Source organism: Rhizobium sp. BK181, from assembly GCF_014193305.1.
GTDB lineage: Bacteria > Pseudomonadota > Alphaproteobacteria > Rhizobiales > Rhizobiaceae > Rhizobium.
Window position 1 is genome coordinate 1 of the sequence record NZ_JACHZA010000024.1, and the last position, 56577, is coordinate 56577.

The following is a 56577-nucleotide window of genomic DNA, read 5'->3' on the forward strand; positions in this document are numbered from 1 at the left end:
TGCGCATAGGCGTGTGCAGTCTCCTGCACCATGCGCTCCTCGTCCGTCAGCTGCTCCACCAGCCGGAACGGATCGGCCCAGTCGAAGATCTCGCGTGTTTGTAGCATTATGTCTCTCATCATTTGGTCTTCAGGAGTTCGCGCGCGATTATGAGCTTCTGCACCTCGGTTGCGCCTTCGTAGATGCGTAGCGCGCGGATCTCCCGATAGAGTTTTTCGACAATCTCGCCGGTCCGGACACCGCGACCGCCGAACAGCTGAACTGCGCGATCGATGACTGTCTGGGCCGTTTCCGTCGCCGTCATCTTCGCCATTGCGGCTTCCTGCGTCGTCGACAGCTTCTGCACATCGCGTCGCCACGCAGCCCTGTAGGTCAGCAACGTCGCGGCGTCGATCCCTGTTGCCATGTCGCCGAGGGCTGCTTGGGTAAGCTGGAGATCGGCCAGCTTTGCACCGAACATCTGCCGCTCTCTCGCATGCGAAAGCGCTTCGTCAAGGGCGCGCCGGGCAAAGCCCACGGCGGCGGCGGCGACCGAAGCCCGGAAGATATCGAGAGTGCGCATGGCGATCTTGAAACCTTCGCCCGGATCGCCGAGCCGCCGCGATGCGGGGATACGGCAGCTCTCGAAGCGGGTTGTTGCGAGCGGGTGCGGGGCAATGACATCGATGCGCTCGGCGATCGAGAAGCCGGGGTCATCGGCAAAGACGACGAAGGCTGAAATGCCGCGCGTACCCGGCGCCTCGCCGGTTCGGGCAAAGACCGTATAGACATCGGCGATGCCGCCGTTGGAGATCCAGGTCTTTTCGCCATCGAGAATGTAGTGGTCGCCGTCGGGGCGAGCCGCACAGGCCATGGCCGCAACGTCGGATCCCGCATCCTTTTCAGACAGCGCAAAGGCGGCCAGCCATTCGCCGCTGCGCACTTTCGGCATGACGGCGGCGCGAAGGGCGGCCGAACCGCTGAGGCCGATCGCTCCGGTCCCGAGCCCCTGCATCGCGAAGGCGAAGTCCGCCAATCCGTCATGCCAGGCAAGGGTTTCGCGCGCCAGGCAGACCAGGCGTGAATCAATCAGCGGGTCGGTTTCGGAAGCGCCCGTTGCCACCTTCAAAATTCCCGCGTCGCCCAACGCCCGGACGAGCCTGCGACATGCGGCATCGACATCGGTGTGGTCGATCATCGTCATCGCATCGGACTTGGCGAATGCGTCCAGCCGGGTTGCGAATTCGCGATGGCTGCTGTCGAAGAACGGCCAGTCGAGATGATCCCAGGATGGACCAGTCAATGTCGCGGGAATGGTCATAGTCTAGTTTCCCTCGAAGGTTGGCTTGCGCTTGGCGGCAAAGGCTTCAAAGGCGCGGCGAAAATCCTGTGTCGCCATGCAGATGGCCTGTGCCTGCGCTTCGGATTCGACCATCTCGTCGATGCCCATCGCCCATTCCTGGTTCAACATGGTTTTGGTCATGCCATGTGCGAACCACGGTCCGTCGGCCAGCGAGGCTGCTAGCTTGTGTGCCTCGGCGGAGAGATCGCTGCTTGGATGAAGGGCATTGTAGAAGCCCCAGGCATTGCCTTCGGCGGCGGACATGGAACGCCCGGTGTAAAGCAATTCGGCGGCGCGGCCCTGGCCGATGATGCGGGGGAGGATCCCGCATGCGCCCATGTCTGCCCCCGCAAGCCCGACGCGGGTAAAGAGGAAGGCAGTCTTTGCTTCAGGAGTCGCCAGCCTGAGATCGGACGCCATGGCGAGAATTGCGCCAGCGCCTGCACAGATGCCGTCGACAGCGGCGACGATCGGCTGTGGGCATTTGCGCATCGCCTTGACAAGATCACCCGTCATGCGCGTAAACGCAAGGAGCTCGGGCATTGCCATGCGCGTCAACGGCTCGATGATCTCGAACACGTCACCGCCAGACGAGAAATTGCCGCCAGCTCCCGATAGCACGATCGCCCGCACGTCCGATGCATAGGCGAGATCGCGAAACAGGTCGCGCAACTCGGCATAGCTGTCGAAGGTCAACGGGTTCTTCCGATCCGGCCGGTTGAGCGTGATCGTCGCAACGCGTCCGTCCTCGCTGACGTCCCAGAGGAAATGCCGGGGTTGAAGGTCCCTGAAGGAGCGCAGGTGTCCCTGCATGGTCATGTCGTTGTCGCTCATCCCGCCAAAACCTCCCCACCAGCCACTGCGATGGCCTGTCCGTTGATCGATGCGCTGCCGGGGGCCGCAAGCCACAGCACTGCGTCCGCGACCTCTTCGGGCTTTACGAGCCGGCCTTGCGGATTGGATTTCGTGAATTCGGCGAGCGCCTGTTCGGCGCTGCGCCCGGTTTTTTCGATGATCATTTCGATCGATCGCGCGATGATCGGTGTGTCGGTAAAGCCCGGGCAGACTGCATTGACGGTTATCCCCGTCTTTGCGAGTTCCAGCGCCAGTGACCGGGTCAGGCCAACGACGCCATGCTTGGCCGCGACATAAGCGGAGACGTATCCATACCCGGTCAGCCCCGCGGTCGAGGCGATATTGATGATGCGTGCCCCGTCTCCCCGTGCCTTGAGGTCCGGCAGCACCGCCTGGGTCACGAGGAAGACGCCGGTCAGATCGACGGCGAGCACCTCATTCCACATGTCGAGGCTGGTCTTTTCGAAGGCGGCGCTCGGGGCCTGGCCGGCATTGTTGACGAGAATGTCTACCGGGCCGAATGCCTTGCGGGCGCTCCCCAGTCCCCTGGCGATTGCTGCCGCATTTGTCACATCGAACCCATCGACGACATGAACACCTTCGGTTCCGATTTCATCGGCGAGAGCCTGCAGCGGCTCGCGCCTTCTGCCGGCGAGCGTCACATGCGCCCCGTCCGAAACAAGGGCACGGGCGATCGCCGCTCCGATACCGGACCCGGCGCCGGTGACGAGGGCGTGGCGGCCTGAGAGTTTGCCTGACGTGGTCATCATGACGCGCCTATTTGGCCGGCGCCGCCGTGGCGGCGCGGGCGAGGTTGGCCTCGTACTGATATTTGCCGGCCTGATATTGCTTCGGCCACGCTATCGAGGTCAGACCGATCTTGGCTGCTTCATGCAATGACCAGGCAGGGTCGGCAAGGTGCGGACGGGCAACGGCGCATAGATCGGCGCGACCGGCCGCAATGATGGAGTTGGCGTGATCGGCCTCCGAGATCGCGCCGACGGCGATTGTCGGAATGCCGACCTCGTTGCGGATCTTGTCGGAGAACGGGGTCTGGAAGAGGCGGCCGTAGACCGGCTGCTCGTTTTTTGACACCTGACCCGAGGAGCAATCGATGAGGTCAGCGCCGGCATCCTTGAACATCTGCGCGAAGATTGCCGCATCCTCGGGCGTGTTCCCGCCGTCCATCCAGTCATGACAGGACAGTCGCACGGACATCGGCTTGTCCTCGGGCCAGGCGGCGCGCATTGCCCGGAAGATCTCGAGCGGGTAGCGGGCGCGATTTTCGTGGCTGCCGCCATACTCGTCATCGCGCAGGTTGGTGACCGGCGAGAGGAAGCTGGATAACAGGTAGCCGTGGGCGCAGTGCAGTTCGAGCCAGTCGACGCCGGTCGTAACCGCAAGTTCCGTCGCACGGACATGGTCTGCCTTGACGCGGTCCATGTCGGCGCGATCCATCGCCTTCGGGACCTGGCTGTTCTTGAGATAGGGCACGGCGGAGGCCGAGATCAGCGGCCAGCCGCCTTCGCTGACGGGTTGGTCGATGCCGTCCCAGGCGAGCCTGGTCGAACCCTTGCGGCCGGCGTGGCCGATCTGGATTCCCATCTTGGCGGCGCTGTTGGTGTGAACGAAATCGACCAGCCGGCGCCATTGCGCGGCTTGCTCCTCGTTCCAGAGCCCGAGGCAACCAGGCGTGATGCGGGCGTCGGGCGAGACACAGGTCATTTCCGCAAACACCAGTCCGGCACCACCGAGCGCCCGCGAGCCGAGGTGGACGATATGAAAATCGTTCAGCAATCCATCCTGTGCCGAATACATGGCCATCGGCGAAACCACGATGCGATTGATGAGCGTGGTTCCGCGCAGTTGATAGGGCGTGAACATCGGTGGCAGGCACCTGTCGTTTCCGACAGCGACGCCCGATTTCTTCGCAAACCAGCGCTCGTAGCCTTCGAGCCAGGTCTTGTCGCGCAGGCGCAGGTTCTCATGGCTGATGCGTTGAGAGCGGGTCAGCATGGAATACATGAACTGCTGCGGCTCAAGCCTATCGGCGTAGCGGCGACCCACGACCTCGAACCATTCCATGGCGTTGCGCGCCGCATTCTGGATGCGCGCGACGTCGACACGGCGAATCTCCTCGTAGGTTTCGAGGACGGCCGGGATCGCTTCCCTGCCGTGTCCGTGCATCTGGAACTGCCTTGTCAGCTCGATCGCATCGTCGATTGCGAGCTTCGTGCCGGAGCCGATGGCGAAATGTGCGGTATGAGCCGCGTCGCCCATCAGCACGACATGCGAGTTGCCATTGAAATGACTCCACTTGCCGCAGATCAGGCGATTGAAGTTCAGCCAGGCAGAACCACGCAGATGGCGTGAGTTGGTCATCAGCGGTGCGCCGTCGAGCACCTCGCGGAACAGGTTTTCGCAAAACGCGATCGAGCCGTCCTGATCCATCTTGTCGAGACCGTGGGCCAGGTAGGCCTCCTCGGTCGTCTCGATGATGAAGGTCGAGGTCTGGTCATCGAACTTGTAGATGTGCGCCTGGAACCAGCCGTGGTCCGTCTTGCGGAAGTCGAAAGTGAAGGCGTCATAGAGTTTGTTGGTGCCAAGCCAGATGTACCGGTTCGGCCGGGTGATCATGTCGGGTTGGAACACCTCGGGATAGTGGTTGCGGATCTTTGAATTCAACCCGTCCGATCCGATCACCAGGTCGGCGTCGGGGAAGTCGAGATCGGAGGTCACGTCGGTTTCGAAGATCAGCTCGACGCCGAGTTCCTCGCAGCGCTTCTGGAGGACGTTGAGCAGCTTCTTGCGACCGATACCGACGAAGCCGTGGCCGGACGTGCGCTGGCGGGTGCCCTTGAACCAGACCTCGATGTCGTCCCAGTGATTGAACGCATCCTGGATCTCAGCGGCACTTTCCGGGTCCCATTCCTGCATCGCGGCCATGGTGGCATCCGAGAACACGACCCCCCAGCCGAAGGTATCGTAGGGCCGGTTGCGCTCGACGACACGAATGGAGTGCTCAGGGTGAAGCTTCTTCATCAAAAGGCCGAAATAGAGCCCCGCTGGACCTCCTCCGATACAGACGATGCGCATCTTCATTCCTTCCCGGTCACGCCGCGCATGTGCCGGCGATCAAGTTATTTGAAGTTTAAAATATATAGAGGCAGAGCGAGGCGTCAAGGGTTAATCAATGGAATCCCGCAGGCGGTGGGCTCGTCCCTATCGCTCGAGCCTGCGATATCCACCATGCCAGTAGATCAACGCATCCTGGCCTTCAGTGACGCGAATGGCATTCACCTGGCCGATAATGATGGAGTGCGTCGCCCGGTCGATCATTTCCTCCAACGTGCAATCAAGGCTAACGGTGGCATCGACCAGCAACGGGGCACCGGTCGAAAGCGTGATCCACTCGGCGTTGGCGTAACGCTCAGAGCCTTTGCAGCCGTGGCGGCCGGAGAAGCGTTCGGCAATGTCCTGCTGGTGGCCCGCCAGCGAATTGACGCCGAAATGGCCGAACCGGCGAAAAAGCGGCCAGCTGGAAGACGACCGGTTGACGCAGGCCATGACCAGTGGCGGGTCGGCGGCCAGCGAAACGGCAGATGTGACGACGAGGCCGGAGCGCTCGCTACCCGTTCCAACAGTGATAACGGCGACATTGCCGGGAAGATGGCGCATGGCGGCCCGGAACATGTCCGTTGACGGTTGAAGCCCGCCCTGGCTTTCCTGAAGCAGCATGACAATCCTCCCAGAATGCGTGGTGTGTGCGCCCGCTCAACCGGAATTGGTTTTCCGCAATAGAGCATGCGCCGGTTCAGATGCTGGAGCGTTCCGTTCGCGGCGGTTGGAGACGTTGCGGCGACAGTGCCGAAAACGATTTGAGCGCCCCGCCAGGGTTAGACAGCAATATCGAATGCCTTGGCTGGACGGCGAATGCCCTCTGAGGCCAGGATCGGCAGGACCGTGTCGCGGAAGTACGGGAACTCCACCAGATAGTCCACGAACGAGAGCGTCGTGCCCCGGAAGCCGGCCTTATGCAGCGAAAGGATGCCGTCTGCGATCTGCTCTGGTGTTCCGACGAGCGGGAAGCCGCCATGGCCTGCGGCCATCCGGTCCCGGATCAGTGCCAAAAGGTCATGCGGGAAGGACTGGGCATGCGCAAACTGCAGGCGCACCAGATTGTCGACGGCGTCCCAGTCAGCATTGTCCTGCCCGAAATGACGAAGATAGTCTCGAGCCTCCTTCTCCGTCGGGCGGCAGACGACGTGTGAAAAAGTCAGGACGCCGACAGGGCGGCCAACGTCTGCAGCCTGCGCCTTCAGTGCGGTGATCTCGTCGACCGAGCGGGCGAGATCGATTGCCGGCGTGAACAGGAAATCGGCGTTGCGGACCGCGAAGTTGCGGCCTTCACCGGAGCCTGCCGCGTTCAGGATCGGGACATGGCCGGATGGCCGTGGGTCTCCCAGAATGTTGGTGAGCTTGAAGTGCTGGCCGTTCCAGTCGAAAGCCTCCTTGCGGCTCCACAGTGCCTTGACGACATCAAACCACTCTTGCGCATATTCGTAACGCTCGGCGTGACCGGCTGGAAGGTCGAGACCGAGCGCCTGATATTCCGGCTGGTTCCAGCCCGCGACGATATTCAGCCCGATCCGGCCGCCGCTGATCTGGTCGATGGTGGCGATCTGCTTGGCAACGACCGCCGGCAGGTTGGCTGCCGTATGGATCGTCGCAAAGACGTTGATATCGCGTGTCCGCGCCAGAAGTGCGGCCGCCCAGGTCATCGTTTCGAGCACGTTGCCGTGGAAGTTTGTATCGCCGCCATACCCGATCCAGCGTGCGATCGGGAGCATGAAGTCGATGCCGGCCGCGTCGAGGAGGTGGGCAAGTTGCAGGTTGTTGTCCCAGGAGTTCACCCAGCGTTCGGGAACCTTTGTTACCGACATGCCGCCGGAACAGTTGGTCGCGAAGGTCCCGAGCAGGAACTGCTGGTCGTCGAACATGGAGTTGCGCTCATTGATCATGGGTTCACCTCGTATTATTTGTTATAATTTATGATACAAACTCTATGATTAAATTTATCGCTGTCAATCGACAAATGCTGATGGACGCGGTTTTGGGTGGAGGCTATGTCTTGGCTTTGGGAGATCGAAGAGATGCAGCGCAAGGAACCGCATGAAAAGCAGCCTGATGCGGTGGACCGCAGCTGGCATCTGGCGCGCACAGCCGTCGAGGTGGATGTCGCCGAGATCGAGTACGCGCTGATGCGCGCCTACGAGGCGTTCGGCCGCTGGCAAACGGAGTGCCTCGCGTCGGTTGTCGATATTGCCGCAAGCGGTCCCGAGAATGCCATGCTGCACATCATCCGGATGAATGACCGCCCGAAAACGATCAAGGATCTCGCGCGTCTTGCCAACCGCGAGGACATTCCGAACATCCAGTACAGCCTGCGAAAGCTGATAGGGGCGGGGCTGGTCGTGCGCCAGGGCAGTGGCCGGTCGGGCGTCACCTATCAGGTGACCGAAAGCGGTCGTGGGGTCACTGACCAGTATGCGGACATCCGTGCGTCACTGTTGATTGCGGCCATCAAATCGGTTCCGAATTTTCCGCACAAACTGGAAGAGGCAACGCGGACACTGGAGCTTTTGACGGGTATTTACGAACAGGTTGCGCGCGTCGCTGCCACGCATCGTCGCTCGCATCCCTGACGCTCACTGGAAGAACTAAGCCTCGGCAACGCGGTCGAGCCAACCGGGCTCAATACGGGGCAGGGGAATGGCGTCAAGCAAGGCGCGCGTGTAGGCGTTTTCGGGAGCAGTAAAGACACGATCGCACGAACCGTGCTCTACCACGGTGCCGTGCCGCATCACGTAGACCCTGTCGCAGACTGCACGGATGACGGACAGATCGTGGCTGATGAAGGCCATGGACAGACCGAGGTCTCGCGAGAGTTCCTTCATCAGGTTGAGGACCTGGGCCTGGGTGGAGACGTCGAGCCCGGAAACGACTTCGTCGGCCAGAACGAAGTCGGGTTCGAGCAGTGCTGCTCGCGCAATGCCGACACGCTGGCGCTGGCCGCCCGACAGCTCATGCGGATTGCGATCAAGGCAGGCGGTCGGCAACATGAAGCGCTCGAAGATCGCGGCGATCCGGCGCTCTGCGCTCCTGGCGTCGTCTGCGAGACGGTGCAGGAGCAGGGGCTCCACGAGAATGCGCCGGATCGTGTGGCGAGGGTTCAGCGAAGCCATTGGATCCTGAAAGATCATCTGCATGCGTCTTCGCAGTGGCCGTAGTGCCGCGTCGGGAATGTCTGTGATGTCTTTCCCGTCGAAATGGATCGTACCGGCCGAAACATTGACGAGCCGAAGCAGTGCGCGGCCAAGCGTCGTCTTGCCCGAACCGGATTCACCGACGATGCCGACTGTTTCTCCACGCCTAATGTCAATGTCGACGCCAAACAGCACCTTGTGGCCGCCGCCCGGCTTTCCGAGCAGTCCGCGGGTCGCGCCGTATGTGACTTCGATGCCGGATGCGGTCAAAAGCTTGTCAGACATTTGGCCTCGCATCCGTTCCAATTTCCCGCCGCAACTGATCGAACACGGCCTGCGGGACAGGCGTCAGCCCGGCGTCCGGACGGTCATAGCGCGGGCTCGCCGCAAGCAGGGCCGCTGTGTAAGCGTGAGCCGGTCGCTCGAGAACGTCAGCACACGATCCGGCTTCGACGACCTTGCCCGAATAAAGCAGTGTCACACGATCGCAAATCTGTGCGACAACGCCGAGGTCGTGCGTTACGAAGATCACAGCCGTTCCATGCTTGTCCTGCATGGCCCGGATCAGACGCAGTATCTGCTTTTGCACGGTCACGTCGAGTGCCGTCGTGGGCTCGTCGGCAACCACGAGCTTGGGCTCCAGTGAGAAGGCGGCGGCGATCAGCACGCGCTGGCGCATGCCACCGGAAAGCTCATGCGGATAGGCCTGCAGCACACGCAAGGGATCGCGGATGTGCACCTCCTCCAAAAGCGAGATGGCCCTTGCATGCGCTTGCCGCACGGACATCCCACGTTTCATTCTAAGGCCATCTGTCAGCTGCGCTTCGATGCGCCGGCTCGGGTTGAGTGCCGTTTGCGGATCCTGCGGAATGAGCGCGATTTCGTTTCCGATGATCTGCCGCAATGTCCTCGGAGGAAGGGTCAACAGATCGCGATCCTCAAACAGAACCGAACCGCCAGTGACACGAATGGTGCGTGGCAGGATGCCGAGCAAGGCTTTTGCGATCGTGGATTTTCCCGCGCCGCTTTCACCGACGAGGCCGAGCACTTCGCCACGCATCATCTTGAGCGACACATCCCTGAGGATGGAAGCGCCGCCATCACGATCGGAAACAGCCGTCAGGCCGGTTATGGAAAGGAGAGGAAGATTGCTCATCGGCCCATCACCGGATCAAGGGCACGGCGAAGGCCATCGCCCAGCTGGTTGAATGCCAGGACTGTAGCAAACAGCGCGATCAGCGGCGCGACCATGACCCACCAGCCTTGATAGATCATCTGCCTGCCGGCAGCGATCATGCCGCCCCATGTCGGTGTGTCCGAGGAAACGGAAAGGCCGACAAAGGACAGGATTGCTTCGACGATCACCGCAATGCCCATCTCCAGGCTCACCAGGGCGATGAGGACCGGCGCGACGTTCGGCAGTATTTCCGAAAAAAGAATGCGTGCGCGGGAAAAGCCTATGGTTTGCGCAGCCGTTACATAATCCATCTGCGCCTGGGATTTCGTTTCGGACCGGACGACACGACAAAATCGCGTCCAGTCAATGATGACGATGGCGGCGATCACCGAGTGAACGCCGGCGCCGAGAACAGCAACAAGAAGGATCGACAAGAGGACGGGCGGGAATGCCATCCATATGTCGACAAGGCGCGAAATGACCCGGTCCGCCCAGCCGGCGTACCAACCGGCGATGAGGCCCAGCAACGTGCCAATCAGAGCTGCAAGCGTTGCTGCGACAAAGGCGACGAGCAGCGCAATGCGGGTCCCGAAGATCAGGCGCGAGAGCACGTCGCGGCCGAGATCGTCGGTGCCGAGCCAGTAGCCGGGCTCCGCACCGTCGATCCAGGCAGGAGGCAGGGTGCCAAGCATGAGGTCCTGTTCGAGCGGATCCTTGGGCGCGATCCATGGCGCGCCGACTGCAAGCAGGACGAGGATGAGGATGAATGCGCCGCCAAGGACGACCTTCGGTTGGGCCATGAGTGCGCGCCGTCGCCGTTTGGCCGCCGTTTGTTTGGGATAAGAAGGAATATCAACCATGACGCAGCCTCGGATTGAATGCGGCAACCAAGAGGTCGACAAGCAGGTTGACCAGAATGAACAGCACCCCGAAGACGAGTACGAGACCCTGGATCAAGGGCAGGTCGCGGTTGATGACGGCGTCAATCGCCATGTTGCCGATGCCGGGGTATGAGAAAATCCGCTCGACGATAACTGTGCCGCCGATGAGAAAGGTGAATTGGACACCCGTGAGCGCGATGGTCGGGCCGATCGCGTTGCGTAGCGCCTCCTGCACCACAAGGCGAAGCTCCGACATGCCTTTCAGCCGGGCGAGGAGAATGTAATCCTGCATCATTGCTTCGGACAATGCCGCCTTAAGGACACGGGCGATGATTGCAGCAAGCGGGAGGCCAAGCGCGAGCACCGGCATGACCATATGTGCGACGACATCGGAAAAAACTGCAAAGCGTAGCCGCGCGAGGCTCTCGATCAGATAAAACGATGTCGCAAACGGCATGTCGGTCGTAGGGTCGATGCGACCGGAAAGCGGAAACAGTGGATAGAAGACCCCGAGCATCAAAACGAGTGCCAGGGCCCAGACAAAATCTGGAACGGCCAGAAAAACCCCGTTCAGGGCGTCGACAACCGGTTCGAGCGGGCCGCGCCGCATGAGCGTGCCGACGACCGCGATCGTTACCCCCGATGCAACTGCAAGGACGAGGGCCGCGACGGCAAGTTCGAGCGTTGCCGGCAGGCGCTCGCCAAGCAGGTCGAGAACGCTGCGCTTGAGAGATATCGAGGTGCCGAAGTCGCCGCCGAGCATCGCCTTCAGCCACAAGCCGAACTGGACCGGGAGGCTCGCGTCCAGGCCGTAATGGGCGCGCAGAGCGGCAATGTCGGCAGCACTTGCGCCCGGCGAAATCATCATGGCGATCGGATCGCCGGGCACCACGCGCAACAGGACAAAGACGATCAGGGCGACGCCGAACAAGGTGACGGCTGCCATGACGACGCGGTTGAAGATAGAAAGCGCTATCATCAGCTCATTTTTCTCGCAGGACGCCGGATTTAGCCAACATGCGGCCGGTAGCGCCTGCAAAGGATGCCCTTTGGGAATGCGGACGGGCCAACTGACCCGCCCGAAGCCGGATTTATCATCCGGTGGGGAGCATGCTTTACGCCTTTGCGACGAGGGTCGGCTGCAGGGCGCCCGATACGTTCGGGACAACCTTGAGGCTTTCCTTGTAGACGATCGGCTGGGCGTATTGGAGAAGCGGGATTACATAGCCCTGTTCTGCAATATACTTGCTGACGGCCTTCCACCCGGCGATGCGCTTTGCCTCATCCTTCTCGCCCCAGAGCGGGCCGATCATGTTGTCGAGGTCGTCGGTATTCCAAACCGAATGCGGCGAGGGGCCGAACATCGCAAAGCCCGTCGACGTGGTTGGGTCACCGATCGCGTTGCCCCAGTTGTAAAAGGCAGCCGGCGCCAGCGCGTCGGCAGCACGCAGTTCGTAGTGCTTGGCGATTTCGTAGACCTCGATGTCGGCTTCGATGCCAACCTTGCGCCACATCCCCACGATCGCCTGGATCATCTCGTAATCCTTGGGCTTGAAGCCCCGCGTGGTCTGGATCTTGAACTTGACGGGCTTTTTCGGCGAGTAACCGGATGCGGCGAGCAGCGCCTTTGCCTTCTCGGCATCGAAGCCGACGACGATCGACGGATCGAAGGCATCATATTCGGGCGCCTCCAGCGTGTCGATCGGCACGCCATAGCCGCGCAGCAGGCGGGCAACGATCGCCTTTTTGTCGATTGCGTGGTGGGCGGCCAAACGCACGTTCTTGTCCAGCATCACGTCGATGTTGTTGATGAAGATCATGCCGATATCGGAGATCGGGGTCGCGGTGCCCGAAAGCCCCGACTTCTTTTTCAGGCGATCGAAATCTTCGTAGGGAATTTCGAGCGTGACATCGGAAGAGCCGGCTTCGATTTCAGCGACGCGGCTGGTCGTATCGGGTACGAACTTGAAGACGACGGTATCGAAGGCGGGCTTGCCGCCGAAGTAGTTTGCGTTTGCCTTGAGGCGGAGAAAGGCGTTGCCCTCGTAAGCGTCGACCATATAGGGGCCGGTGCCGATCGGCTTCTTCTCGAAGCCTTCTGCACCGACTTTTTCATAATAGGCTTTGGGCAGGACGTAGCCGGTCAGAAACGCCATCCACTTGAAGTAGGTCGGCTCGAAGCGCAGTACATCGCCGGTGATGCGATGGCCCTCAATCTTATAGTTGCCGGCCGTCGACCAGATGAAGGAAATCGGATTTCCTCCCTTCTGATCGGCCGCGCGGGTCAGCGACCAGACGACGTCCTCCGGCGTAAACGGCGTGCCGTCATGCCATGTGACGCCTTCGCGGACATCCATCCAGACCTTGGTCTTGTCTTCATTCCATCCCCAGTCCGTCAGAAGCCCGGGTTGGAACTTCAGGTCCGGTCCCTGGCCGATAAACTGGTCGAAGATCGAGCGATAGATGGCCTGGATGGCCGGATTGACCGCCGACGGGCCGGTGGTGGGGTCGAAGGATGGCAGATTGACGTTGAAGGCTATCGTCAGCGTGCCGTTTTCGGCAGCCAAAACGATATTTCGACCGGCGAGAATCCCGGTAATGAAGGTTGCTGCGCCCAGGCTCAAGGCCTCGCGCCGAGTAAGCGTCGTCATAGTCACTCCGTTCCCCTTGTGAAGCGGAAGGAGGGTTTTCTTACCTGCCGGCCGCTGGCGATTTATTATCGGAATGCTTCAACCTTAAAATAAGTCACAGAAACCGGCAAGCGCTTTGTTGAAGCTTGAAAAATCCACTTCCGTGATCAATAATATGCTAGAGCATATAATTTTCGGCAGATGGCCATTGGTCATGCCGACGCCGGTGTGTAACGCCTTCAATCAAAGAAGGCATTTGCCGATTGACAGGGTCGCGCGCGCCGAAATATGCTTTTGCAAATGAATAGAAAGGCAGTCCGCATGGACGAAGGGGAATGCCATGGCCGAACGCTCATTTGCGCGTGAAGTCGAGGATCTGAAGCTGGGGGAAGGTGAAATCTTCCGCGGCGAAGGCATCCTTGCAATCACAAAAGCTCTCCTGCAATCCGGTGTGTCCTATGTCGGCGGATATCAGGGTTCGCCCATCTCGCATCTGATGGACGTGCTTGCCGATGCCAAGGACGTGATGGAGGATCTGGGCGTCCATTTCGAGACCTCGGCGTCGGAAGCCGCGGCCGCAGCCATGCTTTCGGCTTCCGTCATGTATCCGCTGCGCGGCGCCGTCACATGGAAGTCGACAGCCGGCACAAACGTCGCCTCGGACGCGCTGTCCAATCTTGCGTCCGGCGGCGTGACGGGTGGCGCGCTGATCATCATCGGCGAGGATTACGGCGAGGGCTCCTCGATCATGCAGGAGCGCAGCCACGCCTATGCGATGAAGTCGCAGATGTGGCTCCTCAATCCGCGTCCCAACCTGCCCTCCATCGTGCAGTCGGTGGAGAAAGGGTTCGAGCTGTCGGAAGCCTCCAACACGCCCGTTATGTTGCAGGTCGGCATCCGCAGCTGCCATGTTCACGGCCAGTTCGAGGCAAAGGACAACAAGCGGCCTGAGTTCACGCTGAAACAGGCCTTGGAAAATCCGGTGCGCGACGTCAATCGCATTGTCCTGCCGCCGGCGTCCTTCCTGCATGAGAAGGAAAAGCTCGGCAAGCGCTGGCCGGCTGCAGTCGAATATATCAAGAAGAACGAACTCAACGAATACTTCGGCCCTTCCGAAGGCGACATCGGCATCATTCTTCTTGGCGGGATGTACAACGGCGTCATGCGCGCGCTGCAGCAGCTCGGGCTTGCCGATGTCTATGGCAACTGCTCCGTGCCGCTCTATGTCCTGAACGTTGCCTATCCCCTGGTCGATGATCAGGTTGCCGACTTCTGTGCTGGCAAGAGGGCGGTCCTTATGGTCGAGGAGGGCGCGCCGGAATATATCGAACAGTCGCTGAACACCGTTCTGCGCCGTCGCGACATCCAGACGAAGGTATCCGGCAAGGACGTCCTGCCGCTTGGCGGCGAGTACACCACGCCTGTGCTGATGAAAGGCATCAGGGATTTCCTCGAGACGCATCAGCGTGTGCTGCTCGGCAATCAGCCACCGCTGCCTGACCCGACGCCGGTCCTCAACGATCCGAAGGTCAAGGCGCTTGCAGAAGTGGTGCCCCCACGTCCGCCTGGCTTCTGCATCGGCTGTCCCGAACGGCCAATCTTTGCGGCCATGAAACTTGTGGAGCAGGAACTCGGCGAGCACCATGTCTCGGCCGATATCGGCTGTCATCTCTTCTCGATCCTGCCGCCCTTCAATATCGGCGGCACGACGATGGGCTACGGCCTTGGCCCAGCCTCGGCCTCCGCTTTCAATGTCGATGCGGAGAAGCGGTCGATCTCGGTCATGGGGGATGGCGGCTTCTGGCACAACGGTCTTGCGACCTCGGTCGGCAATGCCGTGTTCAACAAGCAGGACGGCGTCATCCTTGTTGTCGACAATTACTATTCGGCCGCAACCGGCGGCCAGGACGTGATGTCCTCGCGCGCCATCAATCCGCGCCGCAAGACGAACAACTCCATCGTCAACGCCGTGAAGGGGATCGGCGCCACATGGGTTCGGCAGATCGACCGGACCTATGACGTTGCCAAAATGCGCGATACGCTACGCGAGGCCCTGACGACGAAAGAGCCGGGCCCAAAGATCATCGTCGCCTCGTCGGAATGCATGCTGAACAAGCAGCGCCGCGTGAAGCCGCAATTTGCCAAGGCCGTCAAGGACGGCCAGCGCATGGTCAAGGAGCGCTTCGGGGTTGACGAAGACGTCTGCACCGGCGACCACGCCTGCATTCGCCTTTCCGGCTGTCCGTCCCTGTCGGTCAAGCACACCGACGACCCGCTGAAGGATGACCCGGTCGCAGCAATCGACAACAACTGCGTTGGTTGCGGCAACTGCGGCGAGGTGTCGGAAGCGGCCGTCCTCTGTCCGTCTTTCTATCGCGCTGACATCATCCACAATCCGACCGGTTGGGATCGGTTTACCGCCCGCCTGCGTAGCGCCGTCATCGGCTGGCTGCAGAGGCGTCGCGCCTCCAGCCGCATTGTCTTCGTGGAGCAAGGCCTGCTATGAACGAGCAACGTCCCATGAGCACTCGCCTTTCGACCGACAAGCCAATCTCGCTGGCAATCCTTGCCATGGGCGGCCAGGGCGGCGGCGTTTTGGCCGACTGGGTGGTCGGAGTTGCCGAGAGCCAGGGCTGGATGGCTCAAACAACTTCCGTTCCAGGCGTCGCACAGCGAACCGGGGCGACGATCTATTATCTGGAACTCTTGCCGGCGCGCGATGGCCATGAGCCGATCTTCGCGTTGATGCCGACGCCCGGCGATGTCGACGTCGTGCTTGCCGCCGAGCTAATGGAAGCCGGGCGCTCGGTGCTGCGCGGCCTCGTGACACCAGACAAAACAACCCTGATCGCATCGACGCACCGTGCCTTCGCCGTCGGTGAAAAGGAAAAGCCCGGCGATGGCATCGGCAATCCCGTTGTTGTCGTAGAGGCGACGGATTTTGCAGCAAAGAAAACCATCGCCTTCGACATGGAAGCGCTGGCTGTCAAGAACGGCAGCGTGATCTCGGCCGCAATGTTCGGTGCCCTGGCGGCGGCCGGTGTGCTGCCCTTTCCCAAGGATGCTTTCGAAGCCATGATCAGGGCGGGGGGCAAGGGCATCGAGCCCAGCCTGCGCGCCTTCAACGCCGCTTATCAACGCACCGTGGAAAAACCGCGCGATCCGGTCTCCGACCGGCCGCACAAGCGGCTTGATCCCTTGCCGTCAAGCACTGGCCATGCGACGCTCGATGCTCTGCTCGACAGGATACGCGGCGAGTTTCCCGAGCCGGCACGCGCATTGCTTTTCGCCGGTGTCAAGAAGCTGACCGACTTTCAGGATCCGGCCTATGCCGACGAGTATCTGAACCGTGTCGGCGCGCTTCTGATGAACGACCGGGCGGCGGGCGGTCCGGACAAGGACTACGCCTTCACCTGCCAGGCGGCAAAATATGTGGCCGTGGCGATGGCCTATGACGATGTCATACGCGTGGCCGACCTCAAGGTCCGCGCTTCGCGCTTCGACCGCGTCCGCAAGGAAGTCGGCGCCAGAGACGACCAGATCGTCTACATGACAGAATACATGCATCCGCGCATGGACGAGGTTTGCGGCACCTTGCCGAAACGGATCGGCCTCTGGATCGAAAGTCGGCCGGCCGTCTTCAATCGCCTCGATCGCTTCGTCAACAAGGGTCGGCGCGTCAAGACGGGCACGCTGTTCTGGTTCTTTTGTCTCTATGCGGTGTCAGCCCTGCGCGGCACACGCCGCGGCACGCTGCGCAACATGCGAGAGATTGAACATAGAGAAAACTGGCTCACGCAGGCGCAACGGCTGCTTCCAGACGATTATGACCTTGCCGTCGAGGTCCTCAACAACCGGCGTTTGGTGAAAGGTTACTCTGACACCCATACCCGGGGTCTGTCCAAGTTCGACCGGGTGATGTCGGCACTGCCGCTGTTGAAGGGGCGCGAGGATGCAGCGGCATGGATGCGACGGCTGCGGCAGGCGGCATTGCTCGACGAGAACGGGATCGCACTGGATGGAGCGTTAAAGACGGTTGCGACGCTCTGACGCGTGGCGATCTCAAATCTCATGCTTGCGGATATTGTGCAGCACCTTGTGCAGCGTCGACAGGAAGGCGCGGTACTCGACTTCGTCCACGCCGTCGAACATCTGCAGGAAGAGGTCATACATGCTCGGCCAGAGCTTTTCGAACGCTGCCCGCCCTTCTTCCGTGATCGAAACGTCTCGGACGCGCATGTCCTCAGCCCGAGGCTGGCGCCTGATGTAGCCTTGTTCCTCGAGTGAATCGAGTGTTCGGCTCATGGTCGATTGTTCGGTCACCGCGAAGACGGACAGTTCGTTGATCGTAACCGACGACGCAATGCTCAAGACCGCGAGCGTGCGCATTTTGGCGGTTGTCACGTCCTGTTCCTTGAGCTCTTCTGCCAGATTGGCGTTCCAGCGCGCCATCAGTCGGTTCATCAGGTAGGGGGCGAAATGGTTGAGGCCGATCTCGCCCATCGTCGGACGCGTCTCGTAACCGTCTTCCTTGCGTCGCAGAACCGTACCCGAAAACCGTTCTTCCATGGATGAGCGTTTCCTTGTCCTTGCGTCAGGGGAGGGAAGATGCGAGCAAAAATCCGGAGCCGCCTGACAGACCGGGGCCGGGATGGGCCGATGCGCCGATATGGTAGAGACCCGGAATGTGGGTGCGGTGGTTAACAGAAGACTTAAACGGGCGCCAGAGGAAAAACTGGTCTATTCCGCAGTAGCCGCCATAGGGATCGCCGCCAACGAGGTTGATGTTCATTGCCTCGAGATCAGCGGGAGAATAAGCCGCGCGAGCCAGCTTGATCGATTGGAAATCCTCGATGTGTTGCGACAGGATTGCCTCGATGCGATCGGCGTAGCGCTCGCGAATGGCTTGCGTCCAAAGACCGTCGGATGTGGTTGCGATCTCGCCCGCCGCATCGCCCTTGATGAAGCGCGGCGCTTCGGGCAATTGCAGCCAGAGGATCGATTTTCCGTCTGGTGCACGGCTCGGGTCGAGAGATGCAGGCTGGCCGACGCAGATCGTCGGCTCTGCGGGCAGCAGGCCACGCTCGCATTCGTTGGCGGCGCGTGACACCCCGTCGAGACCGGGTGTCAGATGCAGTAGTGCGACCTTCCCGAGTTCCGGATTGGCCTTCCACCTCGGCGGCTCAGCCAGTGCGTAGTGGATCTGCATGTTGCCCTTTCCATAGCGGAAGCGCGCAACGGCCTCTGACGTCTCGGCGGGCAGAGGCTGCGGCCAGTCCTTCGTGAGACGCCCGTAGAGCTGGTTCGGCGTGGTTGAGCAGATGACACCGCGGTTGGCTGCGAGGATCTCGCCGCTCGCAAGCCTGACGCCGCCAGCCTGGCCTGAAGGGGATGTTGTCACCTGCGCGACGTCGGCTCCGGTTCGGATCTTGCCGCCATGATCGGAAATCAATCTTTCAAAAGCATTGAGCAGGGAGACTGCGCCTCCCTTGGCGATCGGGCAGCCGGCAAGTTCAATCGCAAAGCCGATGACCTTCAGCATTTCGGCGGAATACGCGGCTTCCGGTCCCAAGCCGCAATGCAGCACCCAAGGAGCCCACAGGGCATGAATATCCTCGGACTTATAGGTGGTTTCCAGATAGCCGCGGGCAGGGACCAGCGCCTCGCCGAACCAGGCGGCAAGTTGGCGAAGACCGCGTCCCCAGCCCTGCTTTGCGACGGCCTTCAGCGTCGTGCCAGACCACAGCGCGCCACCGAGAAGTGAAAACAGGAAAGGCGCGTCTGCACCGAGCTTGTTCATCTCGCTCGAGAAGACCATGCCGTCACCGGCGTGGAGCTTGTCGAAGGTCGCGACGTTGCGTTGCCGGTCCATGGAGAAGATGACATGCGAACCATCCGGCCGCAGGACGCCGGTCGGCAGATCCGCATGTGCGAATTCCAGACCGCGGGCTTCAAGATCCTTGCCGAGCACCCCATAGGCGGGCGAGGTCACAAACAGCACCATCGTCGTCGCCATCAGGTCGTGGACAAAGCCGGGCTCGGTTATTTCCTCGCTGCGCAGGCAGCCGCCGATTTTTTCATTCCGCTCGAGAACGAGGACCTTGCGGCCCTTCTTCCCGAGCATCGCGGCTGCCACCAGCGCGTTTATGCCACTCCCGACAACGATGTAGTCGTATTCAGCCATTGTGTCGCCTCGGCGCAGCCAGAAATGTCAAACGGGCCGGAGTCTGGCTCCGGCCCGCACGAGCTTTAAGTCGTGACAAGCGCCAGCGCGCGCACGGGTGAACCGGTGCCCTTGACGAGCTTCAGCGGAGCGGCAATCAGGACCGCACCTTTTGGCGGCAACTGGTCGAGCTGACAAAGGCTTGCAAGTCCGTAGCGGTTGGCCTTGTGCATCAGGTTGTGCGCGGGAAAGGGCGGGTTCATCCCACCGGCCGAGCCTGCATCGGTTCCGATCGTTTCCTGACCCCAGCCGATGATGTTCTTGGTCAAAAGGTATTCGATGGCCTCCGCCGTCGGGCCTGGGGAATGAGGTCCATTTTCATCGGCATTCAGGAACGTCTCGCTCGAGCCGTTGCGCTTGTACCAGTCGGTGCGCAGCAGCACCCAGCTGCCGGCTTCGATCTCGCCGTGCTCGGCTTCCCATTCCTTTATGCTCTCTACGGTGAGCAGATAGTCGGGGTTGGCGGCAGCTTCCTTCGAGCGGTCGATCACGTTGACGGGCGCGACGAAGTTCTGCGGCGCAATGGTGTCGGTCGTATTGTTCGGATTGTCCTTGCCAGTGATCCAGTGACAGGGCGCATCAAAATGCGTTCCGGTGTGCTCGCCGAGTTCCAGCCAGTTCCATGCCCAGAATGGCCCGTCCTGGTCATAGGCCGAAATGGTGTGGACCTTGACGTTCGGTGTGTTCTTGCCGAACTGCGGCGGCAGATAAAGCACCGGCGTGTCGGGTCCGAGTGGGGCAGTGAGATCAACGACCTTCACGGCGCCTGACACAAGTGCGGTTGCGAGGTTTGAAAGAGCTGTAGTCGACATTTCATGGTTCCCCTTGGCGAGATGCCAGCGCGACGGTGCAAAGGGCTTTGGAGGCTTCTTGTCTGTTGCCCGTGATGGCTGGATAAGGGGAGCGTATGTCACGAAATATGATATTGCAAGTATTTGGATGTTCCGAGAAGGTCCCGGGGCGCCGACAGGTCAACGGGGCTAAAACCGCAGTGACTTCACCTGAATATCAGACTTTCAATAGCAATCAGAGGTCTCCCGAGGACGTTGTTGGTGACCTCGAGGCTTTCCGGCCCTTGAACAGGTTCGTCTAAGATGTATGCATGTGCGAATAAAAAGGCAAAGTGAACGAGGGGTTCAAGCATGAGTTACGATGCAGTGGTGGTGGGCGCCGGTCACAATGGTCTTGCTGCGGCCGTCCACCTGGCGGCGAAGGGATGGAAAGTAGCGGTCGTCGAGGCCAAGGGAGAGCCGGGCGGAGCTGTGAAAACCCGCGAACTGACCGTCCCCGGCTTCCGTCACGACGTTGCAGCCATGAACCTGTCAATGTTTGCCGGTTCCCCCTTCTTTGCCGAACACAAGGAAGCACTGATCGCACACGGCCTTGATTTCGTGCCTGCGGCTGATTGTTTTGCGACAGTGTTTCGCGACGACACCTTTCTTGGCGTCAGTTCCGATCTTGAAAAGACCAGCGACGGTATTGCGGCCCTTTCGCCGGAAGACGCCCGAAGGTGGCGCGCGATGCTTGCCGAATTCGGATCAGACGCACCCCATATTTTTGCTCTTCTGGCGACCCCAATGCCGTCGTTGGCGGCATTGAGGGTTGTCTGGAAAGCATGGCGGCAGAAGGGAACCGGCTGGCTCTACGACACGCTCAGGCTTCTTTTCGCCTCGCCCCGAGATTTTCTGGATGGACGCTTCACGCATGCCAAGGTCAAGACGATGATGGCGGCGTGGGGCTTACATCTCGATTTCTCCCCCGATATCGCCGGCGGGGCCCTGTTCCCCTATCTTGAATCGATGGCAAACCAGGCTTTCGGCATGGTGATCGGCAAGGGCGGCGCCGACACGATGATCACAGCGATGACAGGACTTCTCCAGGAAAAAGGCGGAGAACTGATCCTTGATGCACCGGTCGACAGCATCAGCGTTTCATCGGGACGGGCAACCGGCGTGGTCCTGGCTGACGGGCGAACCCTCGAGGCGCGCAGGGCTGTCATCGCCAATGTTCATCCCAAGAACCTGTTTGGCCGGCTCGTTGCGTCAGACCCGGTGCGCGCCGAGTTCGATCGCAGGCTCGGAAAATTCCGCGAGGGGCCAGGCACGATGATGATCCACCTCGCGCTCGAAGGGTTGCCCGATTGGCGGGCGGGGGAAGAACTCAAGCGCTTTGCCTATGTGCACGTCGCCCCCGACCTGGAAATGATGTCGCGGGTCTATGCAGAGGCAGCGGCCGGATTACTTCCGACGGAACCCGCCCTCGTCGTCGGCCAGCCAACGGCAATCGATCCTACCCGGGCGCCGCACGGAAAGCATGTTCTTTGGTTGCAGGTGCGTGTCTTGCCGGCGAATTTCCATGGTGACGCCGCAGGCAACATCAGCGCCCGGAACTGGGATGAGGCAAAGGAAGCCTATTGTGAGCGTGTCCTCGACATTCTCGAGCGCTATGCGCCGGGCCTGCGTTCGAAGGTGCTCGGGCGCGCGATCTTCTCGCCGACTGACCTGGAGCGTGAGAACCCGAACCTGATCGGCGGCGATAATCTTTCGGGAAGTCATCATCTCGATCAGAATTTCATCTTCCGACCCGTTGCCGGATATTCGCGCTACGCCACGCCTGTGAGGTCGCTCTATATGTGTGGCGCCTCGACCTGGCCGGGCGCAGGAACGGGAGCAGGATCGGGCTTCATGCTTGCAAAAATGCTTTCCCGGTCGTAACGGCGACCGCCAAAGCAATTCCTTTGACATTTCAAATATTGGTGCCTAGACCAACGGGACTTATCCAGATGGTTCGGGCGGAGTGACATGGCAGACGCGGAGGTGGATACCGTCGACCTGGAGACAATTGTCCAGGGCGCGCATGAAAAGCAGGAGCTTCGGCTCTGGCTGCGGATGCTTTCCACAACGAAGCTGATCTCGCAGGAGGTTCGACGTCGCCTTCGAAACGAATTCAAGGCAACCCTTCCGCAGTTCGATCTGATGGCCCAGCTTTATCGCGAGCATGACGGATTGCGCCTTGGTGAATTGTCCAGGCGCACCATGGTGACGAACGGAAACGTGACCGGGCTGGTGGAGCGACTAGAGGCCGATGGCCTTGTCGTTCGTGAGACGCCGGACGACGATCGCCGCGTCACGGTCGCCAAGCTGACGCCCAAGGGCGATGAGCTTTTCACCACGATGGCAGCGGCTCACGAGAGCTGGCTGCGCGATATGATGGCCGATGTCGACCCTGCCGATATCAAGGCGCTCTGGTCGAGGATCGGCGCCGTCAAGGTTTCCGTCAGCAACCACCTTTCGGATCCCAACTTCGACTAGCAGGGCGTTTGCGGGGTTTAGCGGGTCTTTTCAGCCTTGAAGCGTTTTTCCAGCAGGCTGACGAGGCGCACCATCGGCCACAGGAAAAGGATGTAGACCAGCGCAGCACCGATCAGCGGCGTCGGGTTTGCGTAGAGCGCCTGTGCGTCTGTTGCTTCCTTGAGGAGTTCGGGAAGCGCCACTGTCGAGGCAAGCGACGTGTCCTTGAACATCGAAACGCAGTTGCTGGTGGTGGGGGGGATAACAATGCGCAGTGCCTGCGGCAGAATGACTTTGCGCAATGTCACGACAAAGGGAATGCCGAGAGCGGCCGCCGCCTCGAACTGCCCGCGTGGGACGCTTTCGATGCCGGAGCGGAAGATTTCCGCCGAATAGGCTGCCATGACGATCGAAAAGGCCAGAACCGCGGAGGCCCACGAGGAGAGGCGGATGCCGAGGAACGGCAGCGCGTAATAGATCAGGATAAGGACCACAAGCACCGGAACTGCGCGGAAGACGTCGATGTAGATCGTCGTCAGCAGGCGCAGCGGCTTTGGCGCATAGAGGCGGATCAGGCTTACGATGAGGCCGGCCGGAACGCCGACGGCAATCGCGAGAAGACCGAGCAGGAGCGTGTTCCAGAGACCGCGAAGAAGTGCCGGCAGGCTGGACATCAGGACATCGGAGTTGAAGAAGGTCTCGACCAGCGACATGGGCATTCCTTGCAGGTACGGGGTAGGCATCACGCCGGCCAGGGGCCGGCATGACAGATCCAAACTCGGTTGCGAGCTTATGCCTTCGGGATCGGCAGTTCGGTGATCGTTGACGAGCCGGCCGGTGCGTCGCTGCCGAACCACTTCTTGTGGATCTTGGCGAGCGTGCCGTCCTTCTTCATTTCGGTGATGGCGCCATTGATCTTCTCAAGCAGAGGATGATCCTTGGACATCATCAGGCCGTACTGTTCGCCGGTCTTGATGCGATCCTTGATGGCAAAGCCCTTCATCTTGACGAAGAGATACTCCATGCCCGGGATGTCGCTGACAACAGCGTCCACACGGCCGGCCCCGAGGTCAAGGAACATTTCCTGCTGGGCGTTGTAGCCCTTGACGTCGGCAAAGCCGTTGGCTGCCGTATTATCCTTGACCCACTTGTCGCCGGTCGAGCCGGAGAGCACGCCGATTGTTTTTCCCTTGAGATCGGAAAGACCCTTGATGGCGCTGTCTGCCTTTGTGGCCACACCCATGTCGGAGTCGTAGTAAGGCTGGGTGAAGGACTGAGATTTCAGACGATCAGGGGTGATGGTGATCGAGGAGATCGCCACGTCGATGCGCTTGGAGGTCGTGCCTGCAAACAGTGCCTGGAAGCCGTAGTCGGCGATTTCGGGCTTCAGGCCAACACGCTTGGCAGCTTCGGTGACGATATCGACCTCGAAGCCTTCGAAGGCGCCGCTGTCGTTCTTGTATTCGAAGGGCGGATTGCTCGGGTAGGAACCGACATTGAGGACATCGGCGGCATAGGCGGTGGAGGCTCCGGCGGCAAGGCCGATGGCGGCCGCAAGGGCCAACAGGTTACGACGGGTCAGGCTCATTTTTATCTCCCTCTGGTTTATTGGCCTGCGCCGGGTTTTTGCCGGCGCCGGTGTATCCCGTTCCGCCCTGGGGCGGAGCGTCATTTCATCGCGTCGACCATGCGATCGAGCGCAATCCTTATCTGTTCGATGTCGCGGAATACGCACATGCGCAGGAATGCCGCGGAGGAATTGCCGAAGAGATGGCCCGGCGCCAGGCCGACACGGGCCTTTTCAAGAATGTCGGCACAGGCCTCGCGCGCGTCGGCGCGGCCCTTAAGGGCAAAGAAGGCATACATGCCACCCCGCGGCTTGTCGGGGAGGATCATGCCAGGGATCCTCGCGAGCCGTTCGTAGGCAAGGTCGAGGCCGGCCTTTGCCTTGTTGCGGATTTCCGCCACGAGCGGTTCACCTTTGGTCAGGGCGGCAACGGCGCCAGCCTGGATCATGCCTGCAGTACCGCTGTTCATATACTGCGTCATGGCCGCAAGCTGATCGGCGATGCCGGACGGATGAGACAGCCAGCCGATCCGCCAGCCGGTCATCGCCCAGGCCTTGGAGAAGCTGTTGATCGAGATCACACGATCGGTGTCGTCGGCTATCTGGAGGATCGAAGGTGCAACGTTGCCCTCGAAATAGAGGCGACCGTAGACTTCGTCGGATATGATCCAGATGCCGGTACGCCGGCTGAACTCGAGGAGCGCCTGCATCTCTTCTGCGCTTGCCGTCCAGCCGGTGGGATTGGACGGGGTCGACAGGAAGATGGCTCGCGTACGCGCATCGCAAGCGGCAAACAGCTTGTCGAGGTCGAGGCGCCAATCGGTATCGAAGTCAAGCGAAACGGGGCGGGGCTCGCCGCCGATCAGATGGATCGCATTGTGGATGTTCGGCCATTGCGGCGCGACGTATACGACATTGGTTCCGATGTCGACGAGAAGCTGCAGGGCGATGTAGAGCGCCTGCATGCCGCTCGGCGCCACGGTCGTCCGTTCGATTGCGATCGGTCGGTCGTGCAGGTCGGACTGATAGCGGCTGAGGGCCTGGTTCAGGGCGTCGAGCCCGCGCATGTTCGGGATGTAGAATGTCTGTCCTTCGTCCAGCGCCGCCTTGGAGGCCTCGCGGATGAAGGCCGGCGTCACCAGATCACCTTCGCCGTACCAGAGCGGGATGACATCTCCGAGTTCGCGGGCCCGCATCGCCAGGGCTGCGATGTTATCCGTTCTGAGATCGCGGATTTGCGCGCGGATGCCATCGAAGGCGTGGCGGGCCTTTTTCGTTTCCGCGGAGAGTGGTGATGACCAAAAAGACAAGGATCAGTCCTTACATGTCTGGCCTAGCGCCTGCAGCTTGAAGCGAGGCCAGCGCCTGGCGGGAGAACGTTATTCGAAGTCGGGCGCAATTCAAGGGAAATTTTAAGTTTCAAAGGTCTCGTAGCGCCCGAGACAGTTTTGCCGCGAGCGGCTGCCCGCCGCTAGGCTTTTCGTTTTGCAAGAATCTCGCCAAGCACCCTGTCGAACCGTGCGATTTCCTCTGGCTTGTTGTAGTGAACGAGCGAGACGCGAACAGCGCCGTGCTCCATCGACAAGCCAAGCCGTTTCATCAGTCGGGGCGCAAACATGTGACCATCACGCAAGCCGATGCCGGCCTCTCCCATATCCGCTGCGATCTGCTGTGGCGTGACACCTGGAATGTTGAAGCAGATGGTTGGAACGCGGTCTGAAAGCCGGGCTTCGTCAGACACCCCGTAGATGACTGCGCCGTGTTTTTTAAGAACGCCGATCATGTCGCGAGACAGCGTCAATTCATAGTCGCGGATCGCGCCCATCGCTGCCGCCAGCGCCTCGCGGCGCGAATGACCGGCGCCGGCCAGGAAGCGGCGACCGAGCGCCTCGAGGTATTTCACGGCAGCATTCATGCCTGCGACGTTCTCGTAAGTGAACGTCCCGACTTCGATCTTGTAGGGCGGCACATCGGGGATGAAGTCTTCCTTGAACGTCGGAAGCCTGCAGAGCGCGTCGTAGCGTCCCCAGAGGAAGCCCATATGCGGGGAGAAATTCTTGTATCCGGAACAGACCAGATAATCGCAATCCCACGCCTGTACATCAATGAGGCCGTGCGGACCGTAGTGGACGCAATCGAGAAACACCTCCGCGCCGACGGCATGTGCGAGTTTCCCCACGGCTTCAACGTCGACGATAGTACCGATTGAATGGGCCGTGACCGTACACGCGACGAGACGCGTCTTGTCGTTGAGGAGCGGCTTCAGATCCTCAACGTGCAGAGTGCCGTCGTCGCGCATCCGCCACCAGACGACCTTGGCTCCGTCCGCCTCAAGCGCAAGCCAAGTGGCTATGTTGGCGTCGTGGTCCATGTCGGTGACGACGATCTCGTTGCGGTCGCCGAGCATCTTGGCAATGCCGAGGCTGACAAGCCGGATGAAGGAGGTCGCGTTGAGGCCGAAGGAGATTTCTTCCGGGCGATAGGCGTTGACGAGGAGTGCCACAGTTTCGCGTGCCTCGTCGAGATTGCGATCTACGCCCTGGCTGTGCCGGTAATTGGCCATCCGCTGGACGTTGAAGTCGACAAGATGGGTCGCTACCGCGTCAACGACGGCCTGTGGGACCTGCGCGCCACCGGCATTGTCGAGGAAAATGAAGTCGCCGGCCTTCTGAATGGCCGGGAACATTGCGCGGATTTCGTCGACCGGGAAGCCATTCTGGCCAGTAACCTTCAATGGGGATGCCGATAGGCTCATAATTGCTCCTGCAATTGACTGTTCCGCATGGCCGTCTTCGTCACCGCGGCCTGTTTTGATCATTTGATCACAAACAATTTTAGAGTTCAACTAATTTCGGAGCTCCACATGTCAACCGTCAGCGAGCGTTCCAGCCGCCCTTGCCACCGCAATAGCTCCGCAGCGTCTCGTGCGTGTGCCGGATGTCGTTGCCGATAGCCTCGCGGGCCGCGGCAAAGTCCTGAGCCTTGATCGCTTTTATGATGACATCGTGCAGACCCGCCGGATCGAGCTCACCCTTGTCGATGAGCGGCGCTACCACGCCCGACAGCAGCCGCATATAGGGTCCGAGACGGAGCCAGAGCGTATCGATCAGCTGCAATAGGACCTCCGATCCCGAGGCCCGGTAGATAGTGAAATGGAACCGCTGGTTCATCTCGATGAGTTCGTAGACGTTCTCACGGGCTGTCGCATGCTGCTGCTCGACGATTAATTCAAGCTGCGCGATATCGGCAGCTGTCAGACGTGGACCACCGAGTTCGGTGGCGAGGCCCTCGACGGCGATCCGGGCGCGGGCAAGATCATCCAGCCGGGCGGCGGTCACCGGTGGAATTCGCGCCGAACCGTTCGGGGCAACCTCGACAGCATTTTCGGCTGCCAGCCGGCGCAACGCTTCACGAACCGGCATGTTGCTGGTGCCGAATGTTTCTGCGAGCGAGGCAATCGTCAGCGTCTGTCCGGGATCAAATCGGCCAACCATGAGGGCATTGCGCAGCTGTTGGTAAACTGCCTCCTGGATCGTCGTCCGCGATGAAACAGGGCCAAGGGCCATTCGTACTATCCTATTCTTCCTGCGATGGAGTTTCGAGCCGGAGAGGTCGATTCAATCTGCGCGTTGAGCCGGTCTTCAAGCGCCTCTGATCGGTCACTGTCTGTAGCCGGCTCCTATCAGAAGCGGGAGGACGCGATCGCAGAAGAAGGGTAGCTCCTGCGTATAGTTGACGAATGAAAGCGCGATGCCGGCGTAACCTTGCCGTGAGATCGCAATCATCTCTTCGGCGATGCGCTCCGGTGTTCCGACCAGCGGATAGCTGCCGGCACCGCCGGCAAAGCGCTGGCGATAGCGATCGTAAGCCTCGCGATCATGCGATTGCGAGAATTCCTTCTTGCCAGCCATGTGGGTGTCGACCGCCTCGTGGTCGGCCATAGCGACGGCATAGCGATGATAGTAGTCCTCAGCCTCGGTCTGGGTTTGCCGGCAGACGACGTGGCACACGGTATAGACGCCGACCTCGCGGTGGTGCTGCTGGGCGCGGTCGCGGATGTCGGCCACATGTTTTCCTGCTTCGTTGATCTCCGAGAAGGTCGTAAACAGGTAGTCGCAGTTCCTCGCTGCAAAATCCCGACCCGGTCCGCCGAACGCTGCGTTCATCGTGACCGGACGCGGCGTTTGCAAGCTGGCTGGACGGCTGATGGCCTCCTTCAGTTTGTAATAGGTGCCATCGTAGTCGAACGGTATATCCGACGTATAGGCACGCTCCAGCACCTGAAGCCACTCCTCCGCCTGGTCATATCCCTTCTCGACCAGCGACGTGCCGAACATGGCAAACTCCTTTGGATTCCATCCGCAGACAATATTCAGCCCGGCCCGGCCATTGCTGACGTGGTCGACCGTTGCCAGCGCCTTTGCCGCATAGAGCGGGTGGACAAGCGGCACATGCACCGTCATGAACAGCCCGATCTGCTTGGTGGAAGCCGCAAGGGCGGCTGCCCAGGTGAACGTCTCGAAAGACCATTCGCGCACCCGGTTCTTGCCCCCGAACCCGCGCCAGCGGGCGATTGGAAGCAGGAACTCCAAACCGGTGCGATCGGCGATCTGTGCGGCGGTGAGGTTGTCGGCCCAGCTGGCAGTCCAGCGCTCCGGGACGTCCGTGATCGCAAGGCCGCCATCCGCGTTTGCGGAGAAAACGCCGAGCTTGAGGCGGTTTGCCCCTTTGAGCGGATGCTGCTTCACGATGGTCCTCCCTCTGTCCACGCAGCTTTTGCGCTGCCTGGCTCTCAGCTTGACCATGTTTTAAGCTTGAGAGCAAATTGCTTTATGTCTAAACCTTTTTTGGACCTTGGATTCTGGATGGGAGATGCTCAGATGGATGATTTTCGCACGAAGTGTCTCGAACGCGCGCTGCTCGTCGGCACCTTTTCGGCGATCCCGCATCCCGTCGCCGTCGAGGTGATGGCGCAGTCCCAACCAGATTTCATCTGCATTGATTGGGAGCATGCCCAGATCGGACGCGAGCGCATCGAGGATCTCGTGCGTGCGGCGGATGTGCATTCGGTAAAGGCGATGGTGCGTGTTCCCGGCCACGCGCCTGAAGCGATCGCGGCCGTCCTCGATGCCGGCGCGGGCGGCGTCCTCGTTCCGAGAGTTTCGACCGCAGAGCAGGCAAGGGCCGCCGTCTCTGCCACTCGCTACCCGCCGATCGGCAGCCGCGGCGTTGGCCCCGGCCGGGCGGCGGGTTACGGCTACCGTATTCCGGACTATCTGGCGAAGGCCAACGACATGCTCGTACTGGCGATCCAGGTCGAGACCGCCGAGGGATTGGCCAACATCAAGGAGATCGTTGCCGTTGAAGGCGTGGATCTGATCTTCATCGGTCCTGGAGATTTATCGGTCTCTATCGATGCCATGGGCCCGGCCGGCCAGGACAAGCTGGACCGTGCGATCAGGACGATCACGTCAGCGGCTTTGAACGCGGGTCGCGCCGTTGGCATCTTCCGCCCGTCGCCCGCCGATGTCGGCAGATGGCGCGGAGCAGGGATCAGCTTCTTTGTCCTCGCCAGTGACACCATGTTTCTCGGTGCGGCGGTTCTTGATAGTCTGGATGCAGCCCGCAAGGCCGGCTCGTCGAGCTGACGACACGCGTGGTTACAGGCTTCCCTTGCTCGACATGCTGGGTCTCTTCGGCCGCAGCGCCATACGCGGCCTGGGAGGCAACTATAAGGCAAGCCGTTCTCTGCAGATTGTTTCCACCCGTGTCTGCAAGACCTTGACGCGCTCAACCAGCCAGGCGAGTTCCTCGTTGGTGATTGTGTATTTCGAGGAATATCGGGCTTCCACATAGGCCCGCGCCAGCAATTCGAAGCAGCGCCGTGAAAACCGGCTGTCGCGCGGCCAAGCCTCTACCAGCCTGAGATCTATCCCCTCGGCCTGAGAGCGAAGAACCTTCAGACGATGGGATTTGGGGCTGTAGAGCGTCAGCGTCAGCAGGATACTATGGTACGATTTCTCAGTCGCTTGATGAAGATTAAAGGCGGCATGACGCGGTACACCGTCGGCCATGCTGGTTTCGGCGAGCTTGACCGAATGCCGAGCTAGCTCGAACCATTCGTTGAAATACTGGCTTGCTTCATAGTGTTGCTCCTCCGCCGTCAGAGGCTTCGGCTGCGCCAGCGAATGACCGGGCTGCTGGTAGAGGACAACGCCGTCCCTGGCGATGTCGACGAAGAAAGGCCGGCCGCGGGAGAGCTGGTCATTGACATCGGCCAGCGTGTGGATGATCGGCACGACCGGTGTTTCGATACGATGCGCGATCTGCTCCTTTAAAAGCTGCTCTTCAATGCCTTCCCAGAGCTCCTGCTCCTCTGCAAAGGAATTGCTATTGACGACAATCAGGAGGTCGTAGTCGGAACGGTAGCCACTCAGGTGATCCTCGACCCAGTCGCCACGGGCGTACGAGCCGTAGAGCAGGACCATCAGGATCTTGCCGGTCTGGCGCCTGGCCGACAATTTGCTCGCCCGGAAGCGCTCGACCTCGGCAAACAGGATCTGGAGGATGCGCGCCAGTTCGCGCCGCTTCCTGTCCGGCAGATGTTCGATATGGTCGGTCAGGGTCAAAGCTGCGTCAAAGCCTTCAGTCAGAATCGTATCCATCGTAGCGGCTCCGTTACGATTGCGCACTCAAACCTTTTACGAGATTGTCGTTACAAATGCAATCTTAGGATGCGCATGCTATGCGGGACATCCGCATGCGAGCAGGCGAGTAGCCATTCGGTCCGAGTAGGTTTCGGCTATCGACTTATCTGGTCTGGACGCATACGACTTCGTGTTGAGAGCGTTCCCGCTCGTCTGGTCGCTTGACAAGGATCAGAACGAAACGGCCCGCTCGCTTCTCACTCAAGCGCTTGCCCATGACGTTGACTATCCCTTCGCTCTGTCGTTGCTCGCATGGTGCCACGCGCAACGCGCCGTGTATGGTTGGACCGACGCTCCAGGCCGTGACCGGGATGAGGCCTTGTGCCTTGCACAGCGCGCTGCCTCGCTCAGCCACGATGACCCGATGGTTCTCGCGATCCTTGGAGCGGCGCATTCGTTTGCACGGGACTTCGACGTGGCAGAGACACACCTTGAGCGAGCGCGTTCGCTCGATCCGAATTCAGCCTGGGCCTGGCTGCGTAGCGGTTGGCTTGATGTGTATCGCGAACGCTCCGCGTCCGCGCTCGGACATTTTGCGCGGTTCCGTCGGCTGAGCCCGCTCGATCCGATCGCCTATATGGCGGACGTCGGCGTCGGCGCCGCCCATTTCGTTGACGGGCGATACGACGATGCGATTACCTGGATCCAAAGAGGCCTTAGCCAGCAGCCTGACGCGAGTTGGGCTCTGCGGTGGCTCGTCAGCGCCTATGTCCACGCCGGCAGATTGGATGAGGCACGACGTGCCTGCCTTCGATTGCGAGAGAGCCATCCCGACCTTACGCTTGCCAAAGTCAGGGTTACATGGTGGCCCTCTGCTATTATGGCCCGTATCTTATCGGGTCTGCGTGACGCTGGCTTGCCCGAAGGCTGACTGGATCGGCTCAACCAAAGTCTTCACCGAGATCGACAAACTTCATCGAAGGTCATGAATCCCCCAGTGCTTGAGAGCTCCTGCCACGCAAGATGCCATTGAAGCGCATGGCCAAGCCACGCATGACGGCGAACGCTCGAGACTGAATGCATTGACCTTTCTGGCCTGAGGATCTGTGAGCAGGTCGGGCGGTTTTATGCGCGAAGCTGCAGCCACCACAGACGAGAATGGACTCCATCGATCTCTACCGGCACGGACGGGCATCGCTCAAACTTCGGTGCCCAGGCTTCGCGTCTGGGAGGGCCAGCAGGCCAAGTTAGAGAATCGTTTGCGGCCAAAGACTGATACAACCCAGCCCGAGGTCACTCGAAACGCTTGAGGATCTCACGAGCCTGAAGGTCGCGATCATTCATTAGATCGACCAGATCGGTTGCCTCTCCCCGTGTTAGGGCATCAAGGGGAACCTCGCGGACGACCACCGCCCAGCCCGTAAAAGAATCGATTACCGACCATAACCCGTCAAAGGCGCCGGATGGCCTTTGCCTGATCGAGTACCGCCGGGCTGACCTCGCCCGTTTTGCTTGCCGAAGCCAGTGCATCCTCCAGTGCCTCATCGCCGAGGATCGGATCATCTTCGGATGGCTCGACGCCGTTGTCGATTTCATATCGGGCGTAGGCCACCGCGTAGGCTGCAATCGCAGTCAAGCGCGGGTCCGAGCTGTTCAAGTAGGCTCTGTAGTTGCGCTTTAGCGAGTTCAAGCCAGCAAGCTGCGCAGACGCGTTCTTCTCCTTAGTGACGGTGACGCTCTTGTCAGTTTTCGCGAAATGCGACTTGTCGCCCGCCTCGCTGGACTTGCCCTTCGTGCTCTGCTGTGTTTTTGGGCTGCCATGGCTTGAGTTGCCGCCTCGGGCCCCATTGTTGCTATGCGTGCCATTGTTGCTGTGCGAGCCGCTGTTGCCATGGCTGTCGCCCTCCTTCCAAGAGCGCCCAAAGCACCGTTAAATCCAGCCGCGAGACGGGACTATTTTCTCGAAACCGTGTCTAGCGCTAGATAGGCTGCATTTTGCGCATATCACTTAATTGCCGCTTCATCTGATGAATACGTGCCTGATCATCCGACGGGCGGCGCATCGCGACGCTGGTCGACAATATGTCGATGACCACAAGTGCGGCGATCCGAGAGATCGTCGGCGTATACATGTTAGTGTTCTCGAGTGTTTCGACGATCAGCGAAACGTCGCAGTAATTAGTGAGCGGCGATTCCGATCCGGTTAGACAGATCACTGAGGCCCCGTTTTCCCGAGCGATGCGGGCGATCTCGATGATCGAGCGCGTGGTGCCTGTATTAGAGATCACGAAAGCCACCTCGCCCGGATTCATCATCGAGGCGACCATCAGCTGCTGGTGGGAGTCCAGTTCCGCGCCGCACGGCACGCCGAACAGAGGGAATTTCTGCTGGGCGTCGCGGGCGACGATACCCGAGGCGCCGAAACCGAAAAACACGATCGAGCGGGCATTCGAGAGGATTTCGATCGCCTTATGCAGTGCCGCCTTGTCCAGCCGGGTTCGCGCCCAGTCGAGGCTCGTCATCGTGTAGTCGAATATCTTTTCGGCGACGATTTCAGGCTCGTCGGTGTCGAGCAGGACCGAATGCGTTGCCGGTGTCCCAAGCGCGAGGCTCTGGGCCAATCTGATCTTGAAATCCTGAAATCCGCTGCAGCCGATCGCCGTCGCAAAGCGCAGCACGGTCGGCTGGCTGACCTCCGCAAGCGCTGCCGTTTCACCAACTGTCGCGTTCATGATGCGGCGGGGATCGTCAAGCACCACGTCCGCGACCTTTCGATCCGACTTGCGCAATTCCGAACGCATCGTCCTGATGATTTCGATAATGTTCCGGCCGCTGTTGGTCCGGATGTCGCTATCCATTCGGATCGCCTTTCCTGCATGTCTGACGCAAGGCTAGAAGCTTCAATCTTCCAGAGCAAGACCGCCCCCGCCAGAACAGAGGCGCTTCATTTCATTCCGCGCGCCACGACAGGCTCAGTCCCGTTTGAGCGCGATGAATTCTTAGGTCGGCGGTCGACGCAATCGCGGCATCGATCGTTTCCGGCTCTTCGGTATTGAAAGCGAAGAGGCCATAGTGATGGGCCACCATATCCCGGGCGCCGATCCGCCGGGTAACGCCGATTGCCTCGTGCAGCGAAAAATTTCCGGCCACGCCGTTTTGCGACAGCTCGGGGCGCCGCCCATTGACGGGCAGCAAGGTTATATCCGGCCGATGCGCCAAGACGTCACGCTCGAGGCCAGGGAAAGGAATACAATCGCCGGAGTGCCACAGGCGAACGGCATCCGCCGCTATGACATAGCCGAGGAAACGGCAGTCTCCCGCAGCGTCGATTTCCATCGCTTCGTGCGCAGAGGCGGTCGGCAGGATCGTAAGCTCGGGGAGGGGCGACACGGTCTCACCGGCATTGGTCAGAACAATCCGGGATTCGGCCACGCAGGAACGATCGATCGCTTGCTGGCGCATCGCCCGCGGGGCGAGCAAACCCGCAGACGGGTTTTTCTCCAGCAAGGGCTTGAGCGTCCCCGGGTCCATATGATCGGTATGCGCATGCGTGCAAAGCACTAGATCGACAAACGCGATTTCATCGGCTGAAACCGGCGGCGGCATCATCCTCTCGTGCGGGCGCTCGGTGCCTCTATATTTTTCCGCCAGCGTGTCCGACAGATACGGATCGATCACCAGTCTGCGGCCGTCGATATCGATGACGAAACCCGCCTGTCCCAGCCAGTACAGCCGGAGACCCTTTGCCGGCGGCTTGCTTAGATAGTCTGCCAGCGGGGCGCTGAAAGTAGTTTCTTCAAGGCGTCCGGTCATGGCCGATCTCAGGCCTTCAACGCGAAGAGCAGGTTGTTTGCCGCGATACGCGTGGCACGATCGACGCTCTCTGCTGTAAAGCCGCCGATATGGCTCGTTGCGATGACGTGCTGGTGCGAGGCAAGCGACAGCGAGAGCGGCGGCTCCTGTTCAAACACATCCGTCGCATAGCTGCCGATCTGTCCGGCATCCAGCGCCTCGATCAAGGCGTCCTCATCGACGAGGCGGGCGCGGGCCGTGTTGATCAGGACCTGACCGTGCTTGCTCGAAAAAATCCGGTTCCGATCGAGGAATGTCGAGCCGTCACGCGGGAGCGGGCAGTGAAGGGAGACGATATCGGCCTTCGCGATGATTTCATCGACCTCGGCATAGGCAAAAGCCTGGGACGGCAGGTCCAGGTTGGGCCGGGCCGGGTCGAAGGCGATGACGCGGGCGCCAAGGGCAATGACCATTCTGGCAACTTCGCGGCCGATCGCCCCGCAGCCGATGATGCCGACGGTCCGTTCATGGATTTCCGCGCCGCGCATCCGCGGCCAGCCACCGGACTTGATGCCTGCATCCGAGAGCGGAATTGACCGGAGAGCGCTGAAGATCAGGCCGATCGTCAACTCCGCCACGCCCATCGAATTGGCACCTTCGGCAATCATGATCTGCACGCCACGCTCGTTGAGAACGTCGAGCGGAAGGTTGTCGACGCCCACGCCGTTACGGCTGATGACCTTGAGATTTTCCGCAGCCTCGATGATTCTCGGCGTCACCGGTTCGACGCCGGCCAGCCAGCCGACGCAGCCCGGCACCAGATTGATCAGCTCTTCCTCGGTGGGCATGGCGCCGGCAGTCGAATAGACGATTTCAAACCCGCTTTCCTTCAGCTTCTCGACCTCCGGGTGCGGTTCTGCGGTCAGCGATCGCGGGGTCACAAGGATGCGCTGGTTCATTTTTACCTCCCCGCCGCAGCGAGTGCGATTTCCGAAATGCGATCGAAAGATGGTCCCGACGGCGGAATTTTCACGTCGAAGACTTCCGCCACGACCTGCGTCCAGCCGTGGATGAAATAGGTCCAGCCGTCCTCGACTTGCAGCGCCTTTTCGGCTTGCTGCCGCCGCGCCTGATCGAGAAAGACGAGGTCGCCGCGATAGTTCAGATCCCAGACGACGGATCGCTCGGGGAAAATGGCGGCGTCAGTCAGCGGCGAGCCAGGCGCGTCTTTGCCGAGGCCTGTCGCATTGATGACAAGCGATCCCGGCTTCAGGGATGCTAGAACGGCGTCGTTTGCCGCCGGCGTCTCCGCGAGCAGATATTCGATCGGGACCGCGGTCTCGACCTGCTGGTGAATGCGCCTGATCTCGTCCAGACGGTGCTGGCTGCGATTGGTGACGACGATACGCGCGGGAACGTTGCTGCCGCGGGACTTGCGCATCAGGTGCCAGGTCAGCGCGATCGTCGAGCCGCCGGCGCCCATCGAAAACAGGTCCGCATCGCTGTGTTCGAAATAGTCTTCGCCGAGGAAGGCATCGATCGACAGCCCCGACGAGATCGGATCCTTCGCATGGCAGATCAGCTTGCCGCCGCGCTTGGAAATGCAGCTCGTCTCGTCCATCAGAAGCGCATGCGGATCGATGACGTCAAAAAGGTGCCGGCATGCGTGGAAAAGGTCGATCTTGTGAGTCGTGACAAGCGCGCCCATCGACAACGGGTCGTCGCGGATGAATTCGACGGCTTTCCGGTAAGCGGCCGGATCGGCGTGCAGCTTGAAATCGATGCCCTTGATCACCGCATCCTTGAGGCCGAGATATTCGGCCCATGCAGGAAACACCTTCATGATCGAACTTTTGCCCGTCGTGACGCCGATGAAATAGAGCGTCGGCTGGGTGGCTGGCTGATAGGTGCTCACGCGCGCTTCTCCAAAGCTTCCTTCGCGACCTTGACGGCTGCGGCGGCATTGCGGGCAATATCGGCAAAGCGGCCGTCGCGAATATCTTCAGTCTTGGCGATCCAGGTTCCGCCGACCGCGATAACCTGCTTGATGGCCAGCCATTCACCGATCGTGGCTTCAGTCACACCGCCGGTTGGTATGAACCGGATTCCCAGATGGGCAAACGGTGCGGCGATGCCCGAGAGGGCCTTCGGGCCACCGGCGACGCCTGCGGGAAAGAATTTGGCAAGCTTCACGCCGCGAGCCGACGCAAGCGTCAGGTCTGACGGCGTCATGATGCCGGGGCAGAATGGCAATCCGGCATCCTTGGCGGCATCAACGATTTCAGGATCGAAGCCGGGCGCCAGCCCGAAACGTGCACCGGCGTCGATCGCCCGCTTGAGATTGGGCTTGTCGAGAACCGTTCCGGCGCCGATGCAAAGCTCGGGACGGGCATCGCGCAGGGCAGCCATAACTTCGGCTGCCGCTTCCGTGCGGAACGTGATTTCGGCAACCGGCAGGCCGCCCTCCAGAAGGGCGTCGGCAAGCGCCACGGCATCGGAGGCGCGCTCAATCGCGATAACGGGGACGACACCAAGGCTGGCGATCAGATCGATAGGGTTTTTCATGGCTGGTTTCCTCTGCCGGTGAGGCTGTTTCAGGCGTATGTCTTGATAAGGGTGCGTGCATGCTCTGCCGAACGCGGCAGGTAGGCCTTGTTTTCCACAAGCTCCCAGCCGCCGCCGGGCATGGCCACGACACGATGGCGCATCCCGTTCGACGCTTCGATGATGCCGTAGTCCTGGCCGCTATCGGACGGGTAGGCGAAAACCATGACCAGATCTTCGTCGCCGACATTGATGGAGCGGTGAATCCAGTAGGGCGGCACATAGCAGATCGTCTGCGGCCGGATCTCGATGATGCGCGTCTGGCCTTCCGGCGATTCGAGCTGCATCAGGCCATGTCCCTTCTGGCCGTAGTAGATTTCCGGCCGGTCGGCCTTCGCGTGAATATGGCCGCGGGTCAGGAAGAACTCGTCCCCGACACGCCCAGGGCTCATCCGCGTCACGCCGTAGATAAGATCGCCGCTATGCGTGCCCGGCTTGAAGTCCTCGACGTCGTAGACGACCGGATCGCTCAACGTTTGCAAAAGCGCCGTATGCGCATCCTGATCAGCATATAGCCCTGCCAGATCGCTCAGCCGCTTTTCGTACCGGCCCGTATTTCCGCTCATTCCGCCGCCGATCGGATCGACGACGCTCGAGACTGGTTCGCGCATCATGAAAGCACCTCCATTTGGTAGTAGAATTACATAAATAGAAGAAATGATACGTGCAAGATAAATTTTTAGGCAAAATAAGAGCGATTGTTTGCGCAAAATGCTGAAAAAATATATTGACGTAAAAATTCTACGTAATTACGCTACATAACAGCCAATACAAACTGGCTCGCGAATTTCGCGCCTATCTGGAGGAGAAGAGAAATGAAGAAAACAGTTGTGAAGCTCGCGCTCGGCGCGGCTGTGTCCCTGCTGGCCATGTCCGCAGCAAACGCCGCCGATTGCAAGATCGGTATTTCCATGAAGACCCTGGACGCGCCTTATTTTGCAGCACAGGAAGTCTCGGCAAAGAAGCATGCGACGGAACTCGGATGCGAAGTCATCTCCGTGGACGGCCAGAACGACCTGAACAAGCAGGTCGCCGACGTCGAGGACATGGTTGCGCAGGGCATCCATGCGCTGATCATCAACCCGCGCGACAGCAAGGGCCTCGTTCCTGCGGTCAACGCTGCGACCGCAGCCGGCGTGAAGGTTTTCGTCATCGACTCGACCATCGATCCGCAGGCGAATTTCGTGACGCTCGTGCAGTCGTCGAATTCGCAGAACGGCCTGCTGGTCGGCCAGTGGCTTGCCGACAATACCAAGGGCAAGGATCTGAAGATTGCGCTGATTTCCGGCGACAAGGGCAATGAGGTCGGCCAGGAGCGCCGGTTGGGCGTGCTTGCCGGTCTGCTCGAAGGTCAGTTGCGCAACGAGGGTCGTGCCCGTTTCGAAGTCGTCGGCCAGGGCTGGGGCGCATGGGGTAACGAAGGCGGCCTCAAGGCCATGGAAGACCTCCTGACGGCAAACCCCAACATCAACGTGGTTCTCGGCGAAAACGACTCGATGGTCCTCGGCGCCCAGAAGGCGATGGAACAGGCCAACCGCACCGACGGCGTCCTATTCCTGGCGGCTGCCGATGGCCAGAAGGAAGCGCTGCAGGAAATCAAGGACGGCAAGTACGGCGCAACCGGACTGAACGATCCGGCGCTCGTCGCGTCGACCGCGGTCGATCTCGCAAAGAAGGCAATCGACGGAAGCCTTCCGAAGGATATTTCGAAGATCACCTACACGACGCCGACGGCAATCACCAAGGACAACGTCGACAAGTATCTCAAGAAGGACGCGGTATTCTAAGAGCCGATCCTCCCAGCGGCCGGCAGCGAAAGCCGCCGGTCGCACTTGTTGCATTTGTGACTCGCACGCAGCCTCTTGCGGCTGTCAGGATCGGATGGATCCTGCCGTCACTCATGATGAGATGTTGCATATGGAAACTCTGGTAGAACTGGCCGGCATTCGTAAATCCTTCGGTGGGGTGCGCGCGCTGCAAGGGGTCGATTTCGCGCTGCGCGCCGGCGAGGTGCACGCGCTTCTCGGCGAAAACGGCGCCGGCAAATCCACGCTGATGCGCGTACTGGGCGGGGAATACATTCCCGAAGCCGGAAGCGTCATTATCCGCGGCGAGGAGCAGCAGTTCCGTGGTCCGACCGACGCTCTGGACAAGGGCATTGCCATCATCCACCAGGAGATGGCGCTGGCGACCGATCTGACGGTTGCCGAAAACATCTTTCTTGCCGAGATCCCCTCGGTCATTTCCTGGCGCGATCTCAACCGCCGGGCTGCAGAACTGATTTCCAGTCTCGGCTTCTCCATTTCGCCCTCGGCGACCGTGTCCGATCTGTCGGTCGCTCATCAGCAGGTCGTCGAGATCGCCAAGGCGCTGTCGCGCAATGCCAGCGTCATGGTCTTCGACGAGCCGACCGCGGTTCTGTCCGTCCGCGACGCGGAGCGCCTGCTTGGCATCATCCGCACGCTGCGCGAACGCGGCGTCGGCATCATCTACATTTCCCACCGGCTGGACGAAGTGTTTCGCATCGCCGATCGCATCACCGTGATGAAGGACGGCGCATCGATCTCGACGGTCCAACGCAAGGACTTCGAAGTCGACGATGTCATTCGCATGATGGTCGGCAGATCGCTCAAAGCCCTGTTCGGCGAGGATGTCGAGCGTACGATCGGAAGCGAAGTTCTTCGCGTCGAGAAGCTTTCCGACGGCGCCCGCATCCGCGATATTTCGCTCAGCGTGCGGGCAGGGGAGATCGTCGGTCTCGGCGGGCTTGTCGGTGCCGGACGGACGGAACTGGTCCGGATGATTTTCGGCGCCCAGAAGGCTGCCTCGGGTAGTATCTTCCTGCATGGCAAGCAGGTGCGCATCAACACCCCGTGTGATGCGGTGAGGGCCGGCATCGGGCTTGTGCCGGAAAGCCGCAAGGAGCAGGGGCTCGTTCTCGACTTCCCGATACGCGTCAACGCCACGATGTCCAAGCTGGCGCCACTGGTGAACGCCTTGGGTTTCGTCCGCCGCTCGGCCGAGATGACGACGGTGCAGACGCTTGCATCTCGTCTGCGCATCAAGGCCGGCAGCCTCAATGATCCCGCATCGAGCCTATCGGGCGGAAACCAGCAGAAGGTCGTTCTGGCAAAATGGTTTCACGCCGGCGGCGATCTGCTGATCTTCGACGAGCCGACCCGGGGCGTCGATGTCGGCGCCAAGACTGAGATCTATGCGCTGATCAAGTCGCTGGCCGCCGAAGGCCGCGCCGTTCTGGTGATCTCCTCCGAACATATCGAACTTTTTGGGCTGTGCGACCGGATCCTCGTCATGCGCGAAGGCGAACTGACGGGCTCGCTCGAACCAGAAAATTACACCGAAGAAAAACTGCTGAAGCTCGCGATGGTCAATACCGTCACGCAGGCTGAAGCCCTCGCGACCAACTGATTGGGTAACGCCGTGACCGATTTGACCGAAACAGCCCGCCATCCAAGCTCGCTCAATATCAGCAACATCCTGCATCGCTACGGAACATTGGCGATCCTGATCGCCCTGCTGATCGTGGCAACCTCGATGTCGGACGTGTTCCTGACACAACGCAACATCATCAATGTGCTCCGGCAAAGCGCCGGCACTAGCCTGATGGCGATCGGCATGTTGTTCGTCATCCTGACGCGGGGCATCGACCTGTCAGTCGGCTCGGTCGCTGCGCTCGGCAGCATCCTGTCGGCCATCCTCATCCAGGATTACGGCACGGGCGTTTCGATCGCCGGCGCTCTGCTCGCCGGTGCGGCCTGCGGCCTTGTTTCCGGCAGCCTGATCGCTTTCCTGAAATTGCCGCCATTCGTGACGACGCTTGCGATGATGACGGTTGCCCGCGGTCTGTCTCTGATCATATCCGGCGGACAGCCGATCCAGATGGGTGATGCCGGAAGCTTCATCACCAGCTTCGGATCCGGTTTGATCGCCACCATTCCTTATCCGGTCGTTCTGATGGCCGTCGTCTTCGTGGTTGCCGGGACCGTGCTGGTCTTCACGCGCTTCGGACGCCTGGTCAAGGCAATCGGTTCGAATGTCGAGGCGGTCAGGCTTTCCGGTATTCCGGTCGCCTATTACACGACGGCCGTCTATGTCATCTCCGGCGTTCTCGCCGCTGCAGCCGGCATCGTTTCGACCAGCCGTACAGGCATCGGATCGGCCAATATCGGCGTCGGCGCCGAACTCGACGCCATCGCGGCCGTCGTCATCGGCGGCGCGAGCCTGATGGGCGGCCGAGGCGGTGTCCTCAATACTTTCATCGGTGTACTTGTACTCGGCATCATCGCTAATATGATGAACCTCGCCCGCGTTCCCGGCTATCATCAGCAGGTCTTCATGGGCTGCATCATCATCGGTGCGATGCTCCTGCAATATGCCTCGAACTGGTTCCGCAAGTAGCATCGCGCCTCTTGCCGGGAATGGACCCCAATGTCTCAAGATCTCTTTCTCGCCATCGATGTCGGCACCGGCAGCGTTCGTGCCGCACTGGTCGACACCAAAGGCAAGATACTCTCGGTCGCGAGCCGTGAACACGAACAGATCGTTCCCCAGTTCGGCTGGTCCGAACAGCGGCCGCGCGATTGGTGGCACGGTGTCGCGCAGGCCATCCGGGATGTTCTTGAAACGATACCGGACGCACGGTCGAGAATTGCCGTGGTGGCCGCATGCGGCCAGATGCACGGCACGGTTCTCGTCGATCAACACGGAGAACTGACGCGCGACACGGCGCCGCTTTGGAACGACAAGCGGACCGTCAACTACGTGACGGCGTTCGAGCGCACCCATGCGCCGGAAGGCTATCTCGCCGACAGCGCGAACCCGCCGGCGCCAGCCTGGCCCGGGTTCAAGCTGCAATGGCTGCGCGACAACGATCCGGCCGCCTATGGCAGGGCGGCCGCGGTGCTGATGTCCAAGGACTACATCAATCTGCGCCTCACCGGCGAGATCGCCATGGATCGCAATGATGGCGGCGCCAGCTTCCTGATGGATCCCCGGACGGGACAATGGTCGCCGAAGATGATCGCGCTGCTCGGCCTCGACGTTGAAAAGCTTCCCCCGCTTCGCGATCCGGTCGAGATCCTCGGCCATGTCACCGGCAAGGCGGCGACGGAAACCGGCCTTCGCGAAGGGACCCCGGTTCTGGTCGGCGGTGCCGATTACCCCGTCGCTCTGCTCGGTTCCGGCGTCTGCCGCCCGGGCATCGGCTCGGAGGTCATGGGAACGTCGGCGATCATCACCGCGATCGCCAGCCAGCCGCTTCTCGATCCCTCGGTCTGCAATGTCGGGACCGTCGATGGCAACTGGGGCGCCTTCATGCTTCTGGAATCCGGCGGCGACGCGATGCGCTGGGCCCGCCGTGCCTTCCACGAGAAACAGGCTTCATACGAGGAAATCGTCACCAAAGCCGCCGAAGCGCCTGCCGGCTCCGAACGCCTGTTCTTCATGCCCTATCTTGCCGGCGAACGGCTGGGTGATCATCGCAACGCCCGTGCCCAGTTTTTCGGCATCGGCGCCGCCCATGGGCTTGCCCACATCCACCGTGCCGTTCTCGAGGGCGTGGCGTTCGCCGTCAAGCGCCACATCAACATTCTCGACCGCATTTCCGGGGCGCCGCTCGAGCGGGTGATCGCGTCGGGCGGCGGCGCCAAGACCAAGCTCTGGATGAAGATCAAGGCAAGCGTCTATGGCATCCCTATCCTGGTGCCGGAAGAACCGGAATGCGGCCTGATTGGTTGCGCGATCATGGCTGCCACGGCGACGGGGCAATACGGGACCGTCCGACACGCGGCCGACGCCTATGTTCGCTATTCGGAAGAAATCCTGCCGGACCCGCGCTGGATGGATGTCTACCGGCCGATGCAGCAGTTCTTCGAGAAGCTCTATGCGCATAGCCAGGCGCTCTACGACGATCTCGACAGGTTGCCGCAATGACCCGCCGCGCCGTACTCTTCGACATGGACGGAACGCTGGTCGACAGCGAACCGCTGCATTTCGACGCCATGTCGCGGGCAGTGACCGCGATGGGCTATGTGCTGCCGGAGGAGTTTGCGAATGTCCTGACGGGCATGAGCGGCGCCGACTGCCACGCCCTGCTGCAGCAAACGATCGGCTTCAAGCCATCGCTTTCCGAATACACCGGGGCGAAATATCGGTCCTATCTCGAGGCAGCGCCCACACTGCACAGGCGCCGCGGCGCGGATGCGGCGCTGGCGCTGCTCGCCGATAATTCGGTACCTTTCGCGATCGTCTCCAATTCCGACAGGATGATCGTCGACGCCAATCTGCGGGCCGTCGGCCTGCAAAGCCCAGGGTTGATTTCCGTCAGCCGCAGCGATGTCCGCCGGGGCAAGCCCGATCCCGAGCCGTTTTTGCGGGCCGCCTACCTGCTCGGTATCGATCCTGCGGATTGCATCGTCGTCGAGGACAGCATTCCGGGTGCGACTGCTGGCCATGCCGCCGGCATGATGGTCATAGGCTGGCCTGAACCGCATCGGGACGATCTTGTCTTTCCCGAGGACACGATCGTTGCGGCCCCGCATGACCTCGCGGCGACGCTCGCCGCTCGTCTTAATGAAAACCACACCACCAAAAGCATCAAGGATGCATCGCATGTATCTCGATAAGTTCAAGCTTACCGGCAAGTTTGCCGTCGTCACCGGCGCCGGCCGCGGCATCGGCCTTGCCGCAGCCGAAGCGCTCGCCGAAGCGGGCGCGACCGTCGTGCTGACCGATATGAACGGCGATCTGCTGGCGACCGCCAAGGCGGAGTTGTCGGCCAAGGGCTATAAAAAGGTCGATAGCGAAGTACTCGATGTCACGGATGCGGGCAGGGTGCAGGCGGTCCATGATGCGATCATGGCGCGTCATGGCCGTGTCGATATCCTGGTCAACAACGCCGGCATCGCCATCAGCAACCACCCGGCCGAAACGATGGCCGACGACGTCTGGAACAAGGTGATCGACGTCAATCTCAACGGTGTCTTCTGGTGCTGCCGTGCCTTCGGCAAGTCGATGCTCGAAAAAGGCGGCGGCAGCATCGTCAATGTCGGATCGATGTCCGGCTTTATCGTCAATCGCCCGCAGGAGCAGGCGAATTACAACGCCTCGAAGGCTGCTGTCCATCATCTGACGAAATCGCTGGCGGCCGAATGGGGTGCGCGCGGCGTACGCGTCAATTCGGTCGCGCCGACCTACATCGATACCGAGATGAACAAATATGTCTACGAAGATGCCGAGATGTACCGGCACTGGGTCGGCGGTACGCCGATGAACCGTCTGGGGCGCACCGATGAAGTCGCTTCGGTCATCCTGTTCCTTGCTAGCGATGCCTCCAGTCTGATGACCGGTTCTATCGTTCTGGCCGATGGAGGTTACGTATGTTGGTAGAATCTGCACCGGACATCACGCCGCGCGGCGCACGGTTTCCCGGCCGCTATATTCAGGCCAAGGGCGCGATCGGCCTTCTGGGGCAGGAGGCGGCCGGATTCGGTAAGCGTGCTGTGGCGCTTCTGGATCGCGGCATCTTCGATCTGCTTGAGACGGATATTGCGGCTGCTCTGTCCGGGCATGTCGAAGCCAAGCTCATCCGCCATGGCGGTGAATGCTCCGAGCACGAGATCGGGTCGCTGGTTGCGGCTGCGCGCAATGCGCAGGCCGAGCTGATTATCGGTGCTGGCGGCGGCAAGGCTCTCGATACGACCAAGGCCGCGGCGAGGGATCTCGGCCTGCCGGTCATAATCGTGCCGACGATCGCCGCGTCCGATGCGCCCTGTAGCGCGCTTGCGGTGATCTACAACGAGGACGGCACGGTCGCCTATGACACATTTCTGCCGAGCAATCCCAATCTCGTGCTTGTCGATACCGCGCTGATTGCCAAGGCGCCGGCCCGTTTCCTGGCTGCGGGGATCGGCGATGCGCTCGCCACCTGGTACGAAGCCGATTCCTGCCGCCAGAGCGGCGCGTCCAACTGCATGAGGATGCCGGGCGTGTCCCTGGCCTTCGAGATTGCGCGGTTTTGCCGGGATACCATTTTCAAATACGGCGCTGCCGCGCTTGAAGAATGCGATGCCGGACAGGCAGGCCCTGCGCTTGAGCGCGTTGTCGAGGCCAACATCCTTCTCTCGGGGATCGGTTTCGAGTCGGGCGGTGTGGCCGCCGCCCATGCCATCCATCACGGCCTGTGCGAACTTGAGGATGTGCATCACCACTTGCATGGCGAGAAGGTGGCGATCGGCGTGCTTGCCGGCCTGAAAATTCATGGCCGCGAGGACGAGTTTCTGAAGGTGCGCGACTTCTGCCGCAGCGTTCGCCTGCCGACGCGCCTTGCCGATATCGGCATTGCGGATGCGACAAGCGACAAGCTGGCGACCGTGGCGCGCCGCGCGTGCCGTCCGGGAGAGATCATCCACAACGAACCGATACCGGTCAGCGAAGCGGCCGTTCTCACAGCATTGAAGGAACTGGTCTGAGCATGACGGGAGAAACGAAAATGGACGGCGTAACGGCATTCGCACCGGACCTCTTGAAGGAAAAGATGGTCGTCGTTTCTGGCGGCACGAGCGGGATCGGACTGGCGGTGGCGAATGGTTTTGCCGCCGCAGGGGCGACCGTCATCGCAACCGGCAGCTCGCAACAGCGTCTGCGCGACGCGCGCGGGGAAACGACCCGCCCAATCAGGTTCGAGCAGCTTGACGTCAGGGATGGCGCGGCAGTCGAGGCGTTTTTTGGTGGCCTCGACAGCCTCGACGTTCTCGTGAACTGCCAGGGCATCGCCCGGCCGGACAACGAATGGAACGAGGAAATCTTCCTCGATGTCATGGATGTCAATCTCAACAGCGCGATGCGCCTGTCCCGCGCGGCCTTTCCTCTGCTCAAGCGCAGCGGCGGCAGTATCGTCAATTTTGCCTCGATGCTGAGCTATCTCGCCGACGAAAGCGTCCCGTCCTACACCGCCAGCAAAACGGGAATTGTGGGCTTGACTCGGGCGATGGCCCATAAATATGGCCGCGATGGCGTACGCGTGAATGCGGTCGCGCCAGGGTATCACCGGACCGAAATGACCAAGGCGCTGTGGTCGGTTGCCAAAAGCGAGCAGAAGATCGCTGAGCGTTCCGCATTGAAGCGATGGGGCACAACAGAAGATCTGGTCGGACCGATCCTGTTTCTGTGCTCGAATGCCGCCGCGTTCGTGACCGGCGTTACTATACCAGTCGATGGCGGATATCATGTAGGTTAATTCGGTAATCGCTGAACTAACGTTTTGCGCTGCCCGTATTTTCCGCTCACAGTTGAGCCGCCTGGGCGACGATACTGATACTGGCCGGGCGCTACGCGTTTTCTTTCCTAGCGACAGTCAGCAGAATGTGGCCGTGGGTCGACGTTCGGCGTGGAACGGATCGAAATCGACTTGCAGCTTTAGCGGCCTAGCGTAAGGCGGGCGAGTTGTGTCTGACAAGAAGATCTCAATCGTAAGGGCTCATACGCGAAATCGCATGGCATCCACAAAAGCCGAGAACGCCGGCGATTTCTGTTTTCTGCTGGGATAAAATAAGTGATATCCTTAATATATCGGGCACCATTCAGCGCGATGCGCTGCGCACCCGTCGTCGCATCTGTGGCCAGTTACCGGATTGGGCGCTGTCGGCGGACGGCGTTCGGACGCTGCGACAAACCTCCGAAATTATGTCTGCTGACACCGGTGATACGCTGACTGTCGCCGCGACCTGACGGGCGGTTGCGATGGATGCGGAGGGGGAGGAGGATGATGGTGATGACACCAAAGATCTGCCCGGGGTCGACTACGCTGCCATAGATGCCCTGCTGGCCCGATCGGAGGCAGCGATCGAACGAGCCAGGAAGCCCGGCCGGGCTCCGGCCGATCCGATGATCTATGATCTCGACTGGGATGAGGACGCCCGGCTCGATGAATGGCGCGGCGTGTGGCACCAGGCCGAGCATCTGCCGGCGGTGCTGCAGGCGATCATCGCCTTCGATGCCTGGAACGAGCTTTCCGTCCTTCAGTACGCGCCCTGGCTCGGCCGATTGTCTTCTCCGCGTCGATTCTCCGGGAGGCGGGCATCACCACCGACGCCTATCTCGCCGCCATCAACCTTGGGCTCAAAACCATCCCCGTCGATCGGCGCCGGCATCACGATCGTGAAACCCGGCTACTTGCCATTGCTCGGCCTGCGCGAGATCACGGGGTGGGGGAGGTTTCGAGCATGGGGATAATGTGAACATTATCTCTCGCCTCCTCTGCGGCTTTAAAGGGAGGCAATTCAGACAAGAGCCTTAGTGTCGTCGTTCGGGACGCTGAGCGCGTAACCGAACGCCGACATTCGAGTAAACAGTAATTGAGGACACCATGCACGAGACATTCCGGGCATTCACCGAAAACTTGGACCCGAAATTCGAAGCTCTTATGGCTCAAGCGCCGGTCACAGACACAATCTTGCGTCCGGACTTTAAGGGTTCGGGCATCTATATGTTTTCGGGAGGCGGGAATAGCCTCTACGTCGGCCGCACTCGCGATGTGCTCAAGCGCTACGGCCAGCATACCCGTCGATCCAGCGGCCACAACAGCGTCCTCAATGCGTTGAGCGCTGGACAGCGGGGTCTTCACGAAGTTAGCGAGCCACGCCCCGCAGCTTTGCCACGAACACGCAAAGGTTTATCGCAGTAGGCGGAGCGACCGCACTTTCAACGGCTTTCAATGCATCCCAGCGGCCGGGGTGATGGTCGTACCGTTCGACACCGTCCGGGCGTGATCTTTCATGTCGGTACGTCTTGAGGATTGTGGCTCTTAAATGGCAGCGGGTGCGGGCGCGTCCATAAAGAAAACAGCGGCGACGGCACCCGGCAAACGCGAAACCCGGGCATAGGTTACCGAACCGTCAGTGCGTCAAGAAAATGGCCGGCTCCGGACGTGGGAAAGGACTCCGAAGCCCACAGCTTGTTCAAGCCGATCGCCCCGGGGGAGGAGTGAAGCGATGGGCAAAGACTAGTTTGGTCCAGCACCTCGGAAAACTACACTAAGGTATTGGCCCGCCTGTATGAATAGCCGATTTCGCCGCTGCCGCTCTTCTCCATATCCTCCATGCCGATCAGACGGCCGCAACCACTACCGTCTCGTGATTGTCCAGTAGACCGCGCCAAGGAGAATGATTATGGATACGATCACAGCCACCAGAACCCGCACGCTTCCGCTCGCCACCCCGACCGATCTCGGCGTCGATGCGACCCGCGAAGTATCCGCCGCGCTGACCGCGTTGCTGGCGGACGTTTTTACCCTCTACATCAAGACTAAGAACTTCCACTGGCATATCTCCGGTCCGCATTTTCGCGATTACCACCTTCTGCTCGACGAGCAAGGGGCGCAGATTTTCGCAATGACGGACGATATCGCCGAGCGGGCCCGCAAGATCGGCGGGACGACCGTCCGCTCAGTCGGCCATATCAGGCGCCTGCAGCGTCTACTCGATAATGACGCAGATTTCGTTGCGCCCGACGACATGCTTGCCGAACTTCGCGAGGACAACAAACAACTAGTAGCAATCCTTCGGCAACTGCACACCCTGACTTCGTGTTGCAACGACCACGCCACAACCAGCCTGATTGAAAACTGGATCGATGAAACGGAACGCCGTGTGTGGTTCCTTTTCGAAACGACGCGCCGCGCGCACTGAACCCCCGATTTCTCCAAAAAGGATTACCCGATGAAACATTCCGTCTTCTATTTGCTGGCTGCTGGCATGCTCGCCGCTCCCGGCGTTTCCCGCGCGGAGCGTGCCGAAGTCGGTCTGCTGGACTGCGATGTGTCTGCCGGGATTGGCGTCATCGTCGGCACCAAACAGGACCTGCACTGCACGTTCAGGCGGAGCGATAGCGGGCCTGTCCAGCATTACTCGGGGAGCATCACGGAGTTCGGCCTCGATGTCGGAACCGTCGAAACGGGCCGCATGGCCTGGCTGGTCTACAACGCCACACGCGAATCCGTGGGCGGTCTGCAGGGCACCTATGATGGTGTGACCGCCGGCGCCAGCGTGGGCGTGGGCGCAGACGCCCACATCCTCGTCGGCGGAAGCTCCAGGACCGTAGCGCTGCAACCCGTGTCCATCGAGGGAGACACAGGGCTCAACCTCGCCGTCGGCGTTGCCTCGCTAACGCTGCACCAGACCCCGTAAATCCCAACCGGAGCCAATGCGATGAGCGACAATTCGGTTGAACCGGCGATCACCAGAAGGCACGCCCTGCTGGCCGGCGCCGGCCTTTCCGCGACGATGACAATGCCGTCGCTCGCCTTTTCCAAAACCACCAAACCATCGAAAGAAGGAGTATTGCCAATGACCAGCAGCTTCGTGGAAACCCAGGACGGCGTCCAGATCTTCTACAAGGACTGGGGCCCAAAGGAGGCGCGACCCATCGTATTCCACCACGGCTGGCCGCTCTCCTCCGATGATTGGGACGCCCAGATGCTGTTTTTCCTGCAGAACGGCTTTCGTGTCGTGGCCCATGACCGCCGCGGACACGGGCGCTCCTCGCAAGTCAGCGACGGGCACGACATGGACCACTACGCCGCCGATGCCCACGCTGTGGTCGAACATCTCGATCTTAAGGGCGCCGTTCACATCGGCCATTCCACAGGTGGCGGGGAGGTCGCCCGCTACGTGGCGAAATTCGGTCAGCCTGCGGGGCGCGTCGCCAAGGCCGTGCTCGTCAGCGCTGTTCCCCCGCTGATGCTGAAGACCGATGCCAACCCCGAAGGCCTGCGCCTAGAAGTCTTCGACGGCTTGCGTTCGGCGCTTGCGGCAAACCGCGCCCAATTCTTCCGCGATCTTCCGTCCGGGCCCTTCTATGGCTTCAACCGCAAGGGTGCGATCGTATATGAGGGCGTCATCCAAAACTGGTGGCGTCAGGGCATGATGGGCAGCGCAAAGGCGCATTACGAAGGCATCAAGGCGTTTTCGCAAACCGACCAGACGGAAGACCTAAAGGGGATGTCAATTCCAACGCTGGTGCTCCACGGCGACGACGACCAGATCGTGCCGCTTGCTGATGCCGCGCTGAAATCGATTAAGCTTCTCAAGAACGGCAAGCTGAAGGTCTACCAGGGCTATCCTCATGGCATGCTGACGACCCACGCAGAGGTTGTCAATCAGGATCTGCTGGCCTTCGTTAAGGCTTGAGACCAAAGCATCCGCCGCCGGACAAGAAGCTGACTGTCCGATGAGCCGGCGTTCACCACCTTCCGCTAGGTCGGTAGGAGCGATAACGGCGTCCGCCGCAAGATGAAATGGATCTTGCTGCGGCCGTTGTCGCTGTCTGACCCCCGCCATCGCCAGGTTCTTTGCTAAGTCCTTAGCTGTTCGCTACGGCGGCAACCAAGCCTTCTTCAGCCCGGCCGGGGATCATATCAAGATGCCGCTTTTTGGTAGCTTCAGGGATGTGGCTTCTTCTATGCGACACCGGGTCATGAGGTGGCTTACCGGACGGCGCTCCCGCACCGGTCGGCCGCGACCTCACCTGGTGTTCGGAAGACCGGAGCAAGAGAGCCCGGGAAGAACTGGTAGCTGAAGCTTCGAGTTGCTTCCTTTCCGCCAATTTCGGGACTAGTTCGAGAACTGGAGCCGCGGCCGGACCGTGTGTCCTATTTTCAGTCGTGTGGTTGAAGGTGGTCTCCGACGACAAGCGGGCGATCTTTCAGGCGCCCGCGAATGCGCAGCGCGCTGTCGCCTACCTGCACGGCCCTCAACCGGCTGCAGGCAAAGAACGGGAGGCCGCATGATAGCGACGCCCTCGTCCTTCCGCCTGTTAATGCTCGTCTTTTCGGCCATAAAATGCTGCGGTGTCGGCTCCATGCCCCCCTCGTTATTTGCGACAGGACTCCCCGAGCCGCCAAAGTCCGCCTTACCCGTACCTCTGGGCATGGCAGCGCGAAGAGGGCGAAAGGGAAGGCCGGAAGCCTGTCTCGATTTTATGGTGCTGGCCATTCAAATGTTGGTCAGACCACCTTCTCATCCTGGCGCTTTCCAGCACGCAGCCGCGCGCCGGCCAGACGGAGCTCGAGATCCCGCAGCTTGAATGCCGGCGCGCTGGAATGCGCGACTTGAGACGCCTGATTACCATGTCGAAGGTCAACCACGATATCGCGGAGCTACTACAAGCCGAACTCGCCGCTCATGAGCGCACGGCCAAGCATTCCGCACGACCGGGAGCGTGCGCCAGGCCCAGCGACATAGCCACGTCCGGAAGCCATAAGCCGCCGGCGTGTTGTCGTTGTCATCGGCATTGCCGTATCTCGGTTATTAACCCCTATGCCGAGCCCTTTTACATCGGTCCAGTCGGATGTCGGAAGTGCTCTCGCGCCCACGCGACAAACTTCGTCGGCTGTTTGCCAGATACAACGTTTGCGAGCTCGAAGTCAGCGACGGTGAACGTGCCCATGTAGGTATGCGCCTCAAAGTAATCGAAAGTGGCTTCCACCTCAGCTGGAAAGACGCCACGCGGTGCACGGGCAAACGAAAATTCGTGTTCGAGCTGCCGAAGGGTATCGATCACCTCGTTGAAGCTTAGAACGTCACCGACAAGAGGCAAGTATTGTCCATTGCCTACCTCTGCAGGACGGCTGAACGCCCCTGCAACAATGTCGCCGAACTCGTTGATGTCGCCCATGTGAATGCTGCGCGAGTTCGGGTTGAGCGGAAGGGTCCAGCCACAAGAACCGTCTGGACGCTGCTGCGGCGCCATGACCGATAACAAATTTTGATAATAAAAAGGTGGCACTACGAACGTGTGGTGCGTAAATCCGGCGGACCGCACGATATGGTCAACTTTAGCCTTACCGGTGTAATGGGGAACGTGGAAACGACCCCCACTTATTGTATCAACATTCGGCAAGGTCGACCAAATTAGGTGTTGAACACCGGCCGCCTTGGCGACCTCAATTGCGGTTGTTGCCTGCTTGATCTCGTCGGTTCCCTCTTGCCAGAAATTCGTCACGAGGAAGAGCCCGTGCGCACCTGAGAGCGCCGATATAAGAGTTTCGGGTCGGTCAAGATCAGCCTCGACGACTTCGTCGGCAATGTCGCTATGCTCTCTGGGGTGACGAGTGAGGGCACGGGTCTTGAATTCATTGTCGGTCTTGAGGGCGCGCAAGACAGCCCCTCCCTGCTGGCCGGTTGCGCCGACGACGGCGATAGTCTTCTCAGTTGTGGAGGACATATTCGTTCCAAAATCCAGATTGAGTTTACGGGTCGGGGTCGCATTTCGCGGCGTTCCCGATTTTCGCGAGTTCGAAAAAGCACTCTTTCGTCTAGGCTTGGCGGTCACCTTCAATGTCGACGATGATCTTGCCAAAAGGCGCGCCGCGAACCTGTTGTTCGAATGCGTCTCGTGAGCTCTCGAATGCGAAACGCTTTCCGATAATTGGATGGATGTCGCGCCTTTCGATGAAAGCATTCATTTCCTCAAAGAGCTTACGCGAGCCGACCCGGACGCCGCGCACGTTGACCGTGCCGCCAAGGATGAGCATGGGGTTCAGCACTCGCTTAGGGTTCATCAAACCGACAAAATGCACCGTGCCTTCCCGAGCTGTCGCGGCGATTGAGCGCTCTAACGTGTCAGGCCCGACGGCATCGACGACGTGCTCGACGCCCCATCCCCCGGTGAGTTCGCGGGCGCGCAAGTGCCAGTCAGGTTCGTTCTTGTAGTTGACGACGTGGCTGGCGCCGACGTCTTTGGCGCGGGCCATTTTTTCATCACTAGAGGAGATAACGATTGTCTTTGCTCCAAGCGCGTTTGCGAATTGCAACGCAAAGAGGGCGACGCCACCTGTTCCAGTGATGAGCACTGTTTCCCAGGCGCGAACATTTCGAACTGCGTTCCAGGCGGTGACCGCGGCACATGGAAGTGTAGCAGCTTCCTCGTAATTGAGGTTCTCAGGCAGTCGGACCAAACCCTCCTCATGGAAAGCTCTAAATTCTCCAAGGACCCCATCGATCCCGTGTCCCAGTGTCGTGCTGGAATCAACCGCATGTGAGGGGATGGGGCCATAGATCCAGTCCTGGACGAAGTTTCCCACTACCCGGTCGCCCACCGCGAAACGACGGACCAGTGGGCCGACGGCCACGACCTCACCTGCGCCGTCCGAAAGTGGGATTGTGGCGCGGGAGAGTTGAATTCCATCCTCCCCGTTGAGGTAGAAGCTATCCTTGTAGTTGACGGACGCAGCTTGCATCCTCACCAGCACTTCGTTTTGTGCGAGTTCGGGCATGGGCTCCTCGGATAGACGGAGCCCGTCAATATGCGGAGTTGTAAGTCTGAAGACACGCATTTTAGATGCTTTCCTTGGCTTACCACGGGCTCCGCCGCGGTGCAGCGGATGGCCTGTGGCAAAAGATAGATTATGCGGCGGGGGAGCGATCGGAGGTTGGTCGTCCGTCCAAGCTAAGTGAACCCGAACCGAAGGCGATGATCTGCAACAACCCGCCAGCGATCGCGATGTTCTTTAGAAAATTCGTCGACTGCATCTGGTCCGTCAGGTCGGCGTGAAATGCGAATGCTGTGACGATACAAAAGAGGGCCAGTATGCCCGCCGCCATCCGTGACTTAAAGCCGGCAAGAAGGAGCACGCCACCGCCGACTTCGATAATGATGGCGATCAGATAGGCTAGATCGGGGAGGGGCAGGCCGGCGGAAACGATGTAGCCCTTGACCATGGCGGCGTTGGTGATTTTGGCGAGACCGCTCACCAGAAAAATGATGCTAATGAGCAGGCGACCGATGGCTGGAAGATAGCGCAAATTGTTGGACATTGGAGAGATCTCTCATGTTGAGCAGTCACTGGAATAGTTCTGGCGATTAGCTAGACGGAAACGGACTACACAAAAAGCTGGATAATCTTGCGCAATTTGTTCTAATAACTGGGATGATTACCCCGCACCCACCCACCCTAGAGCAGCTTCGAGTTTTCCTCGCGATCGCGGACACCGGCAGCTTCGCGGGAGCTGCTCGCAGCCTTAACCGAGCGACATCTGTCGTGAGCTACCAACTCGCGAACTTGGAAGCCCAGCTAAGTCTCTCGCTGTTTGATCGTCGAACGGCGAAAAGGGTGAGCCTCACGGAGGCCGGTCGAGCACTATTGCCAAGTGCAAGGGCCATCACAAGAGAGGTCGGCGGGTTGCTAACCCGCACCAGAAGCCTCTTGCAGGGCGAAGAGGCTGAAGTCTCTTTCGCCGTTGACGTAATGATGCCGATCCCAGCACTCACCGAAATCCTCAACGCCTTCAGTGCTGCCTATCCGTCCGTTACCATGCGATTGCATGTTGAAGCTGTCGGCGCGGTAACGCAACTCGTCCGCGACGGGGTCGCCGACCTCGGTATCAGCGGGCCTGTGCCGGCGACGGCAGATGGTTTGGAGTTTGTTCCGCTTTGCTCGATTGCCGTGGTTCCGGTCGCGGCCCCCAGTCATCCCCTCTCTGCGGAGAAAGACGGCGCAATCGCTGAAATTAAGGCGCGCAGGCACGTGCAGCTTGTCCTGTCGGATCGATCCAAACTCTCGCAGGGGCGGGATTTTGGCGTGCTTTCCGAACAAACCTGGCGGCTGGCCGACCTTGGCGCAAAGCACGCACTGCTGCTAGCAGGGGTCGGTTGGGGATCAATGCCTGAGCCGATGATACGCTCGGACATGGAGGCCGGGCGACTGGTGAGGCTACCGCTCAATTTGTGGAAGGACGCTCGCTATCAGTTCAGAGTAGTCCAGAAGTCTGACAAGGATCTGGGACCGGCCGGTCAATGGCTGTTGGATAGGGTTCAACAGGGCGAAATTGGCTGAGCACAAGCCCAAGGTCATGCGATCGAGATCTCCGTGCGTGGTGAAACCGTATACTAATAGACAATCAACCCGTGGCGTAATCCGAATGGCTCCGCACAGCAATCGGCGGCTACCGCCAAGAAAGCAGGAACCAAAACCGCTGCTGCGAGCTTAAACTCGAGCAAGTATTATTCCGCCCCAGATTGACCGTGCCCATTCGCCCGCCGTTGGCGCCGCCGAAAAAGTTTCGCCTGACCGTGCAAACTCTCGAATGGTCGATATGTTTTGTCATGTGGCAAGCCCGGCTGCACGGTGTGCAGTGATTACGGATTGGCCATGAACAATGCAATTGTCACAGGACCGACGCCACCGGGAACAGGGGTGATCGCGGCGGCGACTTTAACTGCCTCCAAGTGGGCTAGCGAGTTTGCCGAAGCCACCGCTCGAGCCGAGACCAGCCGCGGAAGCGATTGATGCCATTCAGCCTTTCGATCCAAGCGGAAGAGGAGCATCTTCGGAGCACTCATTGCCAAACGATATCACGATGAGCTTTTTGCCTTGCTCGAACTCATCGTCACCAACCCAAGAATGGCGCGCGAACGCCATGAGATTTCTCCTCCTGTCAGGATCCATCCGTTCAAGGCGCACCTTGTGGTGTATCGCATCATCGAAGACGGGAGCATGTTCGTGATCCGTATCCGCCACGGCCATGAAGATTGGTCGGGAGACTGTTTCTAATCAAAGCCTTCGACGCATTCATAATGTGCTGGTCGCGAGTTCGAATCCGATCAAGGCGTTCAGATCTAGCACGACTGGGTCTGCCTATCGCTTTTAATCCAGTGATGGGTACCCGCCTAAATGACATTACCACGTCCGCCTATTCAAGATCGGCGTCGATCCGCGAGATTAGCCCTTCCTCGTCGAACGCGATGTCGAGCCGACCGATCTCATGACCAAAATCTCCGGTGAAATCCACGTTGGCACGAACCCGGTTCTCGTCGAGCGCCTCGATCGATAGTAGGCGGGTCACAGTGTGGTAGCCGATGAAGTAGCGCTCGATGTAGTCGCGGATGCCGGCATGGCGGTCAAAGCGCTCGCCGGTTGAAGGATCGTCGATCACGGCGCGCGACGTGAAGAGGGATAGTACAGCTTCGACGTCGAAGGCATTGGTGGCGCCGATGAGGGCGTCAACCTTCGCTCTCATGATGGGAATGTCGGTCATCATCTCACTATCCATGCTGCCAGCTCTTGTTGACGAATTCGAGCGTATGGCCGTCGGGATCTGCAACCTGCGCGGCGTAGTAGCGTGGATCGTAATGCAACTGCGGACCTGGTTTGTGGATTTCGAGCGCGCCCGCAGCAACATGTGCGGCATCGACCATCGCTTCTGAATCGGCAGCGAAGCCGATATGCATCGAGCCTGGCGCAGTCTCGCCCTTGCGCAGCCAAAAGATGAAGCGACCGTTCTTGCCGAAACCCTTGAGGTCGGGATGG

The 56577-nt window shown here is 60.3% G+C and carries 53 protein-coding genes and 5 pseudogenes (1 of these 58 only partly in view); 23 read left to right on the forward strand and 35 right to left on the reverse strand.

What is annotated here, in order from left to right; translation table 11 throughout:
- Nucleotides 1-118 precede the first annotated feature (118 nt).
- The 6 genes from FHT77_RS28235 to FHT77_RS28260 all read right to left on the reverse strand — a co-directional run bounded on the left by FHT77_RS28235 (nt 119) and on the right by FHT77_RS28260 (nt 7197).
- Nucleotides 119-1300 (reverse strand): acyl-CoA dehydrogenase family protein, encoded by a 1182-nt coding sequence (locus FHT77_RS28235; RefSeq protein WP_183758579.1) that lies wholly within the window; start codon nt 1298-1300, stop codon nt 119-121.
- Between the two features lie 3 nt (nt 1301-1303).
- A complete protein-coding gene (locus tag FHT77_RS28240; protein WP_183758581.1) occupies nt 1304-2155 on the reverse strand; it encodes an enoyl-CoA hydratase family protein in 852 nt (283 codons plus the stop codon).
- Complete coding sequence (locus FHT77_RS28245; RefSeq protein ID WP_210281060.1) at nt 2152-2946, reverse strand: SDR family NAD(P)-dependent oxidoreductase; 795 nt, start codon at nt 2944-2946, stop codon at nt 2152-2154. Before FHT77_RS28245 ends, FHT77_RS28240 begins: the two co-directional genes overlap by 4 nt.
- Before the next feature lie 7 nt (nt 2947-2953).
- A complete protein-coding gene (locus FHT77_RS28250; protein WP_183758585.1) occupies nt 2954-5272 on the reverse strand; it encodes a bifunctional salicylyl-CoA 5-hydroxylase/oxidoreductase in 2319 nt (772 codons plus the stop codon).
- A 126-nt stretch (nt 5273-5398) separates the two neighbouring features.
- The gene (locus FHT77_RS28255; RefSeq protein WP_183758587.1) at nt 5399-5914 is read right to left on the reverse strand and encodes a flavin reductase family protein; all 516 of its coding nucleotides are present in this window, start codon (nt 5912-5914) and stop codon (nt 5399-5401) included.
- A gap of 158 nt (nt 5915-6072) precedes the next feature.
- A complete protein-coding gene (locus FHT77_RS28260) occupies nt 6073-7197 on the reverse strand; it encodes an LLM class flavin-dependent oxidoreductase (RefSeq protein ID WP_183758589.1) in 1125 nt (374 codons plus the stop codon).
- 105 nt (nt 7198-7302) lie between these two features.
- Between FHT77_RS28260 and FHT77_RS28265 the strand changes: the two genes are divergently transcribed.
- Entirely contained in the window at nt 7303-7881 is a 579-nt protein-coding gene (locus FHT77_RS28265; protein WP_246720211.1) for a winged helix DNA-binding protein, read from the forward strand.
- Between the two features lie 15 nt (nt 7882-7896).
- Here the strand turns inward: FHT77_RS28265 and FHT77_RS28270 are convergent, their stop codons facing one another.
- From FHT77_RS28270 to FHT77_RS28290, 5 genes are all read right to left on the reverse strand, one after another.
- Nucleotides 7897-8727, reverse strand: coding sequence for an ABC transporter ATP-binding protein (locus FHT77_RS28270; protein ID WP_183758592.1), 831 nt, complete (start codon nt 8725-8727; stop codon nt 7897-7899).
- On the reverse strand, nt 8720-9598 hold the full coding sequence (locus FHT77_RS28275) for an ABC transporter ATP-binding protein (protein WP_183758594.1): 879 nt from the start codon (nt 9596-9598) through the stop codon (nt 8720-8722). The genes FHT77_RS28270 and FHT77_RS28275 overlap by 8 nt, the downstream gene beginning before the upstream one ends.
- The gene (locus tag FHT77_RS28280) at nt 9595-10419 is read right to left on the reverse strand and encodes an ABC transporter permease (RefSeq protein ID WP_246712816.1); all 825 of its coding nucleotides are present in this window, start codon (nt 10417-10419) and stop codon (nt 9595-9597) included. Before FHT77_RS28280 ends, FHT77_RS28275 begins: the two co-directional genes overlap by 4 nt.
- A gap of 52 nt (nt 10420-10471) precedes the next feature.
- Nucleotides 10472-11479 (reverse strand): ABC transporter permease, encoded by a 1008-nt coding sequence (locus FHT77_RS28285; protein ID WP_183758597.1) that lies wholly within the window; start codon nt 11477-11479, stop codon nt 10472-10474.
- 136 nt (nt 11480-11615) lie between these two features.
- Entirely contained in the window at nt 11616-13151 is a 1536-nt protein-coding gene (locus tag FHT77_RS28290) for an ABC transporter substrate-binding protein (RefSeq protein WP_183758599.1), read from the reverse strand.
- 319 nt (nt 13152-13470) lie between these two features.
- On the opposite strand from FHT77_RS28290, the gene FHT77_RS28295 reads away from it, so the two are divergent.
- Both FHT77_RS28295 and FHT77_RS28300 read left to right on the forward strand, forming a co-directional pair.
- Nucleotides 13471-15636, forward strand: a complete 2166-nt coding sequence (locus FHT77_RS28295) for an indolepyruvate ferredoxin oxidoreductase subunit alpha (RefSeq protein WP_183758601.1) — start codon at nt 13471-13473, stop codon at nt 15634-15636.
- Nucleotides 15633-17180 carry an indolepyruvate oxidoreductase subunit beta family protein gene (locus FHT77_RS28300; protein ID WP_183758603.1) on the forward strand — a complete coding sequence of 516 codons (1548 nt, stop codon included), beginning with the start codon at nt 15633-15635 and terminating at the stop codon, nt 17178-17180. The genes FHT77_RS28295 and FHT77_RS28300 overlap by 4 nt, the downstream gene beginning before the upstream one ends.
- A 12-nt stretch (nt 17181-17192) precedes the next feature.
- Here FHT77_RS28300 and FHT77_RS28305 read toward each other — a convergent pair whose 3' ends face one another.
- The 3 genes from FHT77_RS28305 to FHT77_RS28315 form a co-directional block, all read right to left on the reverse strand.
- Nucleotides 17193-17699, reverse strand: coding sequence for a MarR family winged helix-turn-helix transcriptional regulator (locus tag FHT77_RS28305; protein ID WP_016558305.1), 507 nt, complete (start codon nt 17697-17699; stop codon nt 17193-17195).
- A 25-nt stretch (nt 17700-17724) separates the two neighbouring features.
- The gene (locus FHT77_RS28310) at nt 17725-19314 is read right to left on the reverse strand and encodes a phytoene desaturase family protein (protein WP_183758605.1); all 1590 of its coding nucleotides are present in this window, start codon (nt 19312-19314) and stop codon (nt 17725-17727) included.
- 65 nt (nt 19315-19379) lie between these two features.
- Entirely contained in the window at nt 19380-20165 is a 786-nt protein-coding gene (locus FHT77_RS28315) for a cyclase family protein (protein WP_183758607.1), read from the reverse strand.
- 330 nt (nt 20166-20495) lie between these two features.
- Between FHT77_RS28315 and FHT77_RS28320 the strand changes: the two genes are divergently transcribed.
- Entirely contained in the window at nt 20496-22067 is a 1572-nt protein-coding gene (locus FHT77_RS28320) for an NAD(P)/FAD-dependent oxidoreductase (RefSeq protein WP_183758609.1), read from the forward strand.
- An 87-nt stretch (nt 22068-22154) separates the two neighbouring features.
- Nucleotides 22155-22664, forward strand: a complete 510-nt coding sequence (locus FHT77_RS28325) for a MarR family winged helix-turn-helix transcriptional regulator (RefSeq protein ID WP_183758611.1) — start codon at nt 22155-22157, stop codon at nt 22662-22664.
- A 17-nt stretch (nt 22665-22681) separates the two neighbouring features.
- Here FHT77_RS28325 and FHT77_RS28330 read toward each other — a convergent pair whose 3' ends face one another.
- The 6 genes from FHT77_RS28330 to FHT77_RS28355 form a co-directional block, all read right to left on the reverse strand.
- Nucleotides 22682-23356 carry an amino acid ABC transporter permease gene (locus FHT77_RS28330; protein WP_183758613.1) on the reverse strand — a complete coding sequence of 225 codons (675 nt, stop codon included), beginning with the start codon at nt 23354-23356 and terminating at the stop codon, nt 22682-22684.
- 77 nt (nt 23357-23433) lie between these two features.
- On the reverse strand, nt 23434-24231 hold the full coding sequence (locus tag FHT77_RS28335) for an ABC transporter substrate-binding protein (RefSeq protein WP_183758615.1): 798 nt from the start codon (nt 24229-24231) through the stop codon (nt 23434-23436).
- 80 nt (nt 24232-24311) lie between these two features.
- Nucleotides 24312-25520: a pyridoxal phosphate-dependent aminotransferase gene (locus FHT77_RS28340; protein WP_183758617.1), complete on the reverse strand. Its 1209-nt coding sequence runs from the start codon at nt 25518-25520 to the stop codon at nt 24312-24314.
- Between the two features lie 161 nt (nt 25521-25681).
- On the reverse strand, nt 25682-26965 hold the full coding sequence (locus FHT77_RS28345) for a cysteine desulfurase-like protein (protein ID WP_183758619.1): 1284 nt from the start codon (nt 26963-26965) through the stop codon (nt 25682-25684).
- A 118-nt stretch (nt 26966-27083) separates the two neighbouring features.
- A complete protein-coding gene (locus FHT77_RS28350; protein ID WP_183758621.1) occupies nt 27084-27776 on the reverse strand; it encodes a GntR family transcriptional regulator in 693 nt (230 codons plus the stop codon).
- 93 nt (nt 27777-27869) lie between these two features.
- Nucleotides 27870-28961 carry an LLM class flavin-dependent oxidoreductase gene (locus FHT77_RS28355; protein WP_183758697.1) on the reverse strand — a complete coding sequence of 364 codons (1092 nt, stop codon included), beginning with the start codon at nt 28959-28961 and terminating at the stop codon, nt 27870-27872.
- 129 nt (nt 28962-29090) lie between these two features.
- Between FHT77_RS28355 and FHT77_RS28360 the strand changes: the two genes are divergently transcribed.
- Complete coding sequence (locus tag FHT77_RS28360; protein ID WP_183758623.1) at nt 29091-29858, forward strand: HpcH/HpaI aldolase/citrate lyase family protein; 768 nt, start codon at nt 29091-29093, stop codon at nt 29856-29858.
- Between the two features lie 81 nt (nt 29859-29939).
- On the opposite strand, the gene FHT77_RS28365 is transcribed toward FHT77_RS28360, so the two are convergent.
- Nucleotides 29940-30875, reverse strand: coding sequence for a HEPN domain-containing protein (locus tag FHT77_RS28365; protein WP_183758625.1), 936 nt, complete (start codon nt 30873-30875; stop codon nt 29940-29942).
- Nucleotides 30876-31047: 172 nt separating this feature from the next.
- Between FHT77_RS28365 and FHT77_RS28370 the strand changes: the two genes are divergently transcribed.
- A complete protein-coding gene (locus tag FHT77_RS28370) occupies nt 31048-31788 on the forward strand; it encodes a tetratricopeptide repeat protein (RefSeq protein ID WP_183758627.1) in 741 nt (246 codons plus the stop codon).
- 531 nt (nt 31789-32319) lie between these two features.
- On the opposite strand, the pseudogene FHT77_RS28375 reads toward FHT77_RS28370, so the two are convergent.
- The 7 genes and pseudogenes from FHT77_RS28375 to FHT77_RS28405 form a co-directional block, all read right to left on the reverse strand.
- Nucleotides 32320-32760, reverse strand: a pseudogene (locus FHT77_RS28375) (hypothetical protein); the annotation flags it as partial.
- 76 nt (nt 32761-32836) lie between these two features.
- Nucleotides 32837-33715, reverse strand: a complete 879-nt coding sequence (locus tag FHT77_RS28380) for an SIS domain-containing protein (protein ID WP_183758629.1) — start codon at nt 33713-33715, stop codon at nt 32837-32839.
- Nucleotides 33716-33806: 91 nt separating this feature from the next.
- The gene (locus FHT77_RS28385) at nt 33807-34670 is read right to left on the reverse strand and encodes an MBL fold metallo-hydrolase (RefSeq protein WP_183758631.1); all 864 of its coding nucleotides are present in this window, start codon (nt 34668-34670) and stop codon (nt 33807-33809) included.
- 8 nt (nt 34671-34678) lie between these two features.
- Nucleotides 34679-35608: a phosphoglycerate dehydrogenase gene (locus FHT77_RS28390; protein WP_183758633.1), complete on the reverse strand. Its 930-nt coding sequence runs from the start codon at nt 35606-35608 to the stop codon at nt 34679-34681.
- 2 nt (nt 35609-35610) lie between these two features.
- A complete protein-coding gene (locus tag FHT77_RS28395) occupies nt 35611-36564 on the reverse strand; it encodes a shikimate dehydrogenase (RefSeq protein WP_183758635.1) in 954 nt (317 codons plus the stop codon).
- Complete coding sequence (gene eda / locus FHT77_RS28400; RefSeq protein WP_183758637.1) at nt 36561-37214, reverse strand: bifunctional 4-hydroxy-2-oxoglutarate aldolase/2-dehydro-3-deoxy-phosphogluconate aldolase; 654 nt, start codon at nt 37212-37214, stop codon at nt 36561-36563. Before eda ends, FHT77_RS28395 begins: the two co-directional genes overlap by 4 nt.
- A gap of 29 nt (nt 37215-37243) precedes the next feature.
- Nucleotides 37244-37867 carry a glucose-6-phosphate isomerase gene (locus FHT77_RS28405; protein WP_183758639.1) on the reverse strand — a complete coding sequence of 208 codons (624 nt, stop codon included), beginning with the start codon at nt 37865-37867 and terminating at the stop codon, nt 37244-37246.
- A gap of 201 nt (nt 37868-38068) precedes the next feature.
- On the opposite strand from FHT77_RS28405, the gene FHT77_RS28410 reads away from it, so the two are divergent.
- The 8 genes from FHT77_RS28410 (at nt 38069) to FHT77_RS28445 (ending at nt 46509) form a co-directional block, all read left to right on the forward strand.
- Nucleotides 38069-39040: a substrate-binding domain-containing protein gene (locus FHT77_RS28410; protein ID WP_183758641.1), complete on the forward strand. Its 972-nt coding sequence runs from the start codon at nt 38069-38071 to the stop codon at nt 39038-39040.
- Between the two features lie 130 nt (nt 39041-39170).
- Nucleotides 39171-40682, forward strand: coding sequence for a sugar ABC transporter ATP-binding protein (locus tag FHT77_RS28415; RefSeq protein WP_183758643.1), 1512 nt, complete (start codon nt 39171-39173; stop codon nt 40680-40682).
- Nucleotides 40683-40694: 12 nt separating this feature from the next.
- Complete coding sequence (locus FHT77_RS28420) at nt 40695-41672, forward strand: ABC transporter permease (RefSeq protein WP_405049331.1); 978 nt, start codon at nt 40695-40697, stop codon at nt 41670-41672.
- Nucleotides 41673-41702: 30 nt separating this feature from the next.
- Entirely contained in the window at nt 41703-43205 is a 1503-nt protein-coding gene (locus tag FHT77_RS28425; RefSeq protein ID WP_183758645.1) for an FGGY-family carbohydrate kinase, read from the forward strand.
- Entirely contained in the window at nt 43202-43897 is a 696-nt protein-coding gene (locus tag FHT77_RS28430) for an HAD family hydrolase (protein ID WP_183758647.1), read from the forward strand. Before FHT77_RS28425 ends, FHT77_RS28430 begins: the two co-directional genes overlap by 4 nt.
- Nucleotides 43884-44660, forward strand: a complete 777-nt coding sequence (locus tag FHT77_RS28435) for an SDR family NAD(P)-dependent oxidoreductase (RefSeq protein ID WP_183758649.1) — start codon at nt 43884-43886, stop codon at nt 44658-44660. Before FHT77_RS28430 ends, FHT77_RS28435 begins: the two co-directional genes overlap by 14 nt.
- Nucleotides 44651-45742, forward strand: a complete 1092-nt coding sequence (locus FHT77_RS28440) for a glycerol dehydrogenase (RefSeq protein ID WP_183758651.1) — start codon at nt 44651-44653, stop codon at nt 45740-45742. The genes FHT77_RS28435 and FHT77_RS28440 overlap by 10 nt, the downstream gene beginning before the upstream one ends.
- Before the next feature lie 20 nt (nt 45743-45762).
- Entirely contained in the window at nt 45763-46509 is a 747-nt protein-coding gene (locus FHT77_RS28445) for an SDR family NAD(P)-dependent oxidoreductase (RefSeq protein WP_183758653.1), read from the forward strand.
- A gap of 240 nt (nt 46510-46749) precedes the next feature.
- Here FHT77_RS28445 and FHT77_RS31755 read toward each other — a convergent pair.
- Nucleotides 46750-46845: pseudogene (locus FHT77_RS31755) on the reverse strand (LysR family transcriptional regulator); the annotation flags it as partial.
- A gap of 2 nt (nt 46846-46847) precedes the next feature.
- On the opposite strand from FHT77_RS31755, the pseudogene FHT77_RS28450 reads away from it, so the two are divergent.
- From FHT77_RS28450 to FHT77_RS32340, 6 genes and pseudogenes are all read left to right on the forward strand, one after another.
- Nucleotides 46848-47503 (forward strand): annotated as a pseudogene (locus FHT77_RS28450) (DUF1612 domain-containing protein); the annotation flags it as partial.
- A 936-nt stretch (nt 47504-48439) separates the two neighbouring features.
- The gene (locus FHT77_RS28455; RefSeq protein ID WP_183758655.1) at nt 48440-48958 is read left to right on the forward strand and encodes a Dps family protein; all 519 of its coding nucleotides are present in this window, start codon (nt 48440-48442) and stop codon (nt 48956-48958) included.
- A gap of 30 nt (nt 48959-48988) precedes the next feature.
- Nucleotides 48989-49456 (forward strand): DUF992 domain-containing protein, encoded by a 468-nt coding sequence (locus tag FHT77_RS28460; protein WP_183758657.1) that lies wholly within the window; start codon nt 48989-48991, stop codon nt 49454-49456.
- 21 nt (nt 49457-49477) lie between these two features.
- Nucleotides 49478-50458 (forward strand): alpha/beta fold hydrolase, encoded by a 981-nt coding sequence (locus tag FHT77_RS28465; RefSeq protein WP_183758660.1) that lies wholly within the window; start codon nt 49478-49480, stop codon nt 50456-50458.
- A 148-nt stretch (nt 50459-50606) separates the two neighbouring features.
- Nucleotides 50607-50846: a zincin-like metallopeptidase domain-containing protein gene (locus FHT77_RS32000; RefSeq protein ID WP_312859786.1), complete on the forward strand. Its 240-nt coding sequence runs from the start codon at nt 50607-50609 to the stop codon at nt 50844-50846.
- On the forward strand, nt 50836-51057 hold the full coding sequence (locus FHT77_RS32340) for a hypothetical protein (RefSeq protein WP_405049332.1): 222 nt from the start codon (nt 50836-50838) through the stop codon (nt 51055-51057). The genes FHT77_RS32000 and FHT77_RS32340 overlap by 11 nt, the downstream gene beginning before the upstream one ends.
- Nucleotides 51058-51599: 542 nt before the next feature.
- On the opposite strand, the gene FHT77_RS28475 is transcribed toward FHT77_RS32340, so the two are convergent.
- From FHT77_RS28475 to FHT77_RS28485, 3 genes are all read right to left on the reverse strand, one after another.
- Nucleotides 51600-52601 carry an NmrA/HSCARG family protein gene (locus FHT77_RS28475; protein WP_259131566.1) on the reverse strand — a complete coding sequence of 334 codons (1002 nt, stop codon included), beginning with the start codon at nt 52599-52601 and terminating at the stop codon, nt 51600-51602.
- The gene (locus FHT77_RS28480) at nt 52585-53544 is read right to left on the reverse strand and encodes an NAD(P)-dependent alcohol dehydrogenase (protein WP_183758662.1); all 960 of its coding nucleotides are present in this window, start codon (nt 53542-53544) and stop codon (nt 52585-52587) included. The genes FHT77_RS28475 and FHT77_RS28480 overlap by 17 nt, the downstream gene beginning before the upstream one ends.
- A gap of 130 nt (nt 53545-53674) precedes the next feature.
- Nucleotides 53675-54085 carry a DoxX family protein gene (locus FHT77_RS28485; protein WP_183758664.1) on the reverse strand — a complete coding sequence of 137 codons (411 nt, stop codon included), beginning with the start codon at nt 54083-54085 and terminating at the stop codon, nt 53675-53677.
- 113 nt (nt 54086-54198) lie between these two features.
- On the opposite strand from FHT77_RS28485, the gene FHT77_RS28490 reads away from it, so the two are divergent.
- The gene (locus tag FHT77_RS28490) at nt 54199-55104 is read left to right on the forward strand and encodes a LysR family transcriptional regulator (protein ID WP_183758666.1); all 906 of its coding nucleotides are present in this window, start codon (nt 54199-54201) and stop codon (nt 55102-55104) included.
- Between the two features lie 302 nt (nt 55105-55406).
- Here FHT77_RS28490 and FHT77_RS32345 read toward each other — a convergent pair.
- Nucleotides 55407-55493, reverse strand: a pseudogene (locus FHT77_RS32345) (hypothetical protein); the annotation flags it as partial.
- A 63-nt stretch (nt 55494-55556) separates the two neighbouring features.
- Here FHT77_RS32345 and FHT77_RS28500 point away from each other — a divergent pair.
- Nucleotides 55557-55821 (forward strand): annotated as a pseudogene (locus FHT77_RS28500) (type II toxin-antitoxin system RelE/ParE family toxin).
- 139 nt (nt 55822-55960) lie between these two features.
- Here FHT77_RS28500 and FHT77_RS28505 read toward each other — a convergent pair.
- Both FHT77_RS28505 and FHT77_RS28510 read right to left on the reverse strand, forming a co-directional pair.
- On the reverse strand, nt 55961-56320 hold the full coding sequence (locus FHT77_RS28505) for a nuclear transport factor 2 family protein (RefSeq protein ID WP_246712818.1): 360 nt from the start codon (nt 56318-56320) through the stop codon (nt 55961-55963).
- Nucleotides 56313-56577: the 3' portion of a VOC family protein gene (locus FHT77_RS28510; RefSeq protein WP_183758668.1), read on the reverse strand. The gene runs 125 nt beyond the window's last position; only the last 265 of its 390 coding nucleotides appear in the window; the start codon falls outside the window, past its right edge — the gene reads right to left on this strand; it ends in the stop codon at nt 56313-56315. The genes FHT77_RS28505 and FHT77_RS28510 overlap by 8 nt, the downstream gene beginning before the upstream one ends.

Bases quoted from the DNA above. Each gene is read 5' to 3' on its own strand.
- FHT77_RS28335 (WP_183758615.1), bottom strand. From the start codon at position 24,231: ATGAGCCTGACCCGTCGTAACCTGTTGGCCCTTGCGGCCGCCATCGGC.
- FHT77_RS28310 (WP_183758605.1), bottom strand. From the start codon at position 19,314: ATGGCTGAATACGACTACATCGTTGTCGGGAGTGGCATAAACGCGCTG.
- FHT77_RS28265 (WP_246720211.1), top strand. From the start codon at position 7,303: ATGTCTTGGCTTTGGGAGATCGAAGAGATGCAGCGCAAGGAACCGCAT.
- FHT77_RS28455 (WP_183758655.1), top strand. From the start codon at position 48,440: ATGGATACGATCACAGCCACCAGAACCCGCACGCTTCCGCTCGCCACC.
- FHT77_RS28350 (WP_183758621.1), bottom strand. From the start codon at position 27,776: ATGGCCCTTGGCCCTGTTTCATCGCGGACGACGATCCAGGAGGCAGTT.
- FHT77_RS28365 (WP_183758625.1), bottom strand. From the start codon at position 30,875: ATGGATACGATTCTGACTGAAGGCTTTGACGCAGCTTTGACCCTGACC.
- FHT77_RS28280 (WP_246712816.1), bottom strand. From the start codon at position 10,419: ATGGCCCAACCGAAGGTCGTCCTTGGCGGCGCATTCATCCTCATCCTC.
- FHT77_RS28290 (WP_183758599.1), bottom strand. From the start codon at position 13,151: ATGACGACGCTTACTCGGCGCGAGGCCTTGAGCCTGGGCGCAGCAACC.
- FHT77_RS28405 (WP_183758639.1), bottom strand. From the start codon at position 37,867: ATGATGCGCGAACCAGTCTCGAGCGTCGTCGATCCGATCGGCGGCGGA.
- FHT77_RS28410 (WP_183758641.1), top strand. From the start codon at position 38,069: ATGAAGAAAACAGTTGTGAAGCTCGCGCTCGGCGCGGCTGTGTCCCTG.
- FHT77_RS28445 (WP_183758653.1), top strand. From the start codon at position 45,763: ATGGACGGCGTAACGGCATTCGCACCGGACCTCTTGAAGGAAAAGATG.
- FHT77_RS28320 (WP_183758609.1), top strand. From the start codon at position 20,496: ATGAGTTACGATGCAGTGGTGGTGGGCGCCGGTCACAATGGTCTTGCT.
- FHT77_RS28275 (WP_183758594.1), bottom strand. From the start codon at position 9,598: ATGAGCAATCTTCCTCTCCTTTCCATAACCGGCCTGACGGCTGTTTCC.
- FHT77_RS28460 (WP_183758657.1), top strand. From the start codon at position 48,989: ATGAAACATTCCGTCTTCTATTTGCTGGCTGCTGGCATGCTCGCCGCT.
- FHT77_RS28385 (WP_183758631.1), bottom strand. From the start codon at position 34,670: ATGACCGGACGCCTTGAAGAAACTACTTTCAGCGCCCCGCTGGCAGAC.
- FHT77_RS28435 (WP_183758649.1), top strand. From the start codon at position 43,884: ATGTATCTCGATAAGTTCAAGCTTACCGGCAAGTTTGCCGTCGTCACC.
- FHT77_RS28245 (WP_210281060.1), bottom strand. From the start codon at position 2,946: ATGATGACCACGTCAGGCAAACTCTCAGGCCGCCACGCCCTCGTCACC.
- FHT77_RS28250 (WP_183758585.1), bottom strand. From the start codon at position 5,272: ATGCGCATCGTCTGTATCGGAGGAGGTCCAGCGGGGCTCTATTTCGGC.
- FHT77_RS28480 (WP_183758662.1), bottom strand. From the start codon at position 53,544: ATGCCCGAACTCGCACAAAACGAAGTGCTGGTGAGGATGCAAGCTGCG.
- FHT77_RS28260 (WP_183758589.1), bottom strand. From the start codon at position 7,197: ATGATCAATGAGCGCAACTCCATGTTCGACGACCAGCAGTTCCTGCTC.
- FHT77_RS28360 (WP_183758623.1), top strand. From the start codon at position 29,091: ATGGATGATTTTCGCACGAAGTGTCTCGAACGCGCGCTGCTCGTCGGC.
- FHT77_RS28345 (WP_183758619.1), bottom strand. From the start codon at position 26,965: ATGAGCCTATCGGCATCCCCATTGAAGGTTACTGGCCAGAATGGCTTC.
- FHT77_RS28285 (WP_183758597.1), bottom strand. From the start codon at position 11,479: ATGATAGCGCTTTCTATCTTCAACCGCGTCGTCATGGCAGCCGTCACC.
- FHT77_RS28300 (WP_183758603.1), top strand. From the start codon at position 15,633: ATGAACGAGCAACGTCCCATGAGCACTCGCCTTTCGACCGACAAGCCA.
- FHT77_RS28490 (WP_183758666.1), top strand. From the start codon at position 54,199: ATGATTACCCCGCACCCACCCACCCTAGAGCAGCTTCGAGTTTTCCTC.
- eda (WP_183758637.1), bottom strand. From the start codon at position 37,214: ATGAAAAACCCTATCGATCTGATCGCCAGCCTTGGTGTCGTCCCCGTT.
- FHT77_RS28465 (WP_183758660.1), top strand. From the start codon at position 49,478: ATGAGCGACAATTCGGTTGAACCGGCGATCACCAGAAGGCACGCCCTG.
- FHT77_RS28425 (WP_183758645.1), top strand. From the start codon at position 41,703: ATGTCTCAAGATCTCTTTCTCGCCATCGATGTCGGCACCGGCAGCGTT.
- FHT77_RS28255 (WP_183758587.1), bottom strand. From the start codon at position 5,914: ATGCTGCTTCAGGAAAGCCAGGGCGGGCTTCAACCGTCAACGGACATG.
- FHT77_RS28270 (WP_183758592.1), bottom strand. From the start codon at position 8,727: ATGTCTGACAAGCTTTTGACCGCATCCGGCATCGAAGTCACATACGGC.
- FHT77_RS28295 (WP_183758601.1), top strand. From the start codon at position 13,471: ATGGCCGAACGCTCATTTGCGCGTGAAGTCGAGGATCTGAAGCTGGGG.
- FHT77_RS28430 (WP_183758647.1), top strand. From the start codon at position 43,202: ATGACCCGCCGCGCCGTACTCTTCGACATGGACGGAACGCTGGTCGAC.
- FHT77_RS28235 (WP_183758579.1), bottom strand. From the start codon at position 1,300: ATGACCATTCCCGCGACATTGACTGGTCCATCCTGGGATCATCTCGAC.
- FHT77_RS28325 (WP_183758611.1), top strand. From the start codon at position 22,155: ATGGCAGACGCGGAGGTGGATACCGTCGACCTGGAGACAATTGTCCAG.
- FHT77_RS28440 (WP_183758651.1), top strand. From the start codon at position 44,651: ATGTTGGTAGAATCTGCACCGGACATCACGCCGCGCGGCGCACGGTTT.
- FHT77_RS28330 (WP_183758613.1), bottom strand. From the start codon at position 23,356: ATGTCGCTGGTCGAGACCTTCTTCAACTCCGATGTCCTGATGTCCAGC.
- FHT77_RS28390 (WP_183758633.1), bottom strand. From the start codon at position 35,608: ATGAACCAGCGCATCCTTGTGACCCCGCGATCGCTGACCGCAGAACCG.
- FHT77_RS28315 (WP_183758607.1), bottom strand. From the start codon at position 20,165: ATGTCGACTACAGCTCTTTCAAACCTCGCAACCGCACTTGTGTCAGGC.
- FHT77_RS28415 (WP_183758643.1), top strand. From the start codon at position 39,171: ATGGAAACTCTGGTAGAACTGGCCGGCATTCGTAAATCCTTCGGTGGG.
- FHT77_RS28505 (WP_246712818.1), bottom strand. From the start codon at position 56,320: ATGGATAGTGAGATGATGACCGACATTCCCATCATGAGAGCGAAGGTT.
- FHT77_RS28380 (WP_183758629.1), bottom strand. From the start codon at position 33,715: ATGGATAGCGACATCCGGACCAACAGCGGCCGGAACATTATCGAAATC.
- FHT77_RS28240 (WP_183758581.1), bottom strand. From the start codon at position 2,155: ATGAGCGACAACGACATGACCATGCAGGGACACCTGCGCTCCTTCAGG.
- FHT77_RS28305 (WP_016558305.1), bottom strand. From the start codon at position 17,699: ATGGAAGAACGGTTTTCGGGTACGGTTCTGCGACGCAAGGAAGACGGT.
- FHT77_RS28485 (WP_183758664.1), bottom strand. From the start codon at position 54,085: ATGTCCAACAATTTGCGCTATCTTCCAGCCATCGGTCGCCTGCTCATT.